The sequence below is a fragment of the Streptomyces sp. NPDC058678 genome (assembly GCF_042714835.1).
Lineage (GTDB): Bacteria > Actinomycetota > Actinomycetes > Streptomycetales > Streptomycetaceae > Streptomyces.
Genome location: NZ_JBHXSG010000038.1, coordinates 56,862 through 102,375 on the forward strand (window position 1 = coordinate 56,862; position 45,514 = coordinate 102,375).

The following is a 45,514-nucleotide window of genomic DNA, read 5'->3' on the forward strand; positions in this document are numbered from 1 at the left end:
GCGAGCATCGGCGCCGCGTCGGAGGTGCGCGAGACGAGAGCGACGCTGTACTCGGCGTCGTACAGCGCGGTACGGATGTTGTCGGACATGCCACCGTCGACGGAGACGTACGTACGCAGCCCGTCCAGGGGCTTGATGGTGCCGACCTCGTAGAGCGTGAAGGCGGTCGGGCCGACGATGGCGCGTCCCGGCTCGACGGAGATGCGAGGCGTGCGCAGCTTGGCGCCCTCGCACTCACGGGTGACGATCTCGGTCAGCGCCTTGGCGATCTCGTGGGGCTCGCGGGGGTCGTCGTCGCTGGTGTAGGCGATGCCGAGACCGCCACCGAGGTCGATCTCGGGCAGCTCGACCCCGTGCTCGTCACGCACCTCCTTCAGCAGCCCGACGACACGGTGGGCGGCGACCTCGAACCCGGACATGTCGAAGATCTGCGACCCGATGTGGCTGTGGATCCCGATGAGTTCGAGCCCGTCAAGCCGGAGGGCGCGGCGTACGGCCTCGGCGGCCTGGCCCCCGGCAAGCGGAATGCCGAACTTCTGGTCCTCGTGGGCGGTGGCGATGAACTCGTGGGTGTGGGCCTCGACGCCGACGGTGATACGGATCTGCACCCGTTGCCGCTTGCCCAGGGACTGCGCGATGTGGGCGACGCGGACGATCTCCTGGAACGAGTCGAGAACGATACGTCCGACGCCCGCCTCGATGGCCCGGTGAATCTCCTCCGTCGACTTGTTGTTGCCGTGGAAGGCGATGCGGTCGGCGGGCATACCGGCGGAGAGGGCGGTCGCGAGCTCGCCGCCCGAGCAGACGTCGAGATTGAGCCCTTCCTCGTGCAGCCAGCGGACGATGGCGCGGGAGAGGAAGGCCTTGCCGGCGTAGAAGACATCGGCGTCGGTACCGAAGGCACTGCGCCAGGCGCGCGCTCGGGCCCGGAAGTCGGTCTCGTCGATGACGTAGGCGGGGGTGCCGTGCTCCTCGGCGAGGGCCTTCACGTCGATGCCGCCGACGGTGACGACGCCGTCCTGGTCGCGGGTGACGGTCTGCGCCCACACCTTGGGGTCGAGGGTGTTGAGGTCTGCGGGCGGGGCCGAGTAGTGGCCCTCGGGGAGGACATCGGCGTGACGGGGCCCGGCGGGGTGTGCGGAACGGCTCATGACGTGTTCGGTGCTTCCTCAGAGGTGATCGGGTGCGTCGATACCGAGCAGGGACAGGCCGCCGGCCAGCACCGTCCCGGCGGCTTCGGCGAGTGCCAGCCGGGCACGGTGGGCGGCCGAGGGTTTCTCCGCGCCACGCGGCAGGACGACGGGAAGGAAGGGGAGCACGGCATCGGCGACGGTGACGAGGTGCCGGGCGAGACGGTCCGGGGCACGGTGTGCTGCGGCGTGGGCCAGGACGCGGGGGTGGTCGCTCAGGGCGGCGAGGAGGGGGGGCGCCTCGGGGAGGTGGGGTGCGTCGAGGAGAGGGCCGGGCTCGGGGAGAGGGCGTGCGTCGGCAAGAGGGCCGGGCTCAGGGGTGAAGCCCAGGTCGGCGGCGTTACGACTCAGGGCCCGGGTACGGGCGTGGGCGTAGCGGACGCGGAAGAGGGGGTTGCCCTCACGCTGGACTAGATGGTCGTCGCTGATGCGGGGCCGGTCGTGGGCGGCGGGGAGCAGCAGGGCCCACCGGGCGGCGTCCCGGCCGAGGGGAACGGGGTCGGCGGCCACGGGGACGGGGCGTACGTCGACGTCGAGGGGCGCCGACGCGCCGGGCCTGCCGTACGCGTCGACCCGCACGCCGAGGACATCCACCCACGCCGACTCGGGACGCGCCTCGCAGCTGGTACGCACGAGCGCCCCCTGGGAGCGCAGCAGCCGGGCGACGACATCCATCACCACGACGGCACGGACCTCATGAGGGGCGTGCAGCTGGACGACCTGTCCGGTGGGCCCGTCGGCGTACCCGTACCACTGCCCGCGCCTCACAATCTCCTCGACCAGCGCAGCGGACGACGTGCTCCGCAGGCTGATGTTGAGAAACCCGGGCCCGGTGACGACGACGTCCGCGACCTCGGCCGTATCGAGGTCGAGCAGATACGACCGGAGGATCTCGGCGACGCGCTGCGGCGGCTGTCCGGCCGGGCGGGCGAGCTGAAGAGCGATGTTGGTGGCGTAGTCACCACAACCACCGGGCCCAGGCACACCCACCACGGCCCGCCCCGGCACCGTCACGCTCAGCTCCCCCTCGTCGACAGCACGACGCACCGCGCGCAGCACGGTACGGGAGAGCTCGACGGGGGTCACGGGACAAGCGTAGGGGAGGAGGGGGGTGGGTAGGCGAGTCGGTTTGTGCGGGGGTCCGGGATGTGGACGGGGTGGGGTGGTCGGGCGGTGTTGTCCGGGGGGCGCGCGGGGGTGCCGGGGGCGTATTGGGCGCGGGGGTGCCGGGATGTGCTGGGTGCAGGGTTGCTTGGGGATTGTTGGGCCGGGGTGTGCGGAGTCGCGTGGGCCCGTTGGGCGGGGGGCGCCGGGTGCGGGGTTGCTTGGGGATTGTTGGGCCGGGGTGTGACGGGTGCGGGGTGCGGTGCGGGGCTACGTGGGGAGCGTCGGGCGGGGTGCCGGTGGGGGTGTGCGCCGGGTAGGTGGGGGTCAGCCGCCGCTTCGGCCGGCCCGCTCGGCCTCGCCGCCGAGGACACTCCCAAACACCATCCCGTCCGCTCCCCCTGCGGCTTCCCCGGGCTGCCGACTCTGCTTCCGCTCGATCAACTCCCGTACGATCCGCACGAGTTCGGCAGGCTCGAAGGGCTTGGCGAGGAACGCGTCGACGCCGACATCCAGCCCGGCCTCGACCTCGTACTGCGTACAGGCACTGACGATGGCGAGGGGGAGGTCACTGGTGCGCGGGTCGTCCCGCAACCGGGCGGCCGTCCGCAGTCCGTCCAACCGAGGCATGACGACATCAAGGGTGACCACATCGGGGCGCACCTGATGAACGACATCCAGACACTCGACACCATCGGCCGCGGTCACGACCTCGAGGCCCTCCAGCTCGAGATTGACCCTGATCAGCTGCCGGATGACCTTGTTGTCGTCCACAACAAGCACCCGGCCCGACGCGCCTGGCACAACTCGAGAGTAGGTCCGGACCGGCCACCGCGTCCGGGTTTTCCCCACTTCCACCCTGTGCGGGCGCCCCTTCCCTCCGCGGCAACGACCGGACCACCCCGCAAGCCCGTGCCCGACCGGCCTGACCCCGCAAAACCGTTCATGAACACCCCAACGGAGCTGGTAGGGTTCTACCCGTCGCCGCGAACACCGCAGCCGACACGCCCCCGTAGCTCAGGGGATAGAGCAACGGCCTCCGGAGCCGTGTGCGCAGGTTCGAATCCTGCCGGGGGCACTCGCCTACAACCAGCACAGATCATGCGCTGACCAGGGCGGATGCCATGAGTGAAGAGCCGGACCCAGTCTCACTGAGTCCGGCTCTTTGTCGTTGTTGCGCGCTGATCGCGATAGACCTGCGATAGAGCGCGGCTACGCCTCGGGGTCGTCCTCCCCCTCCCAGTCGAGTTCCTTTTCGATCTTCTTGTTCATGGCCTCCTCCTGGCCGTAGATACACCCCTCGTAGACGCGGTGGATCACCTCGGGTGAGTTGCCGACCCGACGGGCGACCTCGGCCACGGGCACGCCGGCGTTCAGCCACGTCGTGATGCAGGTGTGCCGCAGGTCGTACGGTCGCCCCCCGAGGATGGACGCCTGCAGGTCCGGCGAGAACGCGTACTCCCGAGCGTCCCTCCACACGCGCCAATAGGTACTGCTGCCCACGAGACCGCCCCGCTCGTTCGTGAAGAGCCGCCCATCCTTGGCCGTGCCGAACTCCTTCACGTGGGCGCGGAGCATGGCCACGAGCGGCGGGGGGATCGGGACCGGCCGGTCTTCCTTGGCCTCCCTCGACTTCAGGCCGCGCTTGTCGTGGCGCTCTCCGCTGTCTGTCCACTGCTTGCCCGACACGGGGTGCGTGTCGTGAAGTGTCAGAACTCCCCACCCCTTCTCCGGGAGGAAGCAATCAGCCTTGCTGAGGCCCACTGCCTCACTCGGGCGGAGCCCCGCGAAGTACATGACCGCATAGAAGCCCACCAGGCGCCGACCCTTCTTGCGGTCCCATGTCCCAACGTACGAGACCGAGGCAAGGAGTTGAGCAGCCTGCGTCTTGTTCACGAGAACGCGGGGGTCCACACGGTCCGATGAAGCACTCTTCACCCTCTTGATAGCGGTGAGTGGATTCTCCGTCAGAAGCTTGCGCTCGATGGCGTATTCAACTGCGGTGTTGAGCGCGCGCCGACGGCGACGGGAGGTCTCCCCCGCCGCGGGGGTTCCATCCAGTTTGAAGGAGATCCGATACTGAACATCGCGAAGAATCTTCGGGTCTTCCAGTGAGGAGACGAGAAGCGATTTCTTGGAGATCCACCCGTAGGCGTCTTCAAGTTCCTCCGGCGGGTCAAGTTCGGCGTTCTTGGGAATGACCGACCACCGGAAGGCGAGACGTAGCTCTTCCGGTGACGGCATTTTCTGTTCCTGCTCTACCAGAGCCAGCGTCACGGCGGCGAGCCCATCGGCGATGCCCTCACGGGTCTTGGCCGCGGCGGTCGGCCAGCGCATCGCCATGTACTCGCGGCAGAACGCGAACCAGGGCAGTTCCTCGCGGGCTTGCTCCGCACTGACTTCGGCCCGTACCTCGGATTCAGGCAGACCGTCCGTGATGCGGAATGCCTCGCCACGGCGCATTGCCTGCCATAGTTCAGATCTGCGGCTCTCTGCGAGCGCCACCGTGGCGAAGGTTGCGCTACTGACCTTTCCTCCGACTTTCCAACGGAGTTGGTATGGACGGGTCTTGCTCTGCGCCTTAGACACCTTCCACAGGCGGATATCGAGAGAAAACCCGTCCGGGGCCGAGCGGTTGTTCTGCTCGGCCCCACTGTCGGTGTCCTTCGTCACGCGCTCTCCTCCAGCGTCTGGAGCCACCGACTCAGTTCGGACCGCCGGATTCGCACCGCGCCGTTCGGGAGTTTGATGGACTTCGGGCCCTTCTTGTACTGCCGCCAGCGGTAGAACGTCGCTCGCGGTACGCCTATCTCTTCGATCACTTCGGGGATGGTCAGCATCTCGTCGCGGGGCTTGGCCACGACTCCTCCTTGGGCGAGAGGGCAAGGGAAGGTGGTGGGACCAGCCGAGAGCCGCCACAGAAACCACGAAATACACAGAAACCCTGGATTGGTGGGCTGACCTGCGGCGATGCCGCGCTGTGGGGGCTGCCACAGAAATCGCGGAAAGCTCCACAGAAATAGGCGGCCGGACCGGTGTGGCCGGTGCTCGCTTATTTCTGTGGCTTCTCGGTTCGTTTCTGTGGCAGCACACCGCGAGCCCCTGACAGGGCTGTCTTTGCTGGTCAGGGGCTCGGCGGGGGTATTTCTGTGATTCTGTGGTTTCTGTGGCGGGGGTCAGGCGGTCGGGTCGGGCAGGCGGGGGTGGACCAGGTAGCGGGGGGAAGGCGGCCGGCCGCGTCCTCCGGTCCGCTGGACAGCTTGGGCGCGCACGTAGCCGTGGTCTTCCAACAGGGCCAACACGGGGTCCAAGTCGTTGGCCGTGCGGAACTCGGAGCGCGAGAGCTTGACCATCAGGTCCCGCTTGCTGACCTCGCGCCACCCATGGGTGCGCAGCGCTTCCAGCACGGTGCGGGCCCTCTCGGCGATCCGGTCCGCGCCCATCGAGTCGAACGCGGCGAGGCTGTGACTGATGAAGTACTCAGCCAGCGCGATCGCGTCGCGCACGGTCGCTTCCGCCACGGGCACCGTGTGCCCCTTGGTGAGGTGTTCGGCGAGGTGGAGCAGGGCGGCCATGCGGGCGGTGGCGCCGACCAACTTGCCGCCCCAATCGCCGATCTGCCCCATGATCCCGCCGCGGGCTTCCAACATCGGTTCCACTCGCGCCTGAAAGGCGGTGAGGGTGGCGACCGCCTCGGGGGTGAGCTGGATGAGAGCGGGATCGGTCCACTCGGCGAGGAACAGCGTCAGGTCCAGGACATGGCGCCGGTAGGTCTCCATCACCTGTTCCGGGATGGGGTCGGGTTCGATCTTGCGGCTGCCGACCAGCGACTCGGGAACCGAGTAGAGGAACCTGCCGAGCAGGCCGCGGCCCTTGAATCCGTCCTGCCGCCCGATGTCGTCCAAGACCTGCGGCTGCACGCACAACCCCATGGTGAGGGCGGGGTGTTCGATGTATTCCTCACGGGTCTGCCGGTCGACCTTGAGACGGTCGCCGGCGTGGCCTTTGAGGAAGACCCCCATGTTTGGCTTGCCGGAGTAGCGTCCGGCGATGATGTCGAAGATGTCGCCCTCTGCCGACATGACGGAGATCCGGCCGCCCTGCTCCGCCATCCGCGAGGTGACCGTCTCCGCTGTGGTGTCGTCGGCGAGCAACTGCGGTTTGACCGGCACGCTCACGCTGTCCGCGGTCTGCGCCAGCGCGATCGCGGTGGCCACCATCTCGTCACGCTCGTCCGCGCTCGCGGATGCCGCCTTGGCGGTGGCCTTGTCGGCCGCCTCCTTGGCGAGACGGGCGGTCATCTCGGCTTCCACGATGGCCGGTTGGATGAGCGTGCGCAGTTGCTGTTCCGCCTCATACAGCGGGTCGGTGAGCAGCCCGAACACGGCGGACTTCCGGTTGGCGGGCGGCAGCGAGACGACAACATAGAGGTTGGTGGGCTCGCGCCAGTGCCCGCGTACCTGCACGACCGACCGTCCGCCGGCCGCCGTGGCGAGCACCGACAGGGCGATGCATCCGGCGAGGTCGACGGGGGTCTGTGTCTCCTCGGCGACCGCGGCCACGAACTCTTGCAGCCAACCCGGCAGCGAGCCCACGGGGAACGCGGTGAGCTTGCGCGGTCCGGCGAGGGGAACGGGGTCCTCCCACACGGGCGCGGGGGGCTCTTCCAGGGCGGACAGTCCGGCCCACAGGTCGGGGCTGTCCACAGGCTTTGTGGTCATGAGGCTGCCCTCCCTTCGAGGGGGTTCAACAGCGGGCGGCGGCCGTCGTCCCTGTGCGGGTCAGGACCAACGGCAGTGCGGACGCCTTCGGCGACGCTCCTTCGGTCGCCTACGGCCGTCCGTGATGGGCGCTGTACGGCGTTCTGCGACTCTTTGGGGGGAGTTCGGGGCTTAATGGTCACGCCGCGCTCCTCTCGGCCGTCTGGAGACCGTTGGCGACCGCGCGGCGGGCGTAGTCCTCGGGCACGCCGACGGAGACGGCCGCGGCGACGATCTGCGAGCCGATGGCGTCCAGTCCGCACGGTCCGGGGCACTGTGCGTGCTGCGCTCCCAGGAACCGGGCGACACCGAACGCCTGTGAGGCGGCCCCGGATTCGGTGCGGGCGCGCACGAGAGCGAGGCCGCGTTCGAGACCGGTGCGGATGTACTGCTCGGTGTGGCGGCAGCCGGTGGCCACCGTCCGATCCCATGTGGCGCGCTCGCGGAGGGAAGAAACCACCTCCCCCGGGGCGGGGGTGGTCTCTTCCTTCACGACCAGGGCGAGGACGACAAGCGGCAGAGTGGCCATGCGGCCATTGCCGGGTCCAAGCCAACGTGCGTAGGACATGAGCGACTTGATGTCCACGCCCGACCGGACCGCGTTGTGCGACGGCATAACGCCCTGGTACAGCCAGTGCTCGCCGCGCGTCGTCGCCACCGTGCGCGTGACCGGCAGTGTCTCGTGTGCCCACGCGACGGCCGCCGCGTTGTCGAGGTCCACCACGGTCAGCCCCGCCCCGCCGGGGTGGTAGCCGACGCATACGGCCTGACGCCATGCCGCCACCCACGCAGGGGAGGCGATGACGTCGGGGACGGTGGTGGCGGCGGCCCACGCGTGGCACACGCCGGGGCAGTGGCAGGGGCCCGCGCTCTTCATGTTCGGCCGCCCGCCACAGGCGTTCTTGGCACACGTCCGGCAGTTCCCGAACGGCACTTTGCCTTCCCGCAGGGGCAGCACCGGCACGCCGGCCGCAGCCAACTCCAGCGCGGTGCACAGGTGGTCACCGTCCTGGGGGTTCGTGGCGCGGGGGCACGGGGTCTTGCGGTCAGGTGTCATGCTGGAGTTCTCCTGTTTCTGTCGAAGGGACGGAGAACCGGGGCGGTCGCGGTCTTTGGCGAGAGGCGACCGCCCCAGCCACGTCTAGCCGTGGAAGTGGTTGCGCTTGAACACGGCCTTGCGGATGTTGAAGGTGTTGCCGCCCCTGTGGCCGCTCGCGCTGAAGACCTGCACGGCGACCCATCCGCCGAAGATCACGGCGGCGAGGGTGATGAGCTGAGTGATCAGCGCGGTCAGGGCGGTGATGAACGCGGTCAGCAGGAACAGCCCGCCGCACACCGCGCCGAAGCCGATGCCCCCGAGGGCGATGTTCACCGCCGCGCGCGAGACGGGCGGCTTGGCCGCGACGGGTTCGGGCTTGGCGGGTTCGAGGGTGTAGCCGGTGACGACGCGGCCGTCCGGCAGAACGATGCTCGTCACCGCCGGGATCGTGCCCGGCTGCACCGGTACGACCGGCGCCGACGGCATCGGGGCGAGCGGAGTGGGCCGGTGGACTTCCACGGCCGCCTCACGACAGCCGGGCATGAGGGGCTTGACGGGTTCGTTCACGATCGGGCCTCCTGTCAGCCGAGGTCGCTGAGGGCGCCGGCGCATGCCTGCACGAGGTTGTGGATGGGTTCGTACGCGCCGGTCCCCGCGGCGAAGAACCCGAAGAGGAACAGCACGATGGCCGCGCCCCCTCCGGCGGACTTGGTCTTGACCGCGAGGGCGGACGCGGCACCGAACAGCAGCACGGCGGAAATGTCGAGGATCATCGCGAGCCCTCCGGGCGCGGGGTGTCGGTGCCCGCGCGGTAGATGCGGGCCCAGCGGTTGTAGAGCCAGCGGCCGACGCGTATGCGCTTGCCGGTGGCCTTGCAGCGGCGGCAGTCCTTGCCGCGCTTCTGGCGGCCCTTGCGGTCGGTCTTCATCTGGAAGCCCCAGCCGTTGCACTTGCGGCAGTTGCCGAACGGCGAGGCAGCACACACAGCGACGTAACACAGAGTCACGCCGAGAAGGAGCGTGATAGCGAGCAGGACAGGGGTCATGACAGGCCCTCCGGGGCGGGTTTCAGGGGTTTCCGCAGGTGGGCCGCTATGCGCTAGCGACCTGATCAGAGCTGGTTTGGGGCGCTAAGCGGGCCGCTAACACTAGCGGGGTGTGCCGCTAGCGCTAGCGGCCCGAGATGGTCAGCCCGCGTCCCGCTTTCCGTCACGCTCCGCAATCGCGGCCGTGATGTGGGAGCGGTCGACGCCGCGCCGGTTGACGACCTTGCCGTCCACCCGGCGGCCCACCTGGATCGTGGACAGGCCGCGCGGCTTCAGGGCCGCGGCGAGGGTCTCGGGCTCCCATCCGTCGTAGACCTCGGGGCGCAGTTCGGCGAGCCGCGCGACGACGGTTTCCGACCACACCTTGGTCTCCTTGACGGGGATCACGGCGAGGATGTCGGCGAGCAGGTCGTACGCGCTCGCCACGGTTTCCGGCTCTTCCCCGAGCGCGTAGCCGGACAGCAGTCCCGCCTTCTCGCGCGCCGTGCGGGCGCGGGCGGCGATGCTGTCGGCCCCGGGGCCGTCCACGTACACGGAGCCCACGATCCGGGCGTCGGAGCCTTCACCGATGAAGTAGTGAATGCCCTTGTCACCCCAGCTGAACATGGTCGCGCGCACCCCGCGCTTGTACGCAGACGTGCCGAGCACCATGTCGTTCTCCAACTGCCCCATGACCTTCAGGCACCAACGCGCCGACGCGTTCGCGGAGATGCCCGTGGGCAGCGCCTTGGCGTCCGGGCGCTGCGTGGCGAGCAGCAGCACGATGCCGGTGGCCGGACCGCGCTTGACCAGGTCGGTGGCGATCTCCTCGAACTCGTCCTTGTGCTTGGGGTGCTCGAACAGCACCTGGCACTCGTCCACCCCGATCACGATGGGGTGCAGGCCAAGGGAGCGCTTGTCGGCGAGTTCGCTGGTCACCTTCGACTCCGGGCAGATGTCCCGCGGAAGCGAGCGGATCACCTTGGTACGGCGGCGCAGTTCCTCGCGCAGCGCCCGGAAGTCGTTCAGGCAGTACTCGATGGCGTCGTCATCGTCGCCCGCGGCGTGCCGGTGCGAGACGGCATTGCCGACCGGGTCCAGGTCACCGGTGCCCTTCATGTCGTACGTGTGCAGCTCCGCCCGCGGGTCCAACGCGGCGATGAGCAGGAGCAGGCGGAGCAGGAAGGTTTTACCCATGCGCGGGATGGCGCCGATGATGCCCGCGATGTACATCAGGGTGACCTCGACCCAGCGTCCGCGCTGGTCGGTGCCGTAGGCGACGGGCTTGAACAGGTTGACGCTGCCGCTGGTCAGCAGCGGCCACTTGGGCTTGCGGGAGGTCGACATGTCCTGATCGCCGACCCACAGCACGAGATGCCCGGTGTGCTCGTTCGGTACTGCCTCGGGCCACACGCAGCCCAACGGCCGACGCAGACCGGACGCGAGCCGGTCGCGACGCTCGATGACGTCCGTGACCGTCACGCCGTACGGGAGGTTGCCCTCCGCACGCCACCCCGGACCGTCACGCGTGATCGGGGCGGTGAACTCGAAGCCATCGCGGCCCTTGCCCTGCGCCTGGTTGATGGCGGGGATGCCGAGCGAGCCGAGCGCCCGCAGCACGATGTCACTGGTCAGCTTCACTGCCTTGGGCAGCTCCACTGCACGGTGGATGACCGGGTCATCCGCACGGCGGCCGGCGGCCCCAAGCGCCATCACGACCGCGCCGACCGACAGGGTCTGAAGCCAGTCGGGGGCGAGCACGTAGATGGCGAGCGCAGAGCCGAGCCCGATGAACATCGCGAGCACGGCGACCAGGGTGCGGAGTCGGACGCGTCCGTCGCGCTGCCGCGACAGCTTCAGGTACTCGGCTGCGTCCTCGCGCCGGACCGCGGCGAGTCGGACCGGCTCGCCCTCGCGGTCGGCCATCCACCGCAGGGTGCCGCCCACGAACCGCGCGGCACCGGACGGCGCCTGAAACGTGAGCCGTGCGGCGTAGACCGGGGAGCGCAGCGCGTGATAGCCGACCGAGTGGGCGTAGTGGCGCGCCACCCACGCGGCAGCGGTCCGCAGCTCGGCCAGCGAGCGCAGCCACGCCGGAACGACCGCACGGCGCTGTGCGCCCGCGAGCCGACCGAGGTAGCCCGGACCGGCCGCCTTGACGGTCGGCAGGTCGACCATCGCGCGGGCGGTCGGGTCACCCGACTCGGTACCCGACCGGTCCGGCGCGGAGTCTGCCGACGGGTCGGAGTCGGGTCGGGTGGTCGGGTCGGCCGACTGGTCGCGGGCCGACCGTGCCTTGTCGAGGTCGACTACCTCGCCCCCGGAGTCGGCCGCCATGTCGGCTTCGAGTCGGTTGAAGAGTTCGTTCTCGTCGTCGGGGTGCTTCACTGAAAGTCCCTTCCAAGGGGAGGAAAGGCGGGGTCCGGCCGTCGCTGTAGGAGGTGGGCGGACGGACCCCGCCGGATCGTGGTGCAGGGGTGTTCAGGCGGCGCGCTGTTCCTCGGGGTAGGCGCAGGGCACGCACATGCCGAGCGAGGTGGGGATGACGTATCCCGCATCCGTGCGGCACTGCGGACAGGTACGGCGGGCGCACATCGCCTTGGCGAGCGCGGCCCGCTTGCCGGGCGTCATCGGTCGGACCGGCTTGGCGCGGTCAACGCGGTAGAGGTAGGCGACCAGCGGGCCGCGCCGGTAGCGCGGGCGCAGCACCTGAGCCGCGATCGGCTGACCGCCCGGACGTAAGCCACGGGCACGCAGTTGGCGGCGCGTGGCGAGTCCGTCGGGGGCGTAGCGCCACGGGTAGGTGGGGATGCCGTGGCGGGCGCCGGTCGGGTCGTAGCACTTGCCGAATGCCGCGGGCATCAGGCTGCCTCAGCCTCGGACTCCTCGCCCTCCGCGTCGTCCACGGAGTGCAGAGGGCGACCGTCGGCGCGCTCGGACTTCAACGCGTCACGCAGCGTGCGGGCGTTGGCCTGCGAGACGTGCACCGCCGTGCGGATGCGGTCCGCGGTCAACTCCGCGTCCTTCCACTCCGCGGTGACCGTGCGCGCCTCGGTCAGCAGCTCCTCGAAGGTGCGCTGTGCCTTGGTCTTGCCCTTGGCGGGGGTCCGGCGGCGCGGGCGCGGCTTGGCGTCGACCGGGGGCGCCGGCGGGGTCTCCGCCGGGGGCTGTGCGGGTGTCTCCTGGTCGGTGGCGGGGGCAAGGTCGCCCATGCGCAGTATCACGCGCTCGCGCCGCGGGGTCTTCGTCCGCCACTTGCGGCCGTAGCGCTCGCGCAGGTCCGCGCGGGCCAACTGCCGTACCTTCTCCCGCGTCAGCGCCTCGGAGTAGGAGGTGACCTCCCACAGCGTCATACGACGCCACAGCGCGAACGTGGACGGGAACGCCAACAGCCAGCGGGAGAACCGGATCTTCTCCATGCGGCGACCAGTGGCCGCGCCGATCCGCACGGCGTAGATGTGCGCGCCGATCTCGGAGAACACCACCCACAGCAGCGGCATCGTGCCGTGCGCCACCTTCGCCGACAGGGAGTGTCCGGCCGCGATGTTCAGCCCGCACGTGATCAGCGTGAGGACCCAGGGCACGAACCGCACCCACGCGAGCGCCATATCCATCCGGATCAACAACAGGTTGGCGACGGTGAACACGGGAATGGACACGTCGATCCCGACCGGCAGCATCCACGGCTCGCCGAAACCCCAGCGGGCCGCAGCCTCGGAGACGGCGTCGAAGGAAGAGATCAGGCCGAGCGCGCCGACGCCGGCCGCGCCGAGCGCGCCGATACCGGCGAGCCCCATCTCCGGGCGGGTCAGCGGCGGCACGGCCGAAGACTCGATGGTCTGCACGCTCGTCATGCCGCACCCCCGACCAACACCGGGGCGACGATGTCCGCGTAGCCAGTCAGACGGACCACCGCGCCCGCGTAGTCGACGGTCGTACGCAGGACGCGCGTCCGGCCGTCGCTCTGCTCGCGGTAGGTCACAGCGTCCGGGGCGATCCCCAGGGCCTCCCGCCACGCCTCGAAGCCGGGCAGGTCATCGTAGAACGTCAGCTCCAACCGCTCCGGGTAGACGCTGGACACCTGCACCGACGGTGCCGACAGGTGCCCGAAGTCCGCAGCCAGCAAGCGCAGCCCGCGCAGCGGCACGGCCAGATCGTCCAGCGTCAGCGCGTCACTCATGCCGCCGCCCCCTTGCGCGCCGTGCGACGGCGGGCGGGGCGGGCCATGGGGACGACGTCGAACAGGTCCGGGTTCTCCTCGATGACCTGAGCGGCCATGCGGACCAGGTCGTCGGGAAAGTCCGGGTCGTCGGCGAGGATGTCGCGCGCCGCGTCCAGACGGGCCGCGCGCTCTTCGTCCGTCTCGCCCTCGACCCCGAGCCACAGCTCAACCGGGGTACCGAGCGCCAGTTCCGCGAAGTCCTCGGGAGAGATGGCCTGTTGACGGCCGACGTACATACGCATGACAGAACTCCTGATGTCGATGGGACGCGGGGCGGTCGCGGTCTTTGGCGAGAGGCGACCGCCCCGCAGGGCGTGGCGGTGGGGTCAGATGTGGACCCGGCGCGGGCGGTTGAACAGGTTGATCAGGCCGCCGGTCACGGCGGTGACCGAGGTGAAGGCCACGAAGGTGACCATGGCCCAGTTGGCGCCCAGGTCTCGCACATAGACGCAGTTGGCGACCGCGGACGCGATGCCGAGCAGGAAGAACAGCAGGGTGGCCACCGCGCGGCCGGCGGTCATCGGCTTGAAGCCGCGAGCCACCAACTCGATGTCCTGCGGCCTCACCGGCCGCAGCGTGTTGCCGTTCATCTGGACGTCGACCACGTTCCCGACGCGGTGACTGGCGACGCCAGCCACCGTGCCCAGCGCCTTGGTGCTGCGGATACGGACAACGTCACCGATGGCGAGCAGCATGGAGGTTCCCCCTCAAGTCGTGGAGGTCCGAGACGATCCCGGCTCCCCCTCACCGCACCTGCGAGAGATGCGGATCAGGCAACCGGCCGCCGCACCAGGTGCGGCGGAATGGTCTAGGTGAAGAGGTGCGCGGGCCTGAGCCGCGCTGGACGCCTTTTGCGGGAGGTGACGGCCCGTCGTACGCGATATGGATCTGTGCCTCAGTCCCGCTCTTCCGAGGAATCGCATCTCGGTCTCTTCGCGCGGCGTGGGTGCCCTTGGGCAGATCCGTTCTTTTGAGTCGGCACGTGTCCCTGACGGGAGATGACCGACTGGTCTCCACTCGCCTCGGCCGGAGTCGTCACGGCCGTCGTATCTGCGGTGGATCACGCTGTGGAGTTGTCGTGCTCGCTCGGTCGCTGAGCGATCCGAGCAAGAGGAACATGTATTACGTGTTCCTCATCTTGCAGAGAGGAGTTCGCCTCGTCAAGCCCTTCGGCTGTTTGAGTTCTGCGAGCCCCTCGCGCTCGATGTACCTACAGACTGGCGTCGGCGCCGACGACGATCGACTTCGCGGATGTACGGCTCAGGTCGTTCTTGGCTACTGTGAAGTCGTACCAAGTCATCCCAACAAGGCGGAGGTTGGACGTGGCGAACGAGCGACTGCGCGGCGCGATTGTGGACTTGGGCCTGACGCTCGATGAGGTCGCCCAACGGCTCGGGGTCGCGGCCAAGACGGTCGAACGATGGATCAACGAGCCTGAGCGCAAGCCATATCGCCGCTTCCAGTACGCGACAGCCTCGCTTTTGAAGTGCGAAGTGTCGTACCTGTGGCCGGACGAACGCACATCAGCGGAGATCACTGCCTCTGGCAACGCGGAGTTGGTCAGGCTCTATCCACACCGGTCCGTCGTGATGCAAACCCTCTGGACGAACCTCTACTCCAAGGCGACCCGTCAGTTTGACCTGTTGGTGTACTCCGGGTTCTGGCTCACGGAAGACGCGACGTTCCACCGCATCGTGAAAGAGAAGTCAGCCGATGGAGTGCCCATCCGCTTCATCCTGGGAGAGCCCACCTCGCCGGCCGTGGCGGTGCGCGGTGAGGACGAAGGGATCGGCGCGGCGATGGCAGGCAAGATCCGGAACGCTCTCATCAACTACGGCCCGCTCTTCGGTCTCCCTGGGGTGGAGTTCCGGCTGCACGGTACGACCCTCTACAACTCGATCTATCGGGCCGATGACGAGATGCTGGCGAACGGGCACCTCTACGGCGTCGGCGCCTACATGGCCCCTGTGCTGCACCTGAGACGCGTGCCCGGCGGTGAGCTCTTCGACGCCTACGCTGAGAGCGTTGAAAAGGTCTGGGAATCGGCCCGTCCGATCTCTTCACCTGCCGATTGGGAAGGCACTGCCTGATGAGTCGCATCGACTACTTCCGCGACCCGAACGCCCCTCACGCCAACTCGGTGGTGCCCTCGGTCACCGCAGTCGTCCAAGACGACGCGGGGCGGTTGCTGCTCATCCACAAGACGGACAACGACCTGTGGGCACTGCCCGGCGGTGGCCACGACATCGGCGAGCGCATCGGTGACACCGTCGTCCGTGAGGTTGCTGAAGAGACCGGCATTGACGTTGAGGTAGACAGCATCGTGGGGCTCTACACCGACCCTGAACACGTGCTGGCGTACGACGATGGAGAGGTCCGGCAACAGTTCTCCATCTGCTTCCGAGCCCACCCCATCGGCGGTTCCCTGCGCACAAGCAGCGAGTCAAAAGAGGTCCGCTGGGTCAACCCAGCGGACCTTGACGGACTGGACATCCACCCGTCGATGATGCTGCGCATCCGCCACGGTCTCGACGACTCGCGGCGAGAGCCCTATATCGGCTGACTGTCGGCAGAGACCTGCGCCAACCGGCCGTTAACACGCTTCGCCGCCGCGTGGATCTCGGGTGCCGCGCGCTGGATGAACCGCCCGACGATCGTGTCCGGGCCGTACCGCTGCACGATCTCGTCCAGCCGCTCGGCCGGCGTGGTGTGTGTCCCGTCGGGCGTCGTCGTCATGTCGCAGTACAGCAGAGCGTCGACCAGGTCCGGACGCTCTAGCTCGAACTCCCCCTCCAGTTCCTGCCTCAGCCCGCGTTCCTCGGCTTCCAGCAGGGCGCAGGAGTGGTGAGCAACGAGACGAATGACCCGCTCGTCTGCCTTTTCCTGTTCTCGGAGGAACCGCGCACCGTCCAGCGGGTGAAAGCCGGTGGTGGCGATGGTCGGCGAGTAACCGATGTCATGCAGCACCGCGGCGGCTTCCAGCAACTCGGCGTCGTCGCCCATGATCGGGCCCAAGGAGCGAGCGCGCTTGGCGACCCCCAGCGAGTGCGCCCACCGACGCGGAAGCGGATCGGACAGCAGCGATTCGGAGAGCGAGTACGCCCACTCAGTCAGTCCCATGGCGGCCAAGCCTACGGCCGGACGGTGGGCGTCGGGAGAGCGCGCACGGTTCGCCCCTTGCCGTGAACGGTGGCGAGCAGGCCGTTTCCCTCCATCTGGGCAAGGACACGACGCACGGCGGTACGGGAGGCGCCGAACCGCTCGCAGAGCTTCGCTTCGGACGGGTACGTGTCGCCCACTGAGAGCGAGTCCTCTGTGATCACGTCGGCCATCCGTTCCGCGAGAGAACGACGGTCGCCACCCCGAGCGACGCGCCACCCGATCCCGGGAGCGGACTCAACAACTCCGTCGGCTTCGAGAACCTTGAGGGCACGACGGATCGTGTTGCGGGAGACCCCGTGCAAACGCATCAGAGCAGCCTCCGAGGGCAGAGTGTCACTAGCTTCGCCCTCTTTGATCTCTTGGCGCAAAGACTCAGAGACCTGCAAATACGTACCTCGGGGACTGGCGTGCGGCACAGAATCTTCCTTCCATCATGAATCTCGGACCGATATCTCGCGCCTCTAGCTATCCGGTGAGTTCTGGGGTCCGAATCCTCTGCGCCTGACTCGGACTTCGTGGAGTGTCAACAAGGTGCGCTGTGCAGCATGCAGGTTTTCAAGAACCTCGGAATGCGGCAATGGCTCATTCCCGCCGTGAACAAGGCGATTCCGAACCCTCAAGAGCCGTCGCACCTCACTAACAAATTCACCACCAAGGTCATTCTCTTGCGCATAGGAAATCACTAGGTTTGCGACCCCTTGGCGCCGTGTCTCTATTTCATCGAAAGGGCCGTCTTCGCGGAGCATCGTCTCAATGTCCCGCCATGCAGCCAGAACTTCCCCAACGTCTGCATTTTCGACGGATCGCGAACTTGGAGGAAATGTTTCGTTATTTAGACCCACCCTTCCGAGCTGCGCCCAAATCATCAAGGCTAGGCCAGAAACTCCGATAAGGCCACCAACTACAGACAGGTAGCGGGCGACTTCCAGGTCTGAAAGAAGCACCGAGAAAGCCAGTGTGGCGAGACCCAAAATTGAGATGAGGAGCCCGACTAGAGCCAGTGGGGTATTCGGTGATGCAGTCACCCTTCTAACGGGTGATCGGTCAGCCTGCATCAATGTGCGGACCGCGCTGGAAATGTCACGGCGCTCAATAATACGGGACCCTCTCCCGTCTGCATAAAGGCGGGCGCGTAGCATCAGCTCATTTTCAGCTTGCCTTTTCCATGTGTCGAGCTCTCGCCTTGCATCATCCGTGAGCTCAAGACCGTCGATTCCGTTCTCCCGACTATTCATCATTTACGCCCTGCGAGGTAGGCGATGATTCCGATGAGTACCGAAGCGGCAAATCCAATTGAGCCAACGGGAGTGTCAAGTTTTCCGGCAAAAACACCAGCCACGGCAGCGGCGGCGTATGAGATGACGTCCGTCAAATGTTTCATCACGGAGACAGGTCTCTGAATGTGACCCCGCCGTCCGGAAAGATAGGCTTCGCGAACCAAACTGGACGTGATCACAGGTGGCCCAGAGCCTATGTGGAAACTAACTTCAAGCCTATTGGCCTCATCGAATACGTCAATCCCGAACTCCTTGAGGCAGATCTCAAGCTCGCTTCGCGCGTCTGGGGGGAGTGCCCCGCTGCCAGGTACCTCAATGTTGAGGTCATCAGATGCCACTGCTCCATGCTAGCGACGTCGGCGGACATGAGCAGGGACGCAGCACGGGCACCCTTGCAGGGCGCTGCACCGTGACCTACAGCAGAGGTCGACGCCGTTGCAACAGCCGTACTCCAGTGGCATGGAAGGCTGGCAACGACTCACGGCGTGCGTGTCTAACTGCGTGACAACGACCGCGTACGGTGGCGCACGTCCACGCACGTTCAAGGACAGTCAACGCAGTTCAGCACACCGTTCCTCCCTGGCCCGAGGACGACCAAGATTGCTTCGGGACGAAGAGGTCGAGGCGCGCACGGCCACATCACGGGCACTCTCAGGGGCGACCAACTCCAAGACTCTGCGCACGGTATGCGATAGAGATCCCGCATCAGGTCGGCGGCCTCCGACATACGTGCAGGTCAAAGCAGGCTTCGGGGGCGCTCTAGCCATGCCCTCCGGAGCCGTGTGCGCAGGTTCGAATCCTGCCGGGGGCACCCTTCATATGGTGCCCAAAGACCCCGTCACCAGCGGAAACGCTGAGGCCGGGGTCTTCGCGTATGTGCAGGCGTATGCCGCTCGGAGCGGGCGTATGTCGGGGGCTGTGGACGAGGCGTGGACGGGATCTTGGGACGTAAGCGCAGGTCATGCCTGGTCCCCCCAAGGTCCCGGACAGGTCCAGGGGCCTTGGGGGGTACCGCCTTGAGCGTGTCACTCGTACCAACAGAACCTCGACGTGGAAGTCCCTCAGCCGGTGGCTTTGGCGATGATGCGGTCCATTTCCTCCCGGCCGAAGGCTCGCAGGGTCGTGCTACGGACGTTGCCCAACGCGCCGACTTGTAGGAGCACTGCGGTGGCAGTCTCGTCGTCGGGCGCCTCCACGACAGCCACGAGGTCGTACGGGCCGACGGTCCAGAAGAGGTTCAGGACCTTCACCCCGAGCTTCTGAGCCGCTGCCGTGAAGGCTTCGGCGCGTTGCGGGGTGTCCTTGTAGCCGCGGACTCCCTGGTCGGTCCAGTTCAGCAGCGCAACAAACGTCGGCATGATCCTTTACCCCTGAAAGTAGACGCAACAAGTCGGGGTCAACTCTGGGCACCATGCGCGTAATGCGCATGAGAGGCGCATCTGAACGAGTGATAGGGGCCATCACCCGCTCCCTCGAGCGGGCGGTGGGCAGTCCGTCGACGCAAATGAAGGTGACACGGCAGCGAACGCGGACAGCAACGGCAGTGCCTGGCTTCATGGCCCGGCACGACATATACCCCGGAGCCACCGGCGCGGAATTCCTGAGGACAGGAACGCCGGTCTCGGCCAAGGCATGGCGATGCCCCCGGAAAAGTCCGGGGGCATCGGAGCTACCGTCGTCTGCGATCACTCGTACTCGCGCAACAGATCCTCAATACGGCGGTTGGCGACCTCTTGACGGCCGTCGAGGCACTTGGCGTATCGACTGAGGAGAACCTCCACGCTGTTGCCCGCGCGCTCGGCCACCTCGGTGGCGTCCACTCCGGCGTTGAGCCACGTCGAGAGCGCCGAGTGCCGAAGGTCGTACGGCCGACTCGCGAGTGGCGAGGACGCGACGGCCGGCGGGAGCGCGAGGAGCCGGGCCTCCTGCCACACGCGGTAGTACGTCGAGGACGGGACGACCGAGCCCTTCTCGCTGAAGAAGAGCCGTCCGTCGTCCGCCGTGCCGAAGGTGGCCAGATGCTCGCGGAGCACGGCGACGAGGTGTGGCGGGATCGGCACCCGCCTCACGTCCTCGGTCGGTCGGTTCTTCAGCCCCCGGTCGTCATGGGTCTCCCCCGAGTCGGTCCACTGCTTGCCGACCGACGGACGGGTCCGGTGGAGCAGGGCCGAGCCCCAACCCCGTTCGGGAAGGATCAGGTCCGTCTCGACGAGGCCGACCGCTTCCGCCGGCCGAAGGCCACCGAAGTACATGGCGGCGAACAGGCCCACGAGGCGACGGCCGCGGGCACGCCGGTATCCGCCCACATAGGAGACGGCAGCCAGGAGGTTGCGGGCCTGCTCCGGGTTGGCGACGACGCGCGGGTCCACCTGGTTGGACACCTTCGGTTTCTGCCAGCGGACCGCCGTGACGGGGTTCTCCCGCAGCTCCCCCAGGTCGACCGCGTAGTTCGCGGCGTTGACCAGCGTCCGACGCTTACGCCGCACGGTTTCCGCCGCGGCTGCCGTGCCGTCGAGCTTGAGTTTCAGCGAGTCGAGGACCGCGCGAGCCGTGGCGGGCTCAGCGAGATCGGCGAGCGGTCGAGAGGCTTTGGACACCCAGTGGAGAACGTTCCGCACGTCGTCCGGGACTTCCCGATCGTCAGGCCCCGGCAAGACGAAGGCCCAGTTACGAAGTGCCTTACGGAGCGCCTCATCGGACGGACGTCCGGCGCGGTCGTCGAGGAGTTCCACCGTCACGCTGGTGAGCGATTCGTTGATGCCGTCCCGTGTATTGGGTGCGGCGTGGGGCCACTTCATAGCGAGGTACCTGAGGGCGAAGGCGTACCACGACACGGCCGACTTCTTCTCTTCCATCGAGGCCGGAAGCCCCGACTCGGTGTCGAACTCCTCGCCGTCGCGCATCGCACGCATCAGCTTCGTGCGGTAGTGATCGGCGAGTGCCTTGGTACGGAAGGAGTCGGAGAAGACGTTGCCCGCCACCGACCAGCGGACTCCGTACGAGGGCGTTTTGGTGTCGCGCTTGCGTACGGCCCACACCTTCACGTCGAGAGACTTCACGCTGCAGCCTCCAACTGCCGCAACCACGTGGTGAAGTCACTCCGCCACACCCGGAGCTCCCCGTTGGGCAGCTTGAACGCGGAGGGCCCGTATCCGAGCTCACGCCAGCGGTAGAACGTCCGGCGAGAAACACCGCCCAGCTCATCCAGGACTTGACGAACAGTCATCAGCTCGTCGCGACGGTGGTCCATGTCGGTTCTCCTTCCGTTCCGGGGGCGGGTTCGAGGGACACGGCGAGCCAGGCTTCGGCGTTGCTGAGCCCGGTTCCGGCGAAGACCCAGTGAGAGAGGACGAGGGTCGATTCCGGGGCCGTTTCGGTCGCCGGGGTGGCTTGTGCTCGGCGCCATTCGGCTCGTGCGTTGCGGAGTGCGCCGAGGGTGGTGGAGTAGCGGCGGGACTTGGTGGAGAAGTGGCCGCGGAAGCCGAGCATGTGAGCCCAGGCCCGAAGGCGGAGCTCGGCGAGTTCGGGGCGAGCGCCGAGACTCCAGGCGACGCGGATCATGCGTTCGGCGTGTTCTGAGATGCGTGCCTGGGCGAGCTCGGCGAGGAACTTGAGCGGGCGGTCGAGGGTGCCGGTCGCCGTCTCGGCGCCTTTGGTGGCGTACTTGGCGATGTAGGCCGCTACGGCTCGTTCGGTCAGCTCCTGGCCATTGTCGAAGTCGGCGGATCGGATCGTACGGACGTCGAGTTGGCGGCCGAAGGCGAAGGTGTGCGCGCGGCCGTCGATGGTCGGGCCGTCGACGCGGGCGGCGGTGGCTGCGGCCTGGATGGCGTCCGTCAAGAGCTCTGCCGTTGCCCAGGCAGGCGGTGAGGTGTCGCCGCCTTCCGGGCCGTCGAGGCGAATGACCGCGTGGAAGTGCACGGCTCCGCGCTTTTGGTACTCGGCGACCTTGGCGAAGGAGATGCGTGCGTGGTCGCGGAAGGTGCGTTGGGTGAGGCCGGCGCGCTTGGCGACTTCCCGGCGGAGATAGATGGAGAAGCGCCGCCAGAGGAGCCCGGCGTGGGCGTTCCAGAGCACGGCCGCTTCGTAGTCGTACCGGTCCGGGTAGAGGGGCGTACCCAGCGCGTTGTCGTCCTCGTCGTGACGAGCACCGCAGCGGCAGGGGCGTCCGTCGGATCGGCGGTTGTGGACCGGGCCGAAGCCGGGGGCGGTGAAGGTGGCGAAGACGCGGGGGTGTGTGGCGACCTGGTCGGAGGTGCCCTTGCCGCCGCGTAGTCCGGCGGTGATCAGGTGGTAGGTGTCGCGGCGGTAGGTCTCGGCACAGGCCGGGCAGCGGGTTGCTCGGCGGTTGTTGCAGCGGACGAGGAGTTGGCCCGCCGGGAGGGCGGTCGAGTCGAGGTGGTGCAGGGCGCGGCCGATCTCGCCGGTTGTCGTGTCGACGGCGTATTCGGTGCGGTGGCCGTCGAGACGGACAGGGTGCGTGCAGCCGCCCAGGCCGGAGAGTTGGCGGGCCAGCTCGGGCATGGTTCCGAGGGAGGCCAGCATGGAGAGTTCCGCCAGCGGGGGCGGAGTCTGCCGGGTGAGAATGGGACTTCCTTTCGGCTGTTCTGCGGTTGGGAGGGACGGCCCCGGGGCGGCGGGATGCTTGGCGGCGTTTGCCGCCCCGGCGGCCGGTCAGCGCCTGTTGGCGTTGTTCAGCAGGGAGCGCAGGACCACGGCGGCGATGGCCACGGAGATGGCCGTGATGGCGACGGCCGCCAGGAGCGCGGTGAGGACGACCCCGCCGACGAGGACGACGGCGACCGGCCCCGCGTAGGGACTGAGCGAGCGGCCGGCGGCGGGAGCCGAGCTGTGCTGCTGGTGGTGGTGCTGCTGAGGGATGAGGGTCGACGGCGGAGTGGGTACGTCGGGCAGCTTGGGGCGGAACATGGCGGAGCTCCTCTCAGCGGTTGTCGCCGTTGACGACGCCGACCCCGGAGCGGGTGCCGGACTCGATGGCGGGGGCGAGGAAGGTGTGGGAGAGCCAGAAGCCGAACAGGGCGATCACGACGGCGACCCACAAGCGGACGCCCAAGAACTTGATCGCGGCCCAGGCGATGACGCCCAGGACGAAGACGAGCGGGAGCGAGACGGTCACGGCATCTCCTCAGCGGACGCTGCAGCGGTGAGTGCGGGCGGCGAGCTCGGCGGCGGCACGGGTGTCGTAGTCGTGGGAGAAGCCGCAGCGAGGGGCGGTGCAAACGGCGATGTGTTTCTCGCGTCCGCGGCTGTCGTAGGCGGTGCCGACCTGGACGGGTCCGATGCGGACGACGTTGCGGAAGCGGCGGTTGGCGGGCATCAGGGGAGCTCCTCAGGGTTCTCGCCGGTGAAGTCGGCGGCGTGGTCGGCAAGCCAGCGCAAGATCTCGTCGCCCTCGTAGCTGTCGGCGGTGAGAATTACCGGTTCGGCGATGAGCACGGCTGCGGTGAGGCGGTTCTGTCGGGTCAGCTCGGCGGCACGCTTGAGCGCGCGGAGCGTGGACGGACGCAAGGTGGAAAGTCCTCCGGGTCAGGTGAGTTGGGCGGCGATGGCTTCGGCGAGCGGAAGCGGGACACCGAGGCGAGCGCGAAGGGTTGGGGTGTCGATGTCCGTTCCGGTCCGTGTCCGGTGGTCGTCGGCGACCTTGCGGGCGAGGGCGACGAGGGCGGGCGGGACGGGAGCGACGGACGGCGGTGCGGTCGGCTGCGGATCGGCTGCCGGCAGCTCAGGGGCGGTCGGATTGACGGGCGATGCAGATGCCCGGTCTTGTTCCGATTCCGGCACCTGGTCGCGGTCCGAGGTGCCGTGGGCGAGGAGGGTTCCGCCGAGGAAGGCGACGGCGGGCCATCCGGCGACGAGGATGCGCAGCCAGGCCGGAACGTCCCCGAGATCGAGCAGGCCGGCTGTCGCGACGTTCGCGCCCAGCGACGCGACCAGGGCGACGACGAACCAGCACCAGCCAGCGGCTTTCGCCGTACCGGAGCGCAGCCGTCGCCAGGCCGCGACAAGGAGCAGGTCAACGCTGATCGGATAGGCCCATGCCTTCCAGCCGTCCTGCCCGGCCGCAGCGGCGAGGTCATGAAGGTGGGCGAAGGACAGTGCTGCGGCAATGGCCGCCTGGACCAAGACCGGGTCGAGCCGGATGCCCATCGGTCAGTCCTCCGCTGTCTCGGAGGCCAGGCGCACGGTGGGTACCGGTTCGGGACTGTCGAGGACTACGGGCGGGACGTACGGCCGGAAGGGCGTGAGCGCCGGAACGTCGGGGGCGAGGTGAGCCGTGTCGCGGCACGTGGCCGCAGCATCGGCGAGGGACAGGTGGGGAGTGCGGATGCGGGACCAGCCGCCGGAGGTGTCACCGGCCACGGCCAGGCCGGGCAGCTCGGCGGCGATGGCACAGGAGGCGTAGACCGCCTCGGGTGCGATGTCACCGAGTGCCATCTTGGCGGAGGCTTCGTCGTTGACGCGGTGGCAGACGCGGCCGGTGAGCTGGGCCCGCAGCATGGTCGCGCCCTTGCCCAGCTCGGCACCGAAGCGCTGCCCGCACACCTCCAGATAGACGCCGGCCGCGCGGCCGAGCTGGGCGAGCCGGATGAGGTGAGTGACCATCTCGTCGCGGCGTTCCTCGTCCTTACGCGTGGCGACGAGAAAAAGTTCGGCCACCTCGTCGACGAACAGCACGATGGGGGTGGGTCGTTCGCTCTCAGGCAGGCCCCAGATGTCAGAGGTGATCTCCTCGTCGGGAGTGCCGGGGGCGATGCCCTGCCGCGCCTTGATCAGGTCGTATCGGTCCTCCATTTCCTTGACCAGGACGGGCAACAGCCCGGCCGCCTCTTCCGGGTCGGTCGCCAGCGCGGCGAAGCGGGAGGCGAACGGCGCCAGCTCGACGCCCCGCTTGCAGTCGATGCCGACCAGGGCGACGGACTGTCGAGCGAGACCGGCGATCAAGTTCCGCAGGTACATGGACTTGCCCGACAGCGTTGCGCCGAGGACGAGTTCATGCGGAACGGCGCGGTAGTCACGTAAGAACGCCGTGGCGTCCTCCCGCAGCGCCACCGGCACCTTGAGGAACCCGCCCTCGATCCGCCGAGGCATCCGAACCTTGCGCAGGACGTCGAAGCCGATGAGCCGCAGTTCGACGACACCGGGCTTCACGTCCTTCACGTACACGCCATGCACGCCCCACGCATGGCGGAGCCGTTCCGCCGAGGCAGCGACGTCAGCGGGTTCCTGGCCCGGCGCGAGCCGAAGACGGACGCGCAGGCCAGTCGACGTGGGCCGGATGATGCCCCGACGAGGCGGGACGGGGCGGATCTCCCGTCGGCTGGTCGCCTTGATGGCCAGCACCCGCAGCCGGGACGGCTCGACGGTCAGGCCGCACGCGTCCATGGTCGAGGAGTACGAGGCCAGCAGCCGGGCCACCGAGACCGGCAGCCCGACCGTGGACCAGTACGCCGCCGGGTGGGCGTGCCGGACGTATGCGGCGCCGCCGATCGCAGTGAGCGAGCCGCCCAGCTCGGCCAACGTGATCAGGTCCGTCACGACGATCAGCCCGCCTGAGCGACCGGGAAGGCGCCCGGCGCGATCGCGGTGGCGCGGTAGGCGATGCCGTGCCGCTGCTGGCCGTTGAACACGCTTTCCCACGGCCGGGCGATGAGGCCCGGCAGCGACACCGGAGAACCAACGGCCAGGCCCTCCGTCACACCGCTTTCGGGAACGGTGACCTGGATGAGCGACGAGTCTCCCTCGTCGATGAAGACGACGCCGACGGTCATCAGCGCCTCACCGCTCACGGCGTCCTTGGCGATCTCACCGGTCTGCCGGTCACGCACCTTCGGCGCCGGAGCTTCGGTCAGCAGGATCGTGGCGGACGAGGCGTCAATTGCGGATCACACGCACAGAGATTTCTCCTTCGGGAATCGATCAACCCGCCGCCTGACAGGTTGACTTAGCAAGTTCGAAGTTAGAGTTGCCAAGTTGACTTGTCAAGCTGGAAGAGAGCTCAACTGCCGCTGCAATGAGCTCAGTTCAAGCGGTACGTGTCTTCGAGTTCCTGGCCATCGGCAGGAAGCAGCACGTCGGAGACCTGCAAGGCCAGGCCGGATGCATCGTGGGCGATGACCAGGATGCTGAGGACTGGCACGCCGTCAGGCAGGCCGAGGAGCTCGGCCTCACCGGCGTCAGGCAGTCGTGCAGAGACCCGCTCCGTCACATGGTCGAAGCGGACCTTCTTCCGACCCTCCAGGTGTTCCCGGGTACCGGCATCCAGCGGTTCAGAGCGCCCGAGTTCGGTGCCCTCGACGAGACCGGCGGGGAAGTACGAGGACACAAGTTCAACCGCCTCCCCGTCCTGCTCTACCAGGAACCGGCGCATCAGGACTTTGGCTCGCTTGGGCAGCCCGAGCGCGGAGGCGATGCGCGCGGGAACCGGCACTTGGTCGACTGCAACCAGACGCCCCGGAGTCTGTGACTCGTCGCGCTCCAGTGCTTCGCGCCCGCGGCGGTCCTTCTGCTCGATGACGGCCGGCCGCCCGCGCACGATCGTGCCGTACCCCTGTCGGGACTCCAGCCAGCCGTCTCGTTTCAGCAGCTCAAGGGCGCGTACCACGGTCGGGCGGGACATCCCGAAGGATTGGACCAGCTGATTCTCACTGGGGACCCGCGTGCCTGGCGGGTACGTGCCATCCTCGATGCGGCGTTGGATCGTCTGCGCGAGGCGTACGTACTTCGGTGCCTCCACTTCATACGCCATGAACGCCGCCCGTCGGGATTGGCCAAGTCAACTGGTCAACCAGACTAGCGACAAATTCAGTTGCGCAGTACTGCGGCGTCACACACGTCTCAGGCCGGCCAGGCATCGGCCATCACGAAGGAAACAACGGTTCCGCCGCGCCGACTGGGGCCGGAGTGCCAGGACTCGGCGATGGAGTCGACGAGGAGCAGCCCGCGCCCGTGCGCGTCGGCGGCATCGGGGTGCCGCAGCCTCACGTTCGCCGGAAATCCCGGGTTGTGCACTTCAACCCGGAGCGATGTCCCCTCTCGGAACCACTCCACCCGGACGAGCCACGGGTCGTCCGACCGGCCGTAGGCGATGGCGTTGGTCACCAACTCCGAGATCATCAACAGGCAGTCGTCGACCGAGCAGGCAGGGTTGTAGGGGGCGATGAACTTCCGGAACCAGCGCCGAGCCCGAGGCACCGACTCCGCTACGGGATGCAAGGTCATCGCACCAAGTCGCGGCGCGTCCTCGGAGGGGTAGCGGTCAAGCGTGTAGGCCATCCGTGCTCACTCCTTGCCGCTGCCGTCGCAATCGAGGCAGCGCCGTTTCGATGCGGCACGGGCACGGTCGTTGACGGTCGAGAGCGCCAGGGCCGTGCGCGAGCTGACTCGTTTCCAGCCCCGCCCTCGGCATCCCCGGCAAGCTAAGTGCGCACCCTGTTCCGGCGGCTGACCCGTCACTCCGTGCCCCCTTTCAGTAAGTGGCCTTAGCCACTTACTGGATAGTGGCATTAGCCACTCTTGCGACGCAAGCGGTTCGCCGAAATGACGGACCGTCAGGTGAGCGGGTAGCCCTGCTCGAACGCCCAGCGGTGCGGTGGGTAGGTGGCTTCGGCAAACTCCAACGGCCGGTCCTGCAGGTCGAACACGACGTGGTGCACGATCAAGACCGCAGAACCAGCGTCGAGTTGGAGGTCTGCCGCCTCCTCGTCGGTTGCCTGCCGGGCACACATGCGGTCTTCGGCGTAACTCCCCTGCCGTCCCGTCATGTTCTCCACGTACATCAAGGTGCCCTGTTGGATGCGTTCGGGCTCCAGCAGGTTGGGAGCGCGTTGTCCGACGTCCGGAGCGAACCAGGAAGTGGACAGTGTGATGGGCCCGTCCTGGTTGTTGGTCACGCGTCGGCGGTGCACGGCTCGGCGGTCCTTCACCAGACCCAGCCCCTCGGCGACATGGTCAGGCGCCTCCATCCAGCCGGCCGAGGTGATGACCGCGTACTCGCCGGGGGTGTAGATCTTTCCGGTCTGTCGCGCCCGCCCGTACAACTCTCGTGCTCGGCGGTTGACTTCAAGGCTGCGCACGTACGTGCCCGAACCCTGCCGCTTCTCAACGAGTCCTTGATGGCTCAGCGCTTCCAGCGACCGCGCGGCCGTCGGCCTGGACACCTTCCAGTTCGCCGCCAGTTGCCGCTCCGAGGGGACCTCGTCCCCCGGCCTCAGGTCGCCCCGAAGGATCTGATCGCGGATGTAGTGAGCGATCTGGAGATACTTCGGCTGCGCCTCTTCGATCTGGGGCATGTCCCCTCCTTATCCAAGTGGCTATGGCCTCTAGCCACTATAGGGTGAGTGGCCAGAACGCCGAACCCGTAATGTTGACCACATGACGCGGTTGATCGTCGCAGCAGGAGGAGGGGGCGACGCAGTCGCCGCCGCAATGCTTGACGCCGCCCTTTACGGCGACGAGGACCAGGCGGTGATCCTCACGTACGCGTGGGACCGCCTCTTGGTCGACCCCGTCCCAGGCCCCCGAGGCCCATCCGACTTCACGGGCCTCGAACCCGTCACTCCCTCGATCTGGTCGGTGCCGGCCGAAGCCCGCCCGATCGCCCCGGCAGGATCCACCCTCCCGCGACTCGCAGCGGAGCTGCCGCACACCTTCGCTCTGATCGACCCGCACCACGGAGCCGAAGGCATCACACGCCAACTCGAAGAGCTCATAGATCACTTGGAGCCGAGCTCGATCGATCTCCTGGACGTGGGCGGTGACATCCTCGCGCGAGGCGACGAACCGACACTGAAGAGCCCGCTCGCCGACGCCCTCACGCTGGCCGCGTGCTGCCAGGTGACCGCTCCCGTCAGGCTCTTGGTTGCCGGTCCTGGCCTAGATGGTGAACTCCCAATCGACGAGGTGCGCAGCTTGCTCGGACCCCTCGTCCGCACATTGACCGCGAAGGACGCAGAGTCGGTCAGCTCGGTCCTGGAGTGGCACCCGTCCGAGGCCACCGGGATGCTCGCTGCAACAGCGCGCGGAGTACGAGGCATCTGCGAAGTACGGGACGCCGGACTCCCCATTCCGCTCACGGACGACGGCCCGACGGTTCATGAAGTCGACCTGGACGACGCCCTGAATCGCAACGAACTGGCTCGCGCCATCCTGTCGACCGCCACCCTGGACGAGGTGGAGGCCTACAGCCGCGAAGTCTGCGGCTATTCGGAAATCGACTACGAGCGCAACAAGGCCGCCTGGCTCAAGGACCAGCCAGCGGTCAACCTCGACCGCGACAACGTGCTCTCGCGGCTCACCCGGTTCGAGGAGGAGGCCCGAAGCCGCGGAGTAACCCACACGACGTTCCGCCACCTCACAGAGGTCCTGAACCTCAACGGCTCACAACGCGATGACCTGCGCCAACTCCTCATCAGCAGCCGTCCAGAGCGCTACGTCGCACCGCTGTGGCACATCCCAGCCGATGCCTGAGTAACAACCTTCTCTACGGTTTCAAGGCTCGCTGCGCTCGCTCGACCGGCGGCCGACGGCGCTTGCCTATCTTCGGGCCGCAGGCTCCGCCCAGGCGCATCAACGGCCGCGTCGGCCCGCATGCCGCCGCCACCGCGATCCGGCCTCAGGGATGGAAAAGATCAACAGCAGCTAGACCCCAACGCCCTCGTTTCGGGGGCCACACGAGCACCCCTTTCCACCCGGTTGCCCACAAGGGGTCGAGCAAGTCCGAGGGCCGCGCCAAGCGCGGCGGCGCCGGCCGGTCGCCGCCGCGCCGCCTCCATGTCTTCGCCACCGGCCGCACGTCGCCGCCCGCCCGTCGCCGCCCGCAGCGGCCAATACCAACACGGGGACGGGGGCGAACGGTGATCCCCAACGGTGCAGGTCAAAAACGCTTTGTGTTACCGAAAGAGGCCGGATCGCGGTGGCGGCGGCATGCGGGCCGACGCTGCCAGATACGCGGGCGTTCGAACGGTCCGCCGATCCCGCACCAGGCCACCGGCCGGACGGCGGACGCGACCACGCGGACGTAGAAGACCAACACCCGACCTCGACCTGGCGCAGGGCCGCGGTCAGAACGATGCCTCCGGCGGGGGATCGGCCGGCACCGGGATGGAGGGGGCGCCGTTCCCGACCGCGGGTCCGTGGATGGCGTGCGTGGTGGGCTCCCATCCCGTCCACCGTCGACCCAGGCAGAGCCGAGCAGACGCGGCCCATGGCGTCCAGGTCGTTCGTACAGTGGCGCGCTCCACCTGGACGCCATGAACCACGCCTGCTCCACGGTGTGTGGGTCGACGGCGGACGGGATGGGAGCTGGGGTGAGTGGTGGGTGATGCGACGGTCCTCCAGCGGCAGCCGCCACGGCCGGCCATGCTGAACGTCACCGCCGCGACGCCACTCCAACGCCACCCGCCAAGCGGCTGCACCTCACTCAACCCGGAGAACGGCTCGATCCACTTCGGATCATCCGCTGAGATCACTCCCGCCGATGCCCCAGCCACGCATCAACCGCCTCGCCGATTCCGGGACAACCTAATGGCAGGTTGTCCTACTCTACGCGGAGTCAACGTGTCTCGATTGAAGGTGCGACCCCGGCGGCTGTCGATATTAGCGTGACGACGCGGACGGTTTGGCGGCGTTGGGGCAGGCCTCACGAAAGGTTCTTTGCGGTGAAGCTATTTATGGACGAGTCGGGAAACGGAAATACCTCCCAGCCGCTGATCGTCGGCGCGGTTGAACTGGGCGAAGATGCAGATGACATAGAGGAAAAAATTCGGGATTTGCATAAGAGGCTATCTGCGAAGAGCAGCCTGGCCGGACTTGCCAGCTTCGAAGAATTTCGCAATAACGGTTTTCACAGCTCGACCAATCCGCTAGAGGTCTCCGGCCCATTCCTAGAGCTCATGCGGACCATTTTCTTTAGGTCATACATGGCCGTAACCGATCGAACAGGTTTCCCTGGCGACACTGAATCCAGGCTGATCGAGTTCATGTATGTGAAATTGCTTAGTGATCTATTGATCCGCCATCGCCATGAATCTGAGTTGCTTTGCTACATAGAGCAGAGCGAGGGCATGGCGGCAATTATTCGCCGACTTCCCGGAAACGTTGTCAGGCAGGCCTACAAAACAATGGGTAAAGCCGCACCGTTGCCGCAGTTGAATATCACAATGGTCGCTAAGAGTGACTACATGTCTACGGCCATCATCGACTATGTCATGGCAGCAGTAAGTAGATGGCTTCAAGCGCGCTGTACCACAGAACCGAAAGACTGGGCCTATAGGGCATTCCGCGAGATTGAGCCGTCCATTTCCATGCTCTATTCATTCGAGCACGGTCGCATCTCTAGCCGGAAAGACCCACTTCATTGACGTATGATAGGATCGCGCGAGGAGGTAGGGTCGCGGTCAACGTTGTGCGCGAGTTCGCGTGCGTTGCATGATAGTCCTTGCATGGGAGTGCGACCCTACCTCCTTCTGTGCCATCACAGGGGGGGCAATGCCGTACTTGGTTGATGACCTGGCGGAGCAAGCCGGCGTATCGGTCGAAATTCTAGAGGCGCTTTCCTTGGCTCTTCCTGCGGGTGCCGGGCGGCTCTACGATCAGCGGATATACCGCAAGAAGCACGGTGGAGTACGAGAAGTATTCAATCCGAGGCAACCCTTCGATGCCATTAACAAGAATTTGCATCGGAGCTTCCTAAACCTGTTCTCGTATGATGCCCCTGACCATGTTCACGGATTTGTTCGCCAACGTTCTACGATCAGCAATGCCAGTCAGCACCTAGCAAAACAGTGCGTTCTGCGCATGGATCTTGAGGATTTCTTTCCGTCAATTGACGCCGCAACAATAAGGGCTCTATTGCGAGAGCAAGGTTACGAAGAGAAGGCCGCGGACTTTGCTGTCAATCTCGTCACTATCGGCGGCAAGCTACCAATCGGACTTAGCACTTCACCTCTCTTGTCTAATTTGGCCTTCCTGAGCACAGACCGCTCCCTCGCCGAGTATGCACAGTCGGAGGGCCTGTCGTTCACGCGTTATGTGGACGATCTCACGTTCTCTGGCGATGTCACTGACCGCCATTCAGTGGATATCGCTCAAATCCTCGACGACGCTGGCTGGTCGGTGAACACGCGCAAAACCGCTTTCATGCGCCGCGGTGGCCCACAATACGTCACCGGCTTGTACGTCGGCGAATCGGACGGACCCCGGATTCCGCGTCAGCTAAAGCGTAAGATGCGATGGATCTTGCACGTGATATCGAAATTCGGTTACTACACCTATATGGAAGAGTTCGGCGGCGCGGACGAGGTGATGCTTCGGCGTCGTCTGTTGGGCTGGGCATGCTATATCGCCGCAGTCGAGCCAGACGTAGGTTACCCACTACTGCGGGCATTCGATGAGCTGGTTCCGGAGCCGGATGAGGATATATACGATCTCCTCTAGGTCTGCACCCATCACCGGGCCGTCTGTGGGCCGTCCGAAGGTGGCCAACGACTACCAGCAACGACGAACAACGACAGCGTCCTCGCTGGTCACAGCGGCCCCCTGAACAAGGCCCCGTGGTAGCGGTGCTGCACTTCTTCGGCTACTGGTAGCGCACCGCGGCACTTAACTCGCCCACTGAAACTACCGCCCAAAGCCGCTCCACCGACGTGGGGACACCTTGCGGAGGCGAACAGCCTAACGAAATGGAAGGCCTCTTGACTGTTGACCTAAGAGTGTCAATCACTCGATATTTTGAAATTTTGTGAGCCGTGATTCGAACCCAGTCATAGTAACCACGGGCCATGGCAATAGGGATCCCAATTTCCGGGTGCCCCATCACGGCCACAGCAGCGCCGGCACCAGCCGCCATGACCCAAACATGAGACGGGAACGGGTCCTGTGCCGGCCCCGTAAGAAGGGGAGTAATGGAACGCAGATGCTGTGCAAGCGTTTCGCGAATGGCATCCGCTTTCCCAGCCCTAACTGCTTCTTGATAGGCGCGCCTGGTCTCATCAGTCTCGTTCACGATGACATGTATTTGTCGCCAGGGTAGGACAAGGGGGTCTCCTGGAAGGAACGAGATCATCTGCTCTTTGCATCGCTCGAACATTGACATTTCATCTTGTTGGCGCATATCAAATACGGCATCGAATGGAATGCTTAGGTAGGCCGCTATAGGCGCACTGGCGGACAGTGGTCCAACGGATCCGCCGTCCGGGGAAACCGTTTGCTCGACGGCATAATTCCACGCGCTGACGACAGTGTGGGCTACAGTTTTGTGCTCCTCTGGCCATTCAAGTTGATCGAGCAAGCGCAGCACATTAGATCGGTAGTTTCGAGTACCCTGGTCCGCGTATTTTTCTATGAACTGAATGGCAGTCTGAACTTGAGCCTCGTGCGTCGGCGACAAACTCGATGTGTTCGCGACCTTAATCAACGCGTCATAATGAGTGATGGGATCATCGACTGACGCTGGCGTGCTCCATCGCCCTTGCGTACAGAAATGGTCGACAGCTTCCAGCATCGCCAATATTTCATTACGGAATTCCGGGAATCGATCAAGGATCTTTCCCGAAGGCCCCCGATAGTTCAAGATTTCGGAGAGGTCGCTTGTTTCTCGACTCAAGACGATTTCTGCGATGGCTAGTATGACATCAGGCTGACCGAAGTGGGAAGAGGTGCGCCCTGGGGACCCCATGAATCTCCGTAGTCCGGAAGTGGCCACACCGAAGCGCGATTCGTCGACATCTGGACGAGCTGCAATTTCCAAAAAATCTTTGTGGTCTTTTAGGTACCTAACGAAACTTTCTTTGCCGAAAAGGTCCAGAACGGCGTGGCTGTCTATCAACTGAACGTCGCTCAGCGTAATGGTGTTACCGAAGAGTGCGTGAAATTTCAGAAGCCGCTCTACTTCTCCGAGCGGTGAAACTCCCGAGTCGAGAGTCTTGAGTCTCACGTATTCGCCGTCGAGCCAATGGGCGTAGAGTCTCATGACAATCAGACTCCTGAAAAGGTATATCGCGCAATAGACTGCGCCGAACTACGTGATGAGTAGGTGGACCGCGCGCCCGCTCGCGTCCTAGCTGCTTCCCGCAGGTTTTATGACTGCGTGCCGTCTAGACCCTTGCCTCTACCTCTTCAGCCTCCCTCCGGCACTGCTGCCTGTCAACGGAGGTAGGTGCTGCCACGGACGAGGCACGCCACCAACACACCAGATCGAACCGGGGACTCATGGGGGACGCCACCCGCCCGTCGAGCCGCTCCTCCGCCGTCGCCCAGGTCAGCCTCCGAGCGTCGCAGTGAGCAAGCCTGTCTGGGCGCCACACCGCAAGCGCGCACGAGATAAAGCGGGTAACAGCGGGGAATCACGGTGAACGTAGACGAGTCCGGGGAGACCACAGCTTCGCCGTTCGCTTGGCCCCGCAGGATGGTTGTGGCTGACCCATCCACTCCGGTGGAGGGATCAGCCAGGTCGAACTCCTAAAGCAGTGCTCTGGCATTAGGGAGCCGTCGGCCATCTGTGCGTTGAGCACCCTCCGGGCCGTCTCATCGTCACGCCCGCCGCAGGCAACGCGCCACTCGGGCCCTGCTCGTTCGAGAAGCCAGGCCGCCCCGGACTAGTGCCGGCGCCTCTCCCAGCCGCAGACCCGCCCGGAACTACTTTCAGCCAACTCGGCGCTGTTGAGCGTACAGAAATCCATTTCTGGGTATTGATGCCGATCTGCGGAAGACCGGTCGGCGAACCTGGGGGGCGTCAATGCGTGTTTCCGAATACTACAAGCTGGGCCGAACGCAGCCGACTCTCGACTTCGTTGATGTGGATGTCGAAAAAGACACGCCCGTTTATATCGATCCGAGCACGCTAAAAAATCTTCCAGATGAGTGGTCAAGTCAGTGTCACACTATGCTTTCGACCTTCTTTCATAGTGTGGTAGACGCAATCAACGCTGGCGACCAGGACCGGCTCCGTGAGCTCCTTGTTCGATTGCAGGAACCGAACGAGACACACTTCGGTCTGTCAAAAGGGAAGTCGCGCGGTCGAGGCCTGGGCCCCTATCTCGTGCAACGCATTACCAACAACCTAGTGGTGAGCCGAGCTGCGGAGACTGGCTTGCTTGAGGACCTGGAGGATACTGCACTTTTCATAGAAGGAATCGGTAAAGACATCATCTCCGATGTGACCACGAACATCATTCGCGGGATGCTGATCTCGTACACGCAATCAATGGCCTCGATTTATGGCATGGAACTGCAAGACGGTGTGTACAGCGGACTTGTCTGGAATCACTCAACTTGCGAGTGGGAGGAGGGAAATACTCGCATGCTGCTACCAGGAAGTCCCTTGCTCTTGGTGCCCAAGGTGATCGTCCGCCACGACCTGCATTTGACCAAGGAGGAGTACTTTAGGAACCATTTGGCACCAACCCTGCAAGACGAGGAGCTCGACAAGCCAGGCAGCAAGCTCGTACAAACCGCTAAGACTGGGCGAAAATATGTAACCAAGATGGATGTCGAAAAGGAGTACGGTGGCGACAAAGAAAAGATGGTGGACCTGACGTTGACGCGCTCTCAAATTCTCCGCGCCTACAAGGACGAGAAGCGCAAGAAGCCATCCCGTCCTCTCGATCACGATGAGCTGAGCGCGGCCACGGGGACCAAACCTGTCAGCTATCGGAACCTTCTGAACGACGTGCTTGATACGCCACCCGGTGCCGAGAATGCCACTACTTACCATCACAGGGTGCACGCACTCCTTAGTGCGATCTTCTACCCTTGGCTGACCTACCCGATTGTCGAACACCCCTTGGATCAATCCCGAAAGCGAGTTGATATCACATACACAAATAACGCAACTGAAGGGTTTTTCGGATGGATAACACGACAAGGTCATCCGAGCTCGCACATTTTCGTTGAATGCAAGAATTATCACTCCGAACTCGGGAATCCCGAGTTGGATCAGCTTTGCGGCAGGTTCTCGCCACTACGCGGAAAGGTGGGACTGCTGCTATGCCGGTCCCTCACGGATAAGGACCACTTCCTTCAGCGCTGCAGGGATACAGCGCTTAGTCGCCATGAGTTCGTGCTCCTTCTAGACGACAGCGATCTTTCAGACCTCGTCGATGAGGTCATCACAGCACATACCCCTGCCGACTCGAATAAGATCGATGACGAAGACCAGGAGCAACCCTACCCAGGGGAGTTCCGGCTGCTATTTGAACGCTTCCGTAAACTCGTTAGCTGATCCCCGCTTGCTGGACTGGCGTTCTTCTGAAGCGCGGCAGCCTTCAGCGGCGCACAGCAGGGGACAAGCCCAAGCGTCTGGGCCGCTCCATGGTGTTGCTGAGCCAGCTGGCTAGCGCCGCCGTTCCGTGGACCATCCGTGGACCGAAGCAGAACGGTCAGCCATCGCCAGGGCCCCTGACCAGCTGAAACACCTGGGATACAAGCGGCCTCCGGAGCCGTGTGCGCAGGTTCGAATCCTGCCGGGGGCACTCGCCGAAGATCAGCAGGAACGCGCGCTGACCAGGGCGGATGCCGACAGAAGAGAGCGGGAACAGTCTCACTGGTTCCCGCTCTTTCTCATTGCTGATCACGGTTCACGCGTGAGTGGCGTGTGAGACCGAGGGGCCTCGCGAAGGCGGCGGTTCACACGAAGGGCAGTTCCGTTACCGCCCGAGGAGGCCACCGGCTAGGCTCGGCCACAGCTTCGGGGGGTAATGACGGAATCATTGGAGCCAGCTACGCCAATCGGCCCCAAGGTAAATGACGTATTGTCCGTAATGCCTGGCAGGTCCTATCGCGACCCCAAGGCTTCGCCCGGGAAGAGCGGCACCGTCCGAATTCTTCGGCTCGGCGACCTCGGCCGCAGCGGTGGCGTCGGCCCGCCTCATGGCAGGACCGAATGGGTGTGGGCAGGGCGAGAGGCTGAACCGCTTCAGCCCGGCGACATCCTCGTGACGTGCTCCTTCGCACCCGGTGCAGGCCGAGCGGTGGTGGTCCGCGAGGCCGATCTCCCTGCCGTTGCCAACCAACACCTGCTCTGCCTACGCCCGAAGTCCGAGGTTCCGGAGCTATACGTATGTGTCGCGGGGTCGGGCCGGCGGCGTATCGCCGTCAGGCACGATGCTTTCGATCACAACACCTTCGACCTGGTGGAACCACAGGTCCTGGAGGAGTACATCACCCACGGCCGTTCATGATCGCGCTTGTGGTGACCCTCCGTGGCCCCGGCACGGAATGTGATCCAGAACCAAGGTTCAAAGACCGCCGAAAGAGGCGGAGGCAGCACGTACGAGCGCAACGCCCGCCGCAACGGTCTCCGGCGTCGGCCGCCCCGTAGCGGCTTGACCCGTACGGGACGACCGTCACTGACGAGTTGGTTATCCTGTTCCGCTACTTCTCCGACGACTCCGCCCGTCTGGCAGCAACGTACTGAGCGCCGCCCCGGCAGGACCCGTCACGCGCCCCTGTGGGGGATGGATCTGAACCCACGGTGACCCGCGCCACGAAGGTTTGCCCGCTCTCGGCCCCGTGCCTCATGGCAGGTCCATCAGGCCCAGGCGGTGCTCAGTTGCACCTTCTCGACACCGGTGATGCCGACCACGGGGCGGTCGATGGACTCGTCGGTGGTGTGGTAGTCGAACTCCTTGTACGCAGGGCCGCCGAAGTGAGGACACGCCAGGGGCGTCCCTCGCAATTCCGTTCCGGAAGCAGTCTTCCATGTGATCCACCAGATCACGCAGCCGCCGTCCGGCGTCACCCAACCGCCGCCCGGAAGCAGATCCTCGATCCAACCGGTCACCTGCGCCTGCCCGTTCTCGATGCAGACTCTGATCTCGCCCTTACCGAACTTGTGCGTCTCGCTGTCGGTGACGCATAAGGGTGCTGCAGACGCGGTCTGCGCGCCTGAGGAGGCGTAGGCGGTCGGCATCGCGAGCAAGCCGGCAGTTCCCAGTACTCCTGCAACCGCTGTGGTGCGTATGAAACGGCGCATGACGTTTCCCTTCCTGTCGATGTGTATGTCCGTTCAGTGGCGTGATCGGTCCAAGGCGCGTCATCGAACATCTCTCGGAACATCGCGCGCGAGGAACCTCCGGTGCGGGCGGTTCCGTTGCCGCGAACGGGCCTGCCCGCAGGCGACGTTCGCTGAACAGGTCGACGGACCGAAACCGCCCCGCCCCGGCCCAGGAGCCGTATCAGGGCCGGGCGGGACATCAGGGGACGTAAACCATCAGCCGGACGCTCGCCGGTCGTCCCAAGACGTGCTCGCAGCGGTACTGCGTCCACTCATTGTTGGCGAGTCCCTCTTCGCCACGGCTCTCGCAGTGTGCCCACGCCTCCAGCCCTGGCAAGTCGGTCCACGAGCCGGCCATCTGCCACCCGCTCGCCAGGTTGCGCACTCGGCTGCGCTCGGCCGGTCGTCACCTCAGTCGGCGCCGCCGCGACAGCGGTCCCCGTCTGCACTGCGACGGCCAGCACAACTGCGCAAACAGAACTCCCACCCACAGACACCCATTTGCGTAAGAGCATGGTTCCTCCCATTCGTCGTGTCACCCGTATGGCCACTCCACGTCGCGGGTGGCCATGTCCCATACGGCCCGTCAACGGGCCGCCTCGCGTTGCCCTCATCACCGGTTCTCGCCCAATGTGTTCTTGGAGGCGAGCGCCCCCTTGATGAAGCACAATCGGTATACCTCGGCCTCCATTGCGAAGAGGCCACCGCCTTCAGCGCGGTAGTACTTGCATACGGCATGCGCAGGTGTCGGCAGCGGGTCGGCGTCCACGTGCGCCTGCTGCGTCGGCAGAACCGATCGCAGGTCCTCCCAGCGCTGTCCCGCCGTCAAGTTCCTGTATGTGGCCGCGTCGAGCGTCGGGCTGTCGAAGGCGTTGGAGAAGTACACAACCGTCATCACGCACACCACGGCCACGGCCACCACCGGTACCGCCAGCACTATCGCCAGGCTGCGGCGTACCCGCTGCTCGGCGTCTCGCTGTGCCGTGACGGTCAGCGGAGCCCCGAGCTGAGCCGGTTGGTCGTCGTCGCCGGATCCGTACAGGACACCGGAGTGCGGCAATCGCGCCTTGACCTCGAAGCCGCCGTCGTCGCGGTGGCCCGCCGAGAGCGCACCTCCGAGCACCCTGACCCGCTCGGAGAGCCCGACCAGCCCCATGCCGTTGCCGGTCGCCCCGGGGGACGGGTGGTCGGAGACGCTGTTGGTGACCGTGACTACGGTGTGGTCCGTCAGACGGTCGATCCGGATCAGGACCTCTGCCCCGGGTGCGTGCTTGGCGGCGTTGGTGAGCGACTCCTGGACCACCCGCTGCACCGCCTCTTCGACCACCGTCGGCGCCGTGTTGTCGAGACCGACCCGTCTCAGGTCGACCAGCATGCCGGCCGTACGCGCGCGGTCCACGGTGGTCATGAGGTCCTCGCGCGGCGCCGTCGGCTCCTTCGCGGTGTCCACGCGCAACACGCCGATGATGTCGCTGAGGCGTCCGACCGCCTGGGCCGTGCTGCGGCGCAGCTCTCCCGCCGTGGACCGGGCTGCCTCGTCCAGCTGGGGGGCGACTTCAAGGGCGGCCGCCTGCATGGCGATGAGGGTGAGGTCGTGGCCGAGCTGGTCGTGCATGTCCTGGGCGATCCGGGCCCGCTCCCTGATCCGGGCCCGGTCGGCGGCGAGCTGGTACTCCCGCTCCAGGTGTCGGGCCCGCTGCCAGCCGGCCAGCTCCAGTTCGCGGCGCTGATGGCGGTGACGGCCCGCCAGCCAGGCGGTCACCGCGCCCACCAGCAGCGGAGTGCTGTTCAACCAGGTGGTGAGATGGCCCGCCGTAAGGCCGATGACCCCAAGCGCCGTGAGGACCACGCTCACCGACACCGCCACTTCGACGGGCCGCTCCCGTACGTCGCCACGCCGGCCGGCCAGGTAGCTCATGACGAACACGCCGGGCGAGAACCAGGGGCTGATCAGGCTCAGGACCGCGCTGGCACACCAGGACAGCGGCAGCCACGTGTCCCGGAAAAGTACGATGGGCAGGAGCAGCAGCACCCCGGCCAGCCGCCACCACAGGGGCGAGTCCGCGTCGCCGGGTGAGTCGAGCAGCGCGGGAACGGCGAGCGCCACCCACAGGGCGGTACTACGGACGATCTTGCGCTGGCTGGTCCCCTCGACAAGGATGCGGGTTCGACTGGTTCCGCGAGCAGGTTCCGGCGGCTTCAGGAAGTCTTTCATGTCAGGTCCTGACAGCACGCCGGTGCGGCGAGAGCCTCGGTGGGGGAAGAGATGGGGAACGTGTGATTCGGGTTCTGATCGCCGACGACGAGACGATGATGCGGGCGGGGGCCCGGGCAATCCTGTCGACCGATCCGGAGATTGAGGTGGTGGCTGAGGCGTCCACCGGCAGGGAAGCCGTGGAACTGGTACGCCGTCACCGGCCGGACGTGGCGCTCCTCGATGTGCAGATGCCGCAACTCGACGGCCTCGACGCCGCTTCCGCGATCCTGAAGTCCGACGCGGGCACGGCCGTGATCATCTTCACGACGTTCAGCAACGACGACTACATCTCCCGTGCCCTGAGTGAAGGCGCGAGCGGATTCCTGCTGAAGTCGGGGGATCCGCGCGATCTCATCGCGGGGGTGCACGCCGTCGCCGACGGAGCCGCGTATCTCTCCCCGGAGGCCGCGCACCGGGTGATCCGCGGCCTGCCCACGGCACGGATGACGCGGGGTTCCGCCGCACGGGAGCGGGTCGGCCGACTCAGCAACCGTGAACGGGAGGTACTGACGTTGCTCGGGGAGGGACTGTCGAACGCTCAGATCGCTCGTCGACTGCGCCTCGTCGAAGGCACAGTCAAAACCCATGTCAGTTCCATCCTCACCAGGCTGGCTGTCGGCAACCGCGTACAGGCGGCCATCATCGCCTACGAAGCGGGACTGATCGAGAGCGTCGACTGATTCCGGACACACGTCAGTCACCAAACGAACACGAGGTCCGGACGGCCGGGTGGGCGGCAACGATGGCATTGCCTCCCACCCGGCCCAGCCCGCGCCCAATGCGACGGCACAGTGCCCGCGCGGCGTCCGGTCCGAGCGCCCGGGAACACCCGGGATCGCCGGCGCACCCGTTCTTTCCGTACTCACTCGGTCGTCGCGGCTTCCGGGGAGAACGGGCACGTCCAGTCCACCGGCACGGCGCGCCCCGAGTACTGACGAGCCTCGGAGGTCTCTCCGTGGTCGGAGAGCATGGGATTGACGCTTCCCTGCAGTCGCACCTCCCGTTCGCGGATCCTGCGCTGCAGCCCGTAGTACGTCCCCTGCGCCTTGAGCCGGGTGAACTGCTCGTGTGAATTGAACACGAGGACGGGGCGCGAAAACCGCCGGGAAATACGTGAGGCTTCCGGGTTGAATCCGGCGACGAAGAAAGGGTGGCCGGCCACACTGAAGGCGAATTCCCGCGACTCCGGGTCACTTGAGTAACCCGGGCTCCATGAGTGGGTTCTCGCGTCGAACCGGTGGAGGCGGCCCAACTGCCTCCAGAGCAGCTCCTCGAATTCTTCTTCATCGCTCACCCGGGGACCGAGGAAAAGCGCCACGAACGAAGCGAACTCATGCCCCTCGGTGAGTTGCTCGTCCACGAACACAGCCAGGTCCCGATGAAGTCGCGCAGTGCACTCCGCCGCGTCCAACTCCTCGTACACCTGCATGACGAGAGTGTTCTGTCGCAGCGCGGCACGCGCCCCCAGGCAGGTGAAGGAATCCTCGCCCACCCAGGCTATAAATTCCTCCTTCAACTCATGATGTGCCATTCTGGCCTCCAGCTCCACCGCAAGTGCCGCGACCTTAACACCGGTTCGGATCCGCATCGCAGAAAGTCCCCTGTTTAAGGGTGGAGTTGAACACCGGCGCACCCCAAACCCCGACGCGGCAACCTGTTTAAGGCACGAGTTAAGGGAGCCTCATTTACCTTGACAGGCCACCCACTCGTAGAAATAGGTTGCTGAGCACTATTGCTGCCAGCAGCCATATTCACAGCGCTGGCCACGGCAACAAAAGTGCGGTCCGAGTGGGAGAGATGGCAGTGACGCGACGGCCCCGTAAGATCGAGGACATCTACCCGCTGTCCCCCCTTCAGGAAGGCTTGCTCTTCCACAACGTCCTCGGGGGGACTGCCACCGACGTCTACGTGGCCCAGGTGACGACGGACTTCGAAGGCCCGCTCGACACCGACGCGTTGCGGGCCGCGGCCGCGACGCTGCTCGCCCGCTACCCAAATCTGCGGGTTGCCTTCCGCCAGCGCACAACGGGCGAATGGGCCCAGCTGGTCCTCCGTGAGGTAGAACTCCCCTGGCGCACCGTCGATCTCAGCGGCCTCCCGGAGCCGGAGCGGGCGGATCGCGCGGAGACAGCGGCGTTCGAGGACCGCGACCGCCGCTTCGATCTGGGTCAGGCACCGCTGGTGCGGTTCACGCTCATCCACCTCGGCGGGCAGCGCCACCGCTTCGTCCTCACCAACCATCACATCCTGCTCGACGGCTGGTCGATGCAGACCCTGATGAAGGAGCTGTTCGCGCTCTACCTCGCGAAGGGCGACGCCTCCGGTCTCCCCCGTCCGCGCCCGTACCGCGACCACCTCACCTGGCTCGCCGGGCAGGACACCGAAGCGGCGAGCAGGGCGTGGGCCGAGGCCCTGGCCGACCTCGAGGAACCGTCCCGGGTCGCGGCGCTCGCACCGGGACAGCCGCCGGTGGTCCCGAAGCACGTCCGGTTCGGCCTGGACGACCGCGAGACGCGGGCGCTGACCGCGTTCGCCCGCGAGCACGGGCTGACCCTCAACACCGTGGTCCAGGGGGCCTGGTCACTGCTGCTGTCGAGGATCACCGGACTCGACGACGTGGTGTTCGGCGTCACCGTCTCGGGCCGACCTCCGGAGCTCGACGGCGTCGAGGACATGGTCGGTCTGTTCATCAACACCCTGCCGCTGCGCCTGCGGCTGCGCCCCGCCGAGCCCTTCGCGGCGATGCTGGCCAGGCTCCAGGAGGAGCAGAGCCGCCTGCTTCCCCACCAGCACCTCGGCCTCGCCGAGATCCAGCGCCTGGCCGGAGTGGGTGACCTCTTCGACACCTCCATGGTGTTCGAGAACTACCCGCTGGACGCCGCCGGCCTGGACCGTACCGCCGACGGACTCAAGGTCCTGCGCACCGAGGGCTACGACGCCACTCACTACCCGCTGGGCCTCGTGGCGATGCCCGACTCCACGCTGCGGTTCCAGCTCGACTACCGGCCCGACGTCTTCCACCGCGACCGGGCCGAGGAGTTGGCCGAGCATCTGCTGCGCATCCTCCGGCTGCTCCTCACCGCCCCGCACACCCCGGTCGGCCGCGTCGACGCCCTCGGCCACGAGCAGATCCGGCGCATGCTCGTCGACTGGAACGGCACCGAACGCCCCGTACCCGCCGACATCCTGCCCCGGCTCTTCGAGGCCCAGGTGGCCCGCACCCCGGACGAGACGGCGGTGGTCTTCCAGGACACTCCTGTCACCTACCGGGAACTCAACGCACGGGTGAACCGGCTGGCCCGGCTGTTCACAGAGCACGGCATCGGCCCCGAGGACGTCGTGGCTGTGGTGCTCCCGCGTTCGGTGGACTCCGTCGTGGCCCTGCTGGCCACGATGAAGGCCGGGGCGGTGTACCTACCCGTGGACCCGGAATACCCCGCCGACCGCACCTCGTTCATGCTCACCGACTCGGCGCCGGCACTCGTAGTGACCGTCGCCGCCGCCGCTGACCGCGTCGCCGTGCTCGACGCCTCGGGCACCCTCGTCGTCCGCCTGGACGACGCGGAGACACGCCACGCCCTCGCCGATCGGCCGGACACCGACCCGGCCGTCGTCCGCGCGACCCCCGCCAACGGGGCCTACATCCTCTACACCTCCGGCTCGACCGGGCGCCCGAAGGCAGCCCTGATCACCCACGCGAGCCTCACCAACCTGCTCCACCATCACCAGTACGAAGTCCTCACGCAGGTGGTGGAGTCCGTCGGCGGCCGCCGGCTGCGCATGGCGCACACCGCCTCCTTCTCCTTCGACGCGTCGTGGGGCCTGTTCCTGTGGATGGCCGCACACGGCCACGAACTCCACCTGATCGACGACGACACACGCCACGACCCGGAGGCTTTCGCCCGGCAGGTCCACGAACAGCGCATCGACGTCGTCGACATGACCCCGTCGGAGTGCCAGCACCTTCTCGCAGCTGGTCTGTTGAGCCAGGACCGGCATCGCCCGTCACTGGTGGTCCTGGGCGGCGAGCCCATCGGCGAGGGGCTGCGCCGCGAACTCACCTCGGTGGAAGGCCTGGTCGCCTTCAACTTCTACGGCCCGACCGAGTGCACCGCCGACAGCGTCACCGGCGTCGTACGCGACGCCAGTCCCGCCGAACTCGGCACACCCGTCTCCAACGCCCAGGTGTACGTCTTGGACGCCGCCCTGCGTCCGGTCCCCGTCGGCGTGGCCGGCGAGCTGTACGTGGCGGGCGCCGGCGTAGCCCGCGGCTATCTGAGCCGCCCCGGCGTCACCGCGGAGCGCTTCGTGGCGAATCCGTTCGGCCCGGCCGGCGCGCGCATGTACCGCACGGGCGACGTGGTCCGCTGGACGGCGGAGGGCCTGCTCGAGTTCATCGGACGAGCCGACGACCAGGTGAAGCTGCGGGGCTTCCGCATCGAGCTCGGCGAGATCGAGTCTCTGCTCGGAGCCCACGAGACCGTGGCCCAGGCAGCGGTCATCGTGCGGGAGGACCGGCCGGGCGACAAACGCCTGGTCGCCTACGTCTCCGCCACCAAGGGCGACGAGGCCGACCCCGTCGCTCTGCGCCGGTACATCGCCGATCGGCTCCCCAACCACATGGTGCCGGCGGCGATCGTACGGCTGCCCGAGCTGCCCCTGACCCCCACCGGCAAGCTGGACCGCCGTGTCCTGCCCACGCCCGACTACGAGACCGCGAACGAGTCGGCACGCCGCCCCCGGACTGGCCAGGAGGAGATCCTGTGCCACCTGTTCGCCGACGTCCTCGGCCTCGACCGGGTCGGTATCGACGACAGCTTCTTCGACCTGGGCGGGCACTCGCTGCTCGCCACCCGTCTGGTCTCCCGCATCCGCACCACGCTGGGCGCGGAACTGTCGGTACGCACGCTGTTCGAGACACCGTCGGTGGCCGGTCTGGCCGAGGCGCTCACCCAGGCCGCCTCCGCGCGTACGCCGGTGGTGGCGCGGGCGGAGCGTCCGCAGCGGTTGCCGCTGTCGTACGCCCAGCAGCGGATGTGGTTCCTGCACCAGTACGAACCAGACAGCGCCCTGTACAACATCCCCGTCGCGCTGCGCCTGACCGGCGGCCTGGACGAGGAGGCGCTGCGCACCGCGCTCGCGGACGTCGTCACACGCCACGAGGCACTGCGCACCGTGTTCGCGAACGACGACGACGGCGCCCACCAGATCATCCTCACTCCCCACCACGCCCGGCCGGCCCTGGACGTGCGGTCGGTCACTGACCGCGAGATCGAGGATGCGCTGGCGGCGGCGGCCGGGCACGGCTTCGACCTGACCCGGGACCTGCCCCTGCGCGCCACACTGTTCCGGATCGGCCCCACCGAGCACGTCCTGCTGCTGGTCGTGCACCACATCGCCGCCGACGGCTGGTCCCTGACCCCCCTCGCCCGCGACCTGACCACCGCCTACACCGCCCGCACCACCAG

General features: G+C 66.4%; 45 protein-coding genes, 2 tRNA genes and 1 pseudogene (1 of these 48 running past the window's edge). 10 read left to right on the plus strand and 38 right to left on the minus strand.

From position 1 onward, the window contains the following. The 3 genes from lysA to ACFWWR_RS29925 all read right to left on the minus strand — a co-directional run. A protein-coding gene (lysA, locus tag ACFWWR_RS29915) for a diaminopimelate decarboxylase (protein ID WP_383866957.1) crosses the window boundary here: on the minus strand, positions 1–1,151 show its 5' portion. Its footprint begins 241 nt before the window's first position; the window shows 1,151 of its 1,392 coding nt (coding positions 1–1,151); it begins with the start codon at positions 1,149–1,151; the stop codon falls past the left edge of the window. An 18-nt stretch (positions 1,152–1,169) separates the two neighbouring features. After that, a complete protein-coding gene (gene nrtL, locus ACFWWR_RS29920; protein ID WP_384306337.1) occupies positions 1,170–2,276 on the minus strand; it encodes an ArgS-related anticodon-binding protein NrtL in 1,107 nt (368 codons plus the stop codon). 345 nt (positions 2,277–2,621) lie between these two features. Next, positions 2,622–3,146: a response regulator gene (locus tag ACFWWR_RS29925; RefSeq protein WP_384306340.1), complete on the minus strand. Its 525-nt coding sequence runs from the start codon at positions 3,144–3,146 to the stop codon at positions 2,622–2,624. 154 nt (positions 3,147–3,300) lie between these two features. Here ACFWWR_RS29925 and ACFWWR_RS29930 point away from each other — a divergent pair. Further along, positions 3,301–3,372, plus strand: a tRNA-Arg gene (locus ACFWWR_RS29930). 134 nt (positions 3,373–3,506) lie between these two features. On the opposite strand, the gene ACFWWR_RS29935 is transcribed toward ACFWWR_RS29930, so the two are convergent. The 13 genes from ACFWWR_RS29935 to ACFWWR_RS29995 all read right to left on the minus strand — a co-directional run bounded on the left by ACFWWR_RS29935 (position 3,507) and on the right by ACFWWR_RS29995 (position 14,034). Further along, positions 3,507–4,967 carry a tyrosine-type recombinase/integrase gene (locus tag ACFWWR_RS29935; protein ID WP_384306343.1) on the minus strand — a complete coding sequence of 487 codons (1,461 nt, stop codon included), beginning with the start codon at positions 4,965–4,967 and terminating at the stop codon, positions 3,507–3,509. After that, on the minus strand, positions 4,964–5,155 hold the full coding sequence (locus ACFWWR_RS29940) for an AlpA family transcriptional regulator (RefSeq protein WP_101400676.1): 192 nt from the start codon (positions 5,153–5,155) through the stop codon (positions 4,964–4,966). The genes ACFWWR_RS29935 and ACFWWR_RS29940 overlap by 4 nt, the downstream gene beginning before the upstream one ends. Positions 5,156–5,470: 315 nt before the next feature. Then, positions 5,471–7,015 carry a YfjI family protein gene (locus ACFWWR_RS29945; RefSeq protein WP_384306346.1) on the minus strand — a complete coding sequence of 515 codons (1,545 nt, stop codon included), beginning with the start codon at positions 7,013–7,015 and terminating at the stop codon, positions 5,471–5,473. A 178-nt stretch (positions 7,016–7,193) separates the two neighbouring features. Next, positions 7,194–8,111, minus strand: coding sequence for a bifunctional DNA primase/polymerase (locus ACFWWR_RS29950; RefSeq protein ID WP_384306348.1), 918 nt, complete (start codon positions 8,109–8,111; stop codon positions 7,194–7,196). 84 nt (positions 8,112–8,195) lie between these two features. Next, complete coding sequence (locus ACFWWR_RS29955; protein ID WP_384306445.1) at positions 8,196–8,636, minus strand: hypothetical protein; 441 nt, start codon at positions 8,634–8,636, stop codon at positions 8,196–8,198. A gap of 38 nt (positions 8,637–8,674) precedes the next feature. Beyond that, positions 8,675–8,866, minus strand: coding sequence for a hypothetical protein (locus tag ACFWWR_RS29960; RefSeq protein ID WP_384306351.1), 192 nt, complete (start codon positions 8,864–8,866; stop codon positions 8,675–8,677). After that, positions 8,863–9,138, minus strand: coding sequence for a hypothetical protein (locus tag ACFWWR_RS29965; RefSeq protein WP_384306354.1), 276 nt, complete (start codon positions 9,136–9,138; stop codon positions 8,863–8,865). The genes ACFWWR_RS29960 and ACFWWR_RS29965 overlap by 4 nt, the downstream gene beginning before the upstream one ends. A gap of 141 nt (positions 9,139–9,279) precedes the next feature. After that, positions 9,280–11,505, minus strand: a complete 2,226-nt coding sequence (locus ACFWWR_RS29970) for a cell division protein FtsK (protein ID WP_384306357.1) — start codon at positions 11,503–11,505, stop codon at positions 9,280–9,282. Between the two features lie 93 nt (positions 11,506–11,598). Next, positions 11,599–11,979 carry an RRQRL motif-containing zinc-binding protein gene (locus ACFWWR_RS29975; protein ID WP_384306359.1) on the minus strand — a complete coding sequence of 127 codons (381 nt, stop codon included), beginning with the start codon at positions 11,977–11,979 and terminating at the stop codon, positions 11,599–11,601. Beyond that, positions 11,979–12,971, minus strand: coding sequence for a DUF2637 domain-containing protein (locus ACFWWR_RS29980; RefSeq protein WP_384306362.1), 993 nt, complete (start codon positions 12,969–12,971; stop codon positions 11,979–11,981). Before ACFWWR_RS29980 ends, ACFWWR_RS29975 begins: the two co-directional genes overlap by 1 nt. After that, entirely contained in the window at positions 12,968–13,297 is a 330-nt protein-coding gene (locus ACFWWR_RS29985) for a hypothetical protein (RefSeq protein WP_384306365.1), read from the minus strand. Before ACFWWR_RS29985 ends, ACFWWR_RS29980 begins: the two co-directional genes overlap by 4 nt. Continuing rightward, a complete protein-coding gene (locus ACFWWR_RS29990) occupies positions 13,294–13,581 on the minus strand; it encodes a hypothetical protein (RefSeq protein WP_384306368.1) in 288 nt (95 codons plus the stop codon). Before ACFWWR_RS29990 ends, ACFWWR_RS29985 begins: the two co-directional genes overlap by 4 nt. Before the next feature lie 84 nt (positions 13,582–13,665). Then, a complete protein-coding gene (locus ACFWWR_RS29995; RefSeq protein WP_384306371.1) occupies positions 13,666–14,034 on the minus strand; it encodes a hypothetical protein in 369 nt (122 codons plus the stop codon). A gap of 627 nt (positions 14,035–14,661) precedes the next feature. On the opposite strand from ACFWWR_RS29995, the gene ACFWWR_RS30000 reads away from it, so the two are divergent. Continuing rightward, positions 14,662–15,429, plus strand: a complete 768-nt coding sequence (locus ACFWWR_RS30000) for a helix-turn-helix domain-containing protein (protein ID WP_384306374.1) — start codon at positions 14,662–14,664, stop codon at positions 15,427–15,429. Then, on the plus strand, positions 15,429–15,902 hold the full coding sequence (locus ACFWWR_RS30005) for an NUDIX domain-containing protein (RefSeq protein ID WP_384306377.1): 474 nt from the start codon (positions 15,429–15,431) through the stop codon (positions 15,900–15,902). The genes ACFWWR_RS30000 and ACFWWR_RS30005 overlap by 1 nt, the downstream gene beginning before the upstream one ends. Here the strand turns inward: ACFWWR_RS30005 and ACFWWR_RS30010 are convergent. From ACFWWR_RS30010 to ACFWWR_RS30090, 17 genes are all read right to left on the minus strand, one after another. After that, the gene (locus ACFWWR_RS30010; RefSeq protein WP_384306380.1) at positions 15,890–16,459 is read right to left on the minus strand and encodes an HD domain-containing protein; all 570 of its coding nucleotides are present in this window, start codon (positions 16,457–16,459) and stop codon (positions 15,890–15,892) included. The two genes, ACFWWR_RS30005 and ACFWWR_RS30010, sit on opposite strands and share 13 nt — an antisense overlap. An 11-nt stretch (positions 16,460–16,470) precedes the next feature. Further along, the gene (locus ACFWWR_RS30015) at positions 16,471–16,917 is read right to left on the minus strand and encodes a GntR family transcriptional regulator (RefSeq protein ID WP_384306382.1); all 447 of its coding nucleotides are present in this window, start codon (positions 16,915–16,917) and stop codon (positions 16,471–16,473) included. A gap of 818 nt (positions 16,918–17,735) precedes the next feature. After that, positions 17,736–18,116 (minus strand): hypothetical protein, encoded by a 381-nt coding sequence (locus ACFWWR_RS30020; protein ID WP_384306385.1) that lies wholly within the window; start codon positions 18,114–18,116, stop codon positions 17,736–17,738. A 723-nt stretch (positions 18,117–18,839) separates the two neighbouring features. Further along, positions 18,840–19,136 (minus strand): GYD domain-containing protein, encoded by a 297-nt coding sequence (locus ACFWWR_RS30025; RefSeq protein WP_150483021.1) that lies wholly within the window; start codon positions 19,134–19,136, stop codon positions 18,840–18,842. Between the two features lie 327 nt (positions 19,137–19,463). After that, the gene (locus ACFWWR_RS30030) at positions 19,464–20,837 is read right to left on the minus strand and encodes a tyrosine-type recombinase/integrase (protein WP_384306388.1); all 1,374 of its coding nucleotides are present in this window, start codon (positions 20,835–20,837) and stop codon (positions 19,464–19,466) included. Continuing rightward, a complete protein-coding gene (locus tag ACFWWR_RS30035) occupies positions 20,834–21,028 on the minus strand; it encodes a helix-turn-helix transcriptional regulator (RefSeq protein ID WP_384306391.1) in 195 nt (64 codons plus the stop codon). Before ACFWWR_RS30035 ends, ACFWWR_RS30030 begins: the two co-directional genes overlap by 4 nt. Beyond that, entirely contained in the window at positions 21,004–22,323 is a 1,320-nt protein-coding gene (locus ACFWWR_RS30040; protein WP_384306393.1) for a replication initiator, read from the minus strand. Before ACFWWR_RS30040 ends, ACFWWR_RS30035 begins: the two co-directional genes overlap by 25 nt. 129 nt (positions 22,324–22,452) lie before the next feature. Further along, positions 22,453–22,707: a SpdD protein gene (locus ACFWWR_RS30045; RefSeq protein WP_384306395.1), complete on the minus strand. Its 255-nt coding sequence runs from the start codon at positions 22,705–22,707 to the stop codon at positions 22,453–22,455. Between the two features lie 13 nt (positions 22,708–22,720). Continuing rightward, on the minus strand, positions 22,721–22,915 hold the full coding sequence (locus ACFWWR_RS30050) for a hypothetical protein (protein ID WP_384306398.1): 195 nt from the start codon (positions 22,913–22,915) through the stop codon (positions 22,721–22,723). Between the two features lie 9 nt (positions 22,916–22,924). Next, positions 22,925–23,116 (minus strand): mobile element transfer protein, encoded by a 192-nt coding sequence (locus ACFWWR_RS30055; protein WP_384306400.1) that lies wholly within the window; start codon positions 23,114–23,116, stop codon positions 22,925–22,927. Continuing rightward, entirely contained in the window at positions 23,116–23,307 is a 192-nt protein-coding gene (locus ACFWWR_RS30060) for a hypothetical protein (protein ID WP_384306402.1), read from the minus strand. The genes ACFWWR_RS30055 and ACFWWR_RS30060 overlap by 1 nt, the downstream gene beginning before the upstream one ends. Positions 23,308–23,325: 18 nt before the next feature. Further along, positions 23,326–23,946, minus strand: a complete 621-nt coding sequence (locus ACFWWR_RS30065) for a DUF2637 domain-containing protein (protein WP_384306405.1) — start codon at positions 23,944–23,946, stop codon at positions 23,326–23,328. A 3-nt stretch (positions 23,947–23,949) separates the two neighbouring features. Next, positions 23,950–25,335 carry an FtsK/SpoIIIE domain-containing protein gene (locus tag ACFWWR_RS30070; RefSeq protein WP_384306408.1) on the minus strand — a complete coding sequence of 462 codons (1,386 nt, stop codon included), beginning with the start codon at positions 25,333–25,335 and terminating at the stop codon, positions 23,950–23,952. Between the two features lie 5 nt (positions 25,336–25,340). Then, positions 25,341–25,676: a hypothetical protein gene (locus ACFWWR_RS30075; protein WP_384306448.1), complete on the minus strand. Its 336-nt coding sequence runs from the start codon at positions 25,674–25,676 to the stop codon at positions 25,341–25,343. Positions 25,677–25,816: 140 nt separating this feature from the next. Beyond that, positions 25,817–26,545, minus strand: a complete 729-nt coding sequence (locus tag ACFWWR_RS30080; protein WP_384306411.1) for a GntR family transcriptional regulator — start codon at positions 26,543–26,545, stop codon at positions 25,817–25,819. Positions 26,546–26,634: 89 nt separating this feature from the next. Continuing rightward, positions 26,635–27,072, minus strand: a complete 438-nt coding sequence (locus ACFWWR_RS30085) for an ATP-binding protein (protein WP_384306413.1) — start codon at positions 27,070–27,072, stop codon at positions 26,635–26,637. Between the two features lie 275 nt (positions 27,073–27,347). Beyond that, complete coding sequence (locus ACFWWR_RS30090; protein ID WP_384306416.1) at positions 27,348–28,088, minus strand: GntR family transcriptional regulator; 741 nt, start codon at positions 28,086–28,088, stop codon at positions 27,348–27,350. An 82-nt stretch (positions 28,089–28,170) separates the two neighbouring features. Here ACFWWR_RS30090 and ACFWWR_RS30095 point away from each other — a divergent pair, with 82 nt between their 5' ends. Further along, on the plus strand, positions 28,171–29,265 hold the full coding sequence (locus tag ACFWWR_RS30095) for a DUF1152 domain-containing protein (RefSeq protein WP_384306419.1): 1,095 nt from the start codon (positions 28,171–28,173) through the stop codon (positions 29,263–29,265). A gap of 858 nt (positions 29,266–30,123) precedes the next feature. On the opposite strand, the pseudogene ACFWWR_RS30100 reads toward ACFWWR_RS30095, so the two are convergent. Next, positions 30,124–30,287, minus strand: a pseudogene (locus tag ACFWWR_RS30100) (IS5/IS1182 family transposase); the annotation flags it as partial. A gap of 168 nt (positions 30,288–30,455) precedes the next feature. Between ACFWWR_RS30100 and ACFWWR_RS30105 the strand changes: the two are divergent. Further along, complete coding sequence (locus ACFWWR_RS30105) at positions 30,456–31,157, plus strand: DUF3800 domain-containing protein (RefSeq protein WP_384306422.1); 702 nt, start codon at positions 30,456–30,458, stop codon at positions 31,155–31,157. Positions 31,158–31,284: 127 nt separating this feature from the next. After that, positions 31,285–32,232 (plus strand): reverse transcriptase family protein, encoded by a 948-nt coding sequence (locus ACFWWR_RS30110; protein ID WP_384306425.1) that lies wholly within the window; start codon positions 31,285–31,287, stop codon positions 32,230–32,232. A 142-nt stretch (positions 32,233–32,374) separates the two neighbouring features. Here ACFWWR_RS30110 and ACFWWR_RS30115 read toward each other — a convergent pair whose 3' ends face one another. Then, positions 32,375–33,766 (minus strand): hypothetical protein, encoded by a 1,392-nt coding sequence (locus ACFWWR_RS30115; protein ID WP_384306428.1) that lies wholly within the window; start codon positions 33,764–33,766, stop codon positions 32,375–32,377. A gap of 765 nt (positions 33,767–34,531) precedes the next feature. Between ACFWWR_RS30115 and ACFWWR_RS30120 the strand changes: the two genes are divergently transcribed. Both ACFWWR_RS30120 and ACFWWR_RS30125 read left to right on the plus strand, forming a co-directional pair. Beyond that, on the plus strand, positions 34,532–36,016 hold the full coding sequence (locus ACFWWR_RS30120; protein WP_384306430.1) for a hypothetical protein: 1,485 nt from the start codon (positions 34,532–34,534) through the stop codon (positions 36,014–36,016). 172 nt (positions 36,017–36,188) lie between these two features. After that, positions 36,189–36,266, plus strand: a tRNA-OTHER gene (locus tag ACFWWR_RS30125). A 1,058-nt stretch (positions 36,267–37,324) separates the two neighbouring features. Here ACFWWR_RS30125 and ACFWWR_RS30130 read toward each other — a convergent pair. Then, entirely contained in the window at positions 37,325–37,768 is a 444-nt protein-coding gene (locus ACFWWR_RS30130) for a hypothetical protein (protein WP_384306433.1), read from the minus strand. 634 nt (positions 37,769–38,402) lie between these two features. After that, positions 38,403–40,004: a sensor histidine kinase gene (locus ACFWWR_RS30135; RefSeq protein ID WP_383866965.1), complete on the minus strand. Its 1,602-nt coding sequence runs from the start codon at positions 40,002–40,004 to the stop codon at positions 38,403–38,405. 62 nt (positions 40,005–40,066) lie between these two features. On the opposite strand from ACFWWR_RS30135, the gene ACFWWR_RS30140 reads away from it, so the two are divergent. Beyond that, entirely contained in the window at positions 40,067–40,726 is a 660-nt protein-coding gene (locus tag ACFWWR_RS30140) for a response regulator (RefSeq protein ID WP_383866967.1), read from the plus strand. Positions 40,727–40,908: 182 nt separating this feature from the next. On the opposite strand, the gene gntA is transcribed toward ACFWWR_RS30140, so the two are convergent. Beyond that, positions 40,909–41,634 carry a guanitoxin biosynthesis heme-dependent pre-guanitoxin N-hydroxylase GntA gene (gene gntA / locus ACFWWR_RS30145; RefSeq protein ID WP_384306436.1) on the minus strand — a complete coding sequence of 242 codons (726 nt, stop codon included), beginning with the start codon at positions 41,632–41,634 and terminating at the stop codon, positions 40,909–40,911. A 215-nt stretch (positions 41,635–41,849) separates the two neighbouring features. On the opposite strand from gntA, the gene ACFWWR_RS30150 reads away from it, so the two are divergent. Further along, the coding region (locus ACFWWR_RS30150) for an amino acid adenylation domain-containing protein (protein ID WP_384306439.1) at positions 41,850–45,514 on the plus strand (3,665 nt) is incomplete at its 3' end.

Coding starts and splice junctions, on each gene's coding strand:
- ACFWWR_RS29945 (WP_384306346.1), bottom strand. CDS start 7,015: ATGACCACAAAGCCTGTGGACAGCCCCGACCTGTGGGCCGGACTGTCC.
- ACFWWR_RS29950 (WP_384306348.1), bottom strand. CDS start 8,111: ATGACACCTGACCGCAAGACCCCGTGCCCCCGCGCCACGAACCCCCAG.
- ACFWWR_RS29955 (WP_384306445.1), bottom strand. CDS start 8,636: ATGCCCGGCTGTCGTGAGGCGGCCGTGGAAGTCCACCGGCCCACTCCG.
- ACFWWR_RS29960 (WP_384306351.1), bottom strand. CDS start 8,866: ATGATCCTCGACATTTCCGCCGTGCTGCTGTTCGGTGCCGCGTCCGCC.
- ACFWWR_RS29965 (WP_384306354.1), bottom strand. CDS start 9,138: ATGACCCCTGTCCTGCTCGCTATCACGCTCCTTCTCGGCGTGACTCTG.
- ACFWWR_RS29975 (WP_384306359.1), bottom strand. CDS start 11,979: ATGCCCGCGGCATTCGGCAAGTGCTACGACCCGACCGGCGCCCGCCAC.
- ACFWWR_RS29980 (WP_384306362.1), bottom strand. CDS start 12,971: ATGACGAGCGTGCAGACCATCGAGTCTTCGGCCGTGCCGCCGCTGACC.
- ACFWWR_RS29985 (WP_384306365.1), bottom strand. CDS start 13,297: ATGAGTGACGCGCTGACGCTGGACGATCTGGCCGTGCCGCTGCGCGGG.
- ACFWWR_RS29990 (WP_384306368.1), bottom strand. CDS start 13,581: ATGCGTATGTACGTCGGCCGTCAACAGGCCATCTCTCCCGAGGACTTC.
- ACFWWR_RS29995 (WP_384306371.1), bottom strand. CDS start 14,034: ATGCTGCTCGCCATCGGTGACGTTGTCCGTATCCGCAGCACCAAGGCG.
- ACFWWR_RS30005 (WP_384306377.1), top strand. CDS start 15,429: ATGAGTCGCATCGACTACTTCCGCGACCCGAACGCCCCTCACGCCAAC.
- ACFWWR_RS30010 (WP_384306380.1), bottom strand. CDS start 16,459: ATGGGACTGACTGAGTGGGCGTACTCGCTCTCCGAATCGCTGCTGTCC.
- ACFWWR_RS30025 (WP_150483021.1), bottom strand. CDS start 19,136: ATGCCGACGTTTGTTGCGCTGCTGAACTGGACCGACCAGGGAGTCCGC.
- ACFWWR_RS30035 (WP_384306391.1), bottom strand. CDS start 21,028: ATGGACCACCGTCGCGACGAGCTGATGACTGTTCGTCAAGTCCTGGAT.
- ACFWWR_RS30040 (WP_384306393.1), bottom strand. CDS start 22,323: ATGCTGGCCTCCCTCGGAACCATGCCCGAGCTGGCCCGCCAACTCTCC.
- ACFWWR_RS30045 (WP_384306395.1), bottom strand. CDS start 22,707: ATGTTCCGCCCCAAGCTGCCCGACGTACCCACTCCGCCGTCGACCCTC.
- ACFWWR_RS30055 (WP_384306400.1), bottom strand. CDS start 23,116: ATGCCCGCCAACCGCCGCTTCCGCAACGTCGTCCGCATCGGACCCGTC.
- ACFWWR_RS30065 (WP_384306405.1), bottom strand. CDS start 23,946: ATGGGCATCCGGCTCGACCCGGTCTTGGTCCAGGCGGCCATTGCCGCA.
- ACFWWR_RS30080 (WP_384306411.1), bottom strand. CDS start 26,545: ATGGCGTATGAAGTGGAGGCACCGAAGTACGTACGCCTCGCGCAGACG.
- ACFWWR_RS30085 (WP_384306413.1), bottom strand. CDS start 27,072: ATGGCCTACACGCTTGACCGCTACCCCTCCGAGGACGCGCCGCGACTT.
- ACFWWR_RS30090 (WP_384306416.1), bottom strand. CDS start 28,088: ATGCCCCAGATCGAAGAGGCGCAGCCGAAGTATCTCCAGATCGCTCAC.
- ACFWWR_RS30095 (WP_384306419.1), top strand. CDS start 28,171: ATGACGCGGTTGATCGTCGCAGCAGGAGGAGGGGGCGACGCAGTCGCC.
- ACFWWR_RS30110 (WP_384306425.1), top strand. CDS start 31,285: ATGCCGTACTTGGTTGATGACCTGGCGGAGCAAGCCGGCGTATCGGTC.
- ACFWWR_RS30115 (WP_384306428.1), bottom strand. CDS start 33,766: ATGAGACTCTACGCCCATTGGCTCGACGGCGAATACGTGAGACTCAAG.
- ACFWWR_RS30120 (WP_384306430.1), top strand. CDS start 34,532: ATGCGTGTTTCCGAATACTACAAGCTGGGCCGAACGCAGCCGACTCTC.
- ACFWWR_RS30130 (WP_384306433.1), bottom strand. CDS start 37,768: ATGCGCCGTTTCATACGCACCACAGCGGTTGCAGGAGTACTGGGAACT.
- ACFWWR_RS30135 (WP_383866965.1), bottom strand. CDS start 40,004: ATGAAAGACTTCCTGAAGCCGCCGGAACCTGCTCGCGGAACCAGTCGA.
- gntA (WP_384306436.1), bottom strand. CDS start 41,634: ATGCGGATCCGAACCGGTGTTAAGGTCGCGGCACTTGCGGTGGAGCTG.